Here is a 57,671-nt window from a genome sequence, read left to right as displayed (position 1 = left end):
CACTAAAATATTGCACATATTTCTTACAAATTAGATGTAGTTCCTTTATCGATTGTTCCCGCGGATTGACGATGACTCCACCTTTTCCACCTCCAAAAGGTACATCATGAAGTGCATTTTTTAATGTCATTAAAGCGGCTAAATTAATAACCTCGTCCTCTTGTACCGTTTCATGAAATCGAATACCTCCTTTATACGGTCCTAATGCATTATTGTGCTGAACTCGAAAGGATGGAATACGAACGACATGTCCATTTTCTAATGAGATCCGTAAAAAGGACTTATGTACTTGATTCGGTGTCGATAAAATAGCCACTAAAGAAGCAAATGCCTTAGCTCTAGATTCTCCTGTTAGCTCGGGTAAAAAACTTTTGTCTTCCATTAGCACGTCTAACGATTGTTTCACGATTTCACTTGTCTGTTTTGCCATTAAAAAACCTCCATTATTTTCATGTAAGTCAGTACAGTATTCTCGTACCACTCTTTTGCATGTCTTAAACTTACCATTTCGTTCTAACATAATTGTAACAATACTTGCGGAAACTATCACTAATCTCAATGTATAAAAAGGAGCCGAAGACGAATATGTATGAAGACATTCCCGAAGATCGATACACTGCTGCAAGACTCGATCACCATCTAATTGATGAGATAAAAGCGCTAGAAACTCGTTTAAACAAAGAAGCGAATAAAGAAGTTCGGTTAATTGCTTATGAAGAAAGCCAACATAATCCGTCTTAATGGTGTACATGAGTGAGAGCACTACATCTTGCTTTCACTCATAACATACTGCCAAAGATCATGCCATACATTTTCTTGGTATAACGTTACAACTACAACTAATAGCATCGGTCCAAGTGCTAATCCAACCATTCCGAATAATTGAAAGCCAATAAATAAAGACATGAGCATTAATAAAGGATGTAGTCCCATATTGGAGGAAAGTACTTTTGGTTCAATTAATTGTCGTACGAGCATGGCAATCCCAAACAGTATAAATAAACCTATTGCAAACAAAACATCTCCAATAACTAGTGAATAAATCGCCCAAGGAATTAAAATGATACCTGTTCCTACATAAGGAATAAAATCAATTAGCCCAATGATAAGAGCTATCGTTAACGGATGTTCTACACCAATTATAACAAACCCTAAAAAGTAAATAAGTGCTGTTATGGAAATAAGGATACACTGTGCATATACATAGCCAATTACTTTATGTTGTAATGCCTTAAAAATAGATTGGCTTCGTTTTAAGAAATCTGTTGATGCGGTCGTTTTGATTTGAGACATATAAACATTCCAATCACGACTAATAAAATATAATGCTAACAATGTAACCATCATTGCCGTAAACGTGATCGGTAATGCAGATACAATATAAGATAAGCCATTGGCAATAGACTGACCTACTGAGCTTAATACTATCGCCAACTGCTCTCCAAGCTGCTCAATTCCATTCTCCAAAAAAGAGCGTTGTGGAGCATTTAAACGTTCAATAAAACCAATACTAGAGTGCCACAGTGGCAAGATTTGATTGTTTATGTAAAATTGCAAGGAAATTGATGCCTTTTCAATATAAGGAGGTAAATAATGTGATAAGTAACGAACTCCATCAATGACTAACCAACTAATAAGTGTCAGTATTGATCCAATTACTCCAAATATAAAAAAAATGGCTACCATAACAGATACGGTTCTTGGTAGCCTCATTCGCTTTTCAAAAAAGGACACGAGTGGATTCATCAAAAAGGCTAAAAGCACAGCTATAAGAAATGGAAAAGTTAAAGTAAATAAGACAGAAATTAAATACCAGCTTAATATGAGTAAAATGATTAGCAAAAGTAAACGAATAATATAACTAGATTTCACTGTACATTCTCCTCTTCCTCAGCCTGCTTGCTTAAGTCATAAATAAACGCATTCTTTTAAAAATACGTATGAACTAGCATTTCAATCTATTCATTTTTAGTTACATGACCATAAAAAATTTCATCCATTTCATTCTTAACTTTCTTCGTGATCTGACTCTTATCCATATTTGATAGCTGATGTCGAGGTGTAAACAGATAATCTTCTAATCGAAATTGCTTAAGGCGACACTTGGTGTAATAAATATGATCATGATGTAAGTTTACATCCATCATGTCATACTCATCCTTCACATGATCAGGTATATAATCTTGAATCGAATCAATATCATGATCGATAAATAATTTATTTCCGTTTACATCTCTTGTAAAACCGCGTACACGGTAATCAATGGACATGATATCCGTTTCAAATGAATGAATTAAATATGGTAATGCCTTTAGTGGAGATATTTCCCCACAAGTTGAAACGTCAATATCAGCTCTAAATGTACTAATCCCTTCGTATGGGTGATATTCTGGATACGTATGAACCGTTATATGGCTCTTATCTAATTGCATCACAACCGAATCAGGTAGAGGGACTTTATCATCTGTAGAATGTATGGGAATTTCTACAACGGGACCTTCTGAAACAAGAATTGTCACACTAGCACCCTGTGGGACGTAATCTTGCTTGGATACATTTAAGACATGCGCTCCAATTATTTCGGTTACATTTGTTAATATATGCTGAAGTCGATCAGCATTATACTGTTCATTAATATAATTGATATACGATTCTTTTTCTGCCTTCGTCTCTGTATAGCAAATATCGTACATATTAAAGCTTAACGTTTTCGTTAGATTATTAAAGCCGTGCAATTCAATCCGCTTGTTATACCCATCCTTCAAGTTCATCTCCCCCTTTAACAACATCTTTAGTTTTACCATTCCCCAAAAAAGCCTAAGCAAACAGGAACAAAAAATCAAAACTTCCTTCAATAGAAAAGCAAGAATTGACTCATACTAACAGTAGGAGGTTAAAATACATTATGCTTTCATTGTTCTTATTTCTTGCACTTCTACCTACACCTGTCGAAGAACCTTTAATGATCTATCATGAAAACGAGTTAATATATTCAATTGATCATCAAGCATTACAGCACCCATTTCTAGGAACACAAATGATTAATCATGATCAATTACATGAAATAATACGCACGATAGAAACGGTTGTGCAAAAGCCGGCCCAAAATGCGACAATTGCTGAAAATGGTGGTATGATTGCTGAAGAAAATGGCTATCGCTTAAATCGGTTTTCCATGAATCAATTAATTGTAAAATATTTCTACGAACATGGAAGCAGTAAAATCGATGCACCTATCATCGCAACTTATCCGAAAGTTGACACTGAGTTACTTGCACATATTAAAACGAATCATATTAGCTCGTTCAGTACTTATTTTAATAAACGCAACAAAAAGCGATCTCATAATATTAAATTGGCAGCAGCTTCCATTAATAATTTTGTTGTTTTTCCGGGTGAAACATTTTCATTTAATCATGTCGTTGGAAAAAGAACGATTGAACGAGGTTACTTACCGGCGCCAATCATCATACGCGGTGAACTTTCTGAAGGTGTAGGTGGTGGAATTTGTCAAGTCTCATCGACTTTGTACAATGCAGTTGATTATGCTCATTTGAAAATTGTCGAACGCTACAGCCATAGTAAAAGGGTTCCTTATGTACCTCCTGGTCGAGACGCTACAGTTAGTTGGTATGGCCCAGATTTCACTTTTCAAAATAATTATAATCAACCGGTTTTAATACGAAGCTTCATTTACGGCGGACAACTGACCATTTCTCTATTCTCCTCAGACGATATTAATATGTAGATGAAAAATTATTACGGTACGTGAAATTATAGTGAGGTGAATCGATTTGACTTATCTCTTATTAATTCTAGGTTTTCTTTTGTTAATAAAAGGGGCAGATTGGTTTGTAGAAGGTTCTGCTTCTATAGCGCATTCCTTAAATATCTCTCCGCTTATAATCGGCTTAACGATTGTTGCTTTTGGGACGGGGGCTCCTGAAGCCACTGTCAGTATTATCGCTGCCTTAGAAGGTAATTCTGATGTGACAGTTGGAAACATTGTCGGAAGTAATTTATTAAATTTATCTTTAGTCGTCGGACTAACCGCTTTTATTTTCCCATTGAAAGTAGAGTCTGTGACAATCCGTAAAGAGATTCCTTTTGCTTTTTTATCAGCTGTCGTTTTACTCGTACTATTACTTGATTCAACCAATCAAAATACTTATTATTTGATTTCTCGAAGTGATGGGGTCATTTTACTTTTATTTTTCACTATTTTTATGTATTACGTTTTTGAAGCAGCCAAAAATAGTCGAAACGATTCAGTTGAATCAAGAAATTATGAACCAGCTCACTCTCTAAAAAAAAGTGTTCTGTTCTCGATCTTCGGTCTTACTGCAATTGTTCTTGGCGGCTATTTTGTCGTAGAAACAAGTACAACGATTGCCTATCAATTTGGAATGAGTGAGACACTTGTAGGATTAACGATTGTAGCAATCGGTTCTTCACTACCAGAGCTAGTAACCTCCATAACGGCTGCTATGAAAAAGCATAGTGAGATGGCCTTAGGCAACGTAGTTGGGAGTTCAATCTTTAATGTTTTCTTTGTACTAGGACTGGCCTCATTAATTACACCATTAACCGTCTCTAGTAAACTGATCATTGATTTAATTATTCTACTTGTACTCACAGTAATGCTATTTATCTTCTCAAGAACGAGCTACACCGTTGCTAAAGCTGAAGGATTTATTTTGACTTTAGCCTATGTAGCTTATTTAATTTACATTATTATTCGGAATTAAATAACAGAATATTGCCTTACTCAACTGCCTACACTACTACAGTAAGTCAAATCACCAAAGGAGAGTAATTATGAACACTTTGCGAGCTAAGGAAATTTCACAGTCTCCCGATATGAAACATGTTACTTATTTAGATCAACAAATATATATTCAACAAGTCAATGAACAGAGTGCAACTGCGCGCATTTTCTCATTACATGAACCAGACAATGAATTTGTCGTCAATGTAGACCAACTCATTGAGCACCGTTGATTCCTCATCAGTGAAAGAGATTGTCAGACAAAGGCGACTGACAATCTCTTTTCTTTCATTTTATGATCACGCGTTCTCCCGTTTTAGCGCTTTCAATCGCAGCAAACACCATTTTCATACTCTCTACATTGTCTTCACAATCGGTTTCTGCTTTCTCACCATTTTCAAGAGCAAGAAACATATCATCGAGAGAACGATGATGTCCCTCATTTCCACTTGTGTTCACTTCAATCTCTCTACTTTCATACTCGTGTAAAAAAGGCTGCCCTTGATTAGCTTGTATCGTTTCGTAATAAACTTGTTCAGAGCCATCCCAAATGGCTGTACCTTTTGTACCAACAATACGCCAACTCGCATCCCATGAAGTCGGCGCACCTTCCGCACACCATGAACCATTATATGTGAAAACTGAGCCATTAGACATCTCAAATATACAATAAGCATTCGCTGCACCTGAATACCAAGAACCTTTTGGATTATATTCGTGACAATAGACTGAAACAGCGTCAGAACCACTAATAAACCGAGCTTGATCGAATGTATGAATAGCCATATCAATAATAAGTGGACTTTCCATCGCATCTCTAAAACCACCGAAATGAGGTGCAAGAAAAAAATCCGCATGAAGCGATTGCTGATCTCCAATGATTCCATTTGAGAGCTGCTCACGTAAAGAACGAATCGAGTACGAATACCGTCTATTTTGCATAATAGCATAAAAACGATTATATTTTTTGGCTGCTGATACAAGCTGTTTAGCATCATCTAAACTTGTTGCCATTGGTTTTTCACAAATAACATCACAATGATGATGAAAAGCTTCTAACGTTACCTCTTTATGTACTTTAGGAATTGTCGTATTAAAGACGAGGTTTGCATTTGTTTTACTTGCTGCCTCTGCAACTGAATAGAAAAAAGGAACATCTAATTGAAAACGCTCAGCAACTTTCCTAGCACTTTCCTCATTTATATCTACTAAAGCAACGATTGTTGCATCCTTTTTGTTTTGAACATAATCCACCCAAATGTGTGACATTGCCCCACAACCTACTAATATAATTCGAAAAGAATTCATCAATAAAAGTCACTCCTTTAGTTCTTTACAATAAGAATTCCTCTCTTCTCTAAAACCATACTGCTACTTAGATTAAATCGCTTAGCTTATTAAAAAAGCTGTTCAAAAAGGAAAACCTTTCTGAACAGCCAATGTGATTACAACTGGTTATTCCATCCAATTTGTATGGAATACTCCTTCTTTGTCAACACGTTGATACGTATGAGCACCAAAATAATCACGTTGAGCTTGTAGTAAGTTAGCCGGTAAGACTGCAGATCGGTAGCTATCATAGTATGCTAATGCACTGGACAGTCCAGGAACAGGAATACCTAACTTAACAGCTGTTGCAACAACGTCACGTGCTGCATCCTGATAATTTTCAACAATTTCCTTGAAATATGGATCAAGTAATAAATTGGCAAGGTTCGGATCGCGGTCATACGCTTCCTTAATATTTTGTAAAAAGCGCGCACGAATAATGCATCCGCCACGGAAAATCATTGAAATATCTCCAAGCTTTAAATTCCAATCATATTCTTCAGAAGCCACTTTCATTTGCGCGAAACCTTGAGCGTAAGAAACAATTTTACTTAAATAAAGGGCTTTGCGAATTTTTTCAATAAATTCTTTCTTATCACCATCAAAAGATTGATTAGGACCATTTAAGATCTTACTTGCTTTCACACGTTCATCCTTCATGGCAGAAATAAAACGTGAAAATACAGATTCAGTAATGATTGAAAGTGGGACACCTAAATCCAATGAACTTTGTGAAGTCCACTTTCCTGTCCCTTTTTGACCAGCCGTATCTAAGATAACATCGACTAGTGGTTTACCTGTTTCATCATCTACTTTTGTGAAGATATCCTTCGTAATCTCGATTAAATAACTATCAAGCTCACCTTCATTCCATTCATTAAATGTTTCATGCAACTCTTGTGCGCTTAATCCTAAAACATTTTTCATTAAATGATAAGATTCACAAATTAATTGCATATCTCCATACTCGATTCCATTATGAACCATTTTTACATAATGTCCAGCGCCATCAGGGCCAATGTATGTCGTACACGCATCGTCACCCACTTTTGCTGAGATCGCCTCAAAAATCGGTGCTACGAGTTCATAAGCTTCCTTTTGACCACCAGGCATAATAGAAGGACCTTTCAATGCACCCTCTTCCCCACCTGAAACTCCAGTTCCAATGAAATGAATGCCCGATTCAGCCAATTCTTTATTTCGACGGCGCGTATCTTCGAAGAATGTGTTACCACCATCAATTAAAATATCACCTTTATCTAAATGAGGTAATAGTTGTTCAATTGTAGCATCAGTTGCAAAACCAGCTTTAACCATTAGCATGATTTTTCTAGGTGTTTCTAATGATTGAACAAATTCTTCTATGCTATATGTACCAACGACCTTTTTACCTTCTGCTTCCTTTAGCATTTGTTCTGTTTTGTCAGAAGATCTGTTAAAAACAGAGACAGAATATCCTCTGCTTTCAATGTTCAGTGCCAAATTTCGCCCCATAACAGCAAGGCCAATGACACCTATTTGTTGTTTATTCATCTCTACCACTCCTCTTTTTTAACATTTTATTATTCTATCATATATTCGTCATCATTTTATCATGAACATGATAATTTTCAAAAAAAATTGACTATTTTTGTTTCATTCGAAGCTTTTCTATTTGTTTAAGATCACGCTCTTCTATTTTTTCATGACTGTATCTTGCTTTATTGTAGAGATGATCTAGTTTTTGAATCGTTTCTCCGTCTGTAGGCTGTTGCCATTCCACTTCATGTAACATTTGACGTGGAGTAAGCTCTCTACGGTATACGTCCCCACGTTTCATTCTATCGTGTAAGAGAGTACGATAGATTAATCTAACCTTTTCAACATTTGATAATGAATCCCATTTCACACGTCTTTCCGTGATCGTAGCCACTAAATGTTTAACATTTTTAGTTTTACTTTTCACCCATTTTTTTATGCTGAATAAGTTTTCTTTCTCATCAACATAAATATTAACACCATCAGTAGAATCATCACCTGGCATTATTCGTTTAATCATCTTCTTCAAATACTGAATGATATTCTTAATAAACGATTTCATTTTTCGATTTATAAAGTAAAGAGCCACAATCAGTAATACACCAGCAGCAATTATACCTACGTAGATTACAATTTGCTCAAAAAATTGGGCTATGAATGACGGCTCTCCAGTTTCGGCTGATGGTAAAACAGGTTCAGAAAGTTGCGGATCATCATATACAACGTCTGATTCATCTGGACTAAATATTGTTAAAAAGAACATGACTACACTACTTACACCATTTCTCAGTATAATTAACACTTCACGGATAAAGCCAAAATTAGCGAGAAGTACAATCGTTATAAGTGTAACTAACATAAACAATCGATTTTGATTACGTAATGATCTCCCAATGGCTGGTCTTTTTTCCTTCGAATATGTTGCCCTTCTTAACATTGAACTATTAGAAATAAATAACGTAAGTACAAATATGACAAAGCCAGCTAACTGAAAAGTATTTGTAAAGGGGACCAGTAAATCGATGTTTGTATAAAAGAAATACCCGACAAAATAAAGAGGAAAGGCAATGGCCCATAAATAATGAGCTTTGAAAAGGTCATCAATGTCTTTTTCTCCAAATGTTAAACCACGATATAAAATAGTCACATAAATGATTGAAAGTACTATCCAAACAATCATTGAAATAGAAATGAAATAATTCAATAACACTGGAAGAACGAAACTAATCGAAAGTATGATCGCCAAATAAACGAATCGCTTTTGTTTCGATAGTACAATTCGAATGAAATAACCGATTGCAAAAACAACTGGTAATGTATATAACCACCATGCTTGAATGTCTGCAGAAAGTGAGAAAATAGAGATCGCTAAAAAAACTGGAAAGATCATTAAATACTCAAGTACACCGGTAAATAGAACTCTTAAATGGTTATTACGATGCATAACGATCACCTGATTCTTCTTCATTATTTAGTAAAAGTGTTTCAACACGGTTTCCATTTTCCTCAAGTATATCAATGTGCATCTGCACTTTTTCAGTGATAATATTCGTTATGATGAGTATGTCTGTTCTTTCTAATTGCCGGTTGATATCTTCCTCTAAAAACTCATAAAATGCCAAGCTTATATCCATTTTTGCTTTTGCCATTTGATCTAACATAGCTAGTAGATGGCTATGACCGTTAGCCGGATACAAACGAATCGAATTTTCCTTATTGGAATCTGAAACTAAATAAGAGTTGCAACCAAAGCCAGTAGGTATACCTAGTTCAATAGATTCATGTGCTATAGAGGCTGCATATGATAAAGCTTTCTCAAGTAAATCTTCATGAATAATTGGGTGCCACTTATCTTCCGTTTGATCGAAATTCACATAAATCATCAGATGGTGATCTGCCGTATAATCATATTGATTCACTTGCATAGATCCTGACCTAGCTGTAGCCTTCCAATTAATCGTGTGCATCGGATCACCTGATGAATATTCTCTTACACCAGCAACCAAAAAAGGATCTTCAATAATCCAACGTTTGACAATCAATTCACCTAACCAGCTTTGTGACGGTAAAGGGATATCCTCTTTATTAACTATTTCAGGAAATACGGTAATAGAAGCAGTTGAATGCACCGTTTGAAACGTTTCATCAAAGCCAACAGCATCACCGGTTGACATCGATACCGTTTCAAATTGATAGTAACCTCTTTTAGCACAAAGTACTTTCTGTCTTCGTTTTATTTTTTGAAAAGGCATTAAACTGAATAGAGTTCGATGCATGTCACCTCTTTCAGCCCCTTCCACTTGCCCAAATACTAAGTGAGCATTAATTTTTGATTCTAACCGAACCCAAGGTACAGGGATTAGCTTTTTATTGGCGATTTCATCAATCATTTCAATTTCATCACCAACGTAAGCCGTAGTTTGACTAAACCTTCTATTATATTCAATATTCCGTAATCCCCACTTAACATAAATGACCCCTTGAAGAAAAAAGAATGCAAGCGTTAAAAAAATAAGCCACGCTATACTCATGATGAAGTCATTCCCGTTTCAATTGACTCTGCGGGTACAGTTAATGTTGCTACAATTTCATCTAAAACATGTCCAGGGTCCTGTTTTTTATATTTGGCTGTATGTGTTAACACCATTCTATGACTAACGACGGGCTTTAACATTTCTTTTATATCATCAGGTATGACATAAGAACGACCATTAATGGCTGCATATGCTTGCACAGCCTTTAATAACGCTTGGCTGCCACGCGGACTTATACCTAATTCAATCTTTGGATGGTGTCGAGTTTCTTCTACAATAGTAAGCATATACTCTAGCAGATCATCACTAACATATACAGAAGTAAATAATCTCTGCGCGGCAATAATATCTTCAGTCGTCGCCACAGAAGAGAGCGTTTCAATTGGATTATTTTCCTTAAAACGTTTTAAAATAGCGATCCCTTCTTCTTTTGTCGGATAACCTAAGTCTAATTTAATTAGAAAGCGATCCAATTGTGCCTCAGGTAAAGGAAAAGTGCCTTGATTTTCAACAGGATTTTGAGTTGCAATAATCATAAACGGCTCATTTAATTGTTTTGTCTCACCATCAATCGTCACTTGTTTTTCTTCCATACATTCTAGCAAACTAGATTGAGTTCGAGGTGTCGCGCGATTCACTTCATCAGCAAGTATAATATTTGAAAATATCGGCCCTTTTTTAAAAATAAAATCACTTTCCTTTTGACTATAAAAATTCAAACCAGTTACATCTGTTGGTAGTAAATCTGGAGTAAATTGAATACGATTAAATGAACACGAAAGCGATTTTGCCATTGATTTTGCTAGTAGTGTTTTACCAGTACCTGGAACATCCTCTAATAACACATGACCCGAAGCAATCATCGCAACGAGTATTTGGTCAATGCTCTTATCCTTTCCAACCATCACCTTTTGAATATTCAATTTCACTTTATTAGCTAGCTCTTGAACGACTGAAACATCCATGTAATAAATCTCCCTCACTTCATATTTTTAAGAAAGTAATGATCAAAATGGAGTAAAAAAGTAAAAAAGTTAAAAACCAAACTTCTTCCGTGCTTTTGATGACTAGAAATGGCATCATTCGTTGCTCGCCTCATACGAGAAATCCACTCTTATAAGGCTTTTTAATTTAGGCATCGATTTCGGACATTTTGAAAGGTCATCAATTTGTTTCCGCTTACAAAATACCATCAAGTTGCTCTTTTTCAAAAACTATGATAAAAAGAGAGCAAACTAGATTCATATTTGGTCTCTATTTTATAACGACCATACTTAATATTGCAAATGTTAGAAATCATTGGATCGATTTAAAAGGTCGAGAGAACGTTTCTAGAAAGGATTTAAAATGGAAAGTAATCTTCATAAACATTTAAAACATCAGTCGTTATATTGGCTAAAAAAGAAAATGACAGATCTATGTGCAAATGAGGTCAAATTGTATATTCGTCGAAAACGAATCATTGCTGATTCAGTAGGAATTAATATGAAACGAAAAGAAGTAAGAATCATTGAAGTGAAAGCGACTCGACAAGATTTCCTTAGAGATGAGACACTTTTGAGTGATTACGGATATCACAATATTGCACATTACGCATATATACTAACTCCGAAAAACCTTCTTAGCATAAAGGAAGTTCCAATAGGATATGGGTTACTTGAAATCGATGAATTTGATAAAATTACGGTTAAAAGAAATCCAAAACGTAATGACAAACCTATGCTTAAAGTAGATACATTAATTAAGCGCACGGGTAGGGCAGCCACGAATGCCTATTTATACAAGGAGTTATCATATGAGACGAAGGATGTTACCGCAGGGGCGTTTTCTAAAGCAGCGACTATTTTCTTAATTAGTGCTACATGTCCCACTTGTAAAAAAAGAAATAAGTATTTAATCGTTGAAGGCCAAGAAACGGTAACTTGCCTAGTGAAAAAGTGTCAAACAAACATTCCATTAGCAAAAGCTCGCATTCATAAAATTACAGGTTATAATCAACAATTTCTTGATCAACTTCAATTATTAAATGAACGTAAAAAGCAATTGTGACAACAGTATTTTAAAAAATAAGAAACCGACCAAATTCACCGTGTTGCAAATAAACTTTTTGGTCATACTCGGAAATGACATCCTCTACTTTCTGTACCATCTTGGTAAGTTCTTCAAGTATGACGTATTTTTCACTTTCACGTTCCATTCCTGGCATGATTTCCTTTTCGAGAAATTCGTTGTAAATTTCGTTGGACTTTTCAATTAATCCTTGATGATATAGAGGAGGCCACTGAAAAAGTGCTCGTTTACTTCGGACTTGAAAGGGAGCTTTGCACTCGCTCCCAGGATGGGGGACACGCTTTCCGCAGGCGGGCGTTGAACGAACCGGCTGCGCCGGTGGATTTCAACCTGCCCCCTCCTGCAGGAGTCGGCCCTCCCATCCCGTCCGCTTTGTTGAGAGGTAGGATAGACATTCCCTACTCTTCAACGATAAAAAGAAAATAAGAGAAATAGTCTAAAAAGGCCTTTGAGAAATGAGACTCAAAGGCCTTTTATCTACTACGATATGTCATTTAACTATTTTCTCAATATGGCGCCTGAAAAATCGGCCCAGCCCCGAAGGAGAAACAGAGCATGTCTATTTAACCTTCCTTTATTGGAAACCGCACTTGGAAAGTCGTACCTTTTTCAGAACTTGATTGTAGTTCAATATCACCGTGATGATTTTGAATAATCCTTTTCACAATTGTCAATCCCAATCCTGTTCCATTTTCTTTAAAAGTTGAAAAAGGCTCAAAAATATAAGGCTGATTTTCTTTAGGAATTCCACAACCATAATCAACAATATAAATATAATACTTATCCTCAATAATTTCAGAATAAATATGAATCGTTCCTTGATTATTCATTGATTCACTACTGTTACGGATCAGATTATAAAATACTTGCTTCATTTGCTTAGCATCTAATTCTAGTGGCACTCTCTGTAAGTCAACGTCAATAGTAACATCCTCAGATTCAACCTTTTGTTTCATTAAAGGTATAATCTCATTAATGACATCATCTAAAAAACATGTTTTAAAATGAGGTGCACTTGGCTTTGCTAATAATAGCATCTCTTCAATAATAAAATTAATGCGTTCAAGTTCCTTCATAAGCAATGGCATACGATATTGTATTTGCTCTTCATTACTAAGAGACTGAGTCATGAGTAGCAAAAAACCATGGATCACTGCCAAAGGATTTCTAATTTCATGCGCGGCTCCAGCAGCCATCTCACCGATAACAGCTAATTTTTCGGATTGATGGATTCTCTGCTCTAGTTGTTCTGTCTCTGTAATATCATTAAAATGAAAAATTCTCCCAATCATTATTCCTTCAACGTCATGAAGGATTGATTGTGAAACTAGAAAAAAACGTTGATCCTTCCCATTTTCAAATGATACTTTTCTGTTTTCACAAACCTTCTCTGACTTTAATATATCCCAAAATTTCTTGTTTCTCGATGTATTTGGAATAGACGACACGTCTGCTAAGAACCTTGCCTCCTCCCCCAATAAACGATGAGCTGCTTTATTTAAAGAAATTTGGCTTGATTCATGATCAATTGTCATCATTCCTATCGGCAATGAATTGACAATTTGCTCACGATATTGTTTATCATTAATGATCGTTTCAAACGATTCTTTTAGCTTTAGAGACATTTGATTTATTGAGTTTGTTAATTCATCTAATTCTACTTGATTATTCGTATTTTTAAATGTCAAACCATATTGACCATATGCTATACGATTAACCTTTTTTATAAGTAATTCCATCGGTGATGTTAGACCATTACTAATTCGATATGATATGTAAATAGATGCGATAATGACAATTATTGTAACAACTGTTAGTAAAGCCAATGATGTTTCAATAATATGAGTAAATTCCATCGATTTATTCTGTATGTCTTGATAGTTTATGTCTTGATGCAGATCCACTTCATCTTGTATATATTGTAATTCTTTTAAATACGTTTCTTCCAAAAAACGTTCTGCTGACTCCATATCACCGAAATTCAGAAAACCTTGTAGCTCATTCCGTATAAGAAAATCAAGCAAGTCCATTTCTCTAGCTAGCGTACGCAAGGAATCCGGTACATCAGCGATATTAATTTCTAATTGATCGCTAGTCATAATCGCATTATATTGGTCGACAATGTCACAGCAGCTATCCGTCGACAACGCCTCGTAAATTAATTGCTCTTTGTTAAATAATTCACGTTCCCAATGACTTAATAAAATGACAGCAGGAACACCCTGGTCTCTTAATTCAATACTTACTTGATTGACATCCTTAATCGACTGAACAAGAAGCAACGACAATCCACTTAATACGAGTGTAATGATGAGGAGGGCAGATAGGATCTTCGTTCTAAATGTCATACTATTTAACAACTTATTCATTCCAACCTCTCCTCAATTTAAAAAGAAAGTTCCCCTCTTTTATAACGTTCCATTTCCTCATGGATGAACTCAAGCTCTTCTTCAGTAAACATCGCTCCAAAAGGGGACAACCCTGTTACTCCATCCTCATTTGACAAAATTACGCTACCAGTTGGTAAGCCTTCATCACTAAAGTAATCATTCATAATCGACACGTACACTTGTGGAATATCGTTCATGACATTTGTTAGGACATGATTAGGTGCTAAATAACTCTGATCCTCTAAATAGCCAATTACATAAAACCCTAAATTTTTTGCCATGTGGATAATATCAGGATTATAAGCATTTCCTCTCGAGTAAACGACGTCGACTCCTTCTTCCAATAAATCTTCCATGATTTCAACTGCCTTTTCTCCATCGTCACGACTATTAACTGCTTCATAATAAAAGTTTGCTTCTGGTAAATAATAGTCTAATGCGTTTATAAATTCAACATTACGCTTTGCACCTTCGAATGGATCAATTATAGCAATATTATTTGTTTTCGTTTTTAGAGATGCTGCCAATGCAGCAAAATATTCAAATTCGCCTTGGTGAAAGGAATATGCCGTTTGGTTTGATAAATGAGCCTCTCCATGAACCGTAACAAAATGAATATCCTCATACCATAATGCCATATTTTCAAACGGATCAGAAAATTCTCTTCCATGACCAATAATAAGATCAGCGCCCCAATCAGCAGCTTGTACAATTGTTTCAGTTATTATTCTATCATTCATAACATTTATATCCTCATACAAATTCACAGAAACAGGAAAATGTTCTTCAATCTTTAACTTACCTTTATAAGCTAAACTGCCCCAACTTTGATCACCTAGCACATCTGATGTAATAATTACTACTTTTGTGCGTTCTACATTTGTACTCGCTTGAGTATCCTGTAACACTCCATACACTCGTAGAAAAAGGACTAACAGTAGGATAGCAGCTAGAACAATAGAAATAAAAATGATGTATCTTACTTGTTTAGTCTGCATCATAACAGCCCCCCTCGTTCCTTCCTTACTTATCATACCGAATAAATAGACTGAATGCCATAATCAAATTACTTTTTTCTGGTCATTTCGACACTAACCTAAGTAAACTTATATGATTTAAAACACTTTCCAATAAAACCCTCGTGTGTTATAATGTGAGTAATTAAATATTTATATTTAACTAGGGGAGTCCAATGAGTTGGGCTGAGAGGGGAACGCTCTGAAGTTCCTTGACCCTTGGGACCTGATCTGGATCATGCCAGCGTAGGGAAGTTAGTTATGCGTACATATATTGTATTTGTGTATTTAGCTGGGTCCATTACTATTAATGAGCTCAGCTTTTTTGCTTTCTTTCGTTGTATGTTGCAATCAGTCTCTACTAATACACTATTTTTAAAAAGGAGAGATTCGATGAGTACCCGATTAAACGAGCAAGTAATGTCTATCAAATCCAATTTACCAGGAAGTAAGAAAGTGTACGTTCAAGGAAGTAGAGAGAACATCCAAGTGCCAATGCGTGAGATTTCCTTAACTCCTACGGTTAAGGAAGATCGTGAAGAGCATAATGAACCCCTTCGTGTATATGATTCAAGTGGACCTTATACAGATGACCATGTTACGATTGATATCGAAAAGGGATTACCACCTATACGAGAACAATGGATACTGGAAAGAAACAATGTGGAATATATCGAAGGAAGAAAGATAAAGCCTGAGGATAACGGATTAAAAGAAACGGATCAAATTATTAATGCTTTCCCTAAGAAGACTACTAGCGTATTAAGAGCAAAAAAAGGAGAAAATGTTACACAACTTCATTACGCAAAAAAAGGAATCACCACACCCGAAATGGAATTCATCGCCATAAGGGAAGGCTTATCTCCAGAATATGTTCGTGAAGAAGTAGCAAAAGGACGTGCCATTATCCCAGCAAATATTAATCACCCTGAAAGTGAGCCGATGATAATCGGTCGGAATTTCCATGTGAAAATTAATGCTAACATCGGGAATTCCGCTGTATCCTCTTCTATAGAAGAAGAAGTAGAAAAAATGACATGGGCTACTCGTTGGGGAGCAGATACGATTATGGATCTATCAACCGGGAAAAATATTCATACTACTCGTGAATGGATAATAAGAAATTCTCCTGTCCCTGTTGGAACAGTCCCTTTATACCAAGCGTTAGAAAAAGTAAAAGGGATTGCAGAAAATCTAACGTGGGAAGTGTATCGTGACACACTTATTGAACAAGCTGAACAGGGAGTGTCCTATTTCACCATTCATGCGGGGGTTCTCTTACGTTATGTACCTCTAACCGTAAATCGAGTAACTGGAATTGTTTCACGAGGTGGTTCTATTATGGCCCAATGGTGCCTCTATCATCACGAAGAAAACTTTCTTTATACACATTTTGAAGAAATTTGTGAAATTATGAAAGCATATGATATTGCTTTTTCACTAGGTGATGGCTTGCGCCCAGGTTCGATTGCGGATGCAAATGATGAAGCTCAATTTGCCGAGCTTGAAACATTAGGAGAATTAACAAAAATCGCCTGGGAACACGACGTACAAGTCATGGTTGAAGGGCCAGGGCATGTGCCAATGCATCTTATTAAAGAGAACATGGATAAACAATTAGAAACGTGTCAGGAAGCTCCATTCTATACATTAGGCCCATTAACAACAGATATAGCACCAGGTTATGATCATATCACTTCGGCAATTGGAGCCGCTATGATTGGTTGGTTTGGAACTGCTATGCTCTGTTATGTCACACCAAAGGAACACCTTGGATTACCTAATAAAAATGATGTAAGGGAAGGTGTTATCACATACAAAATTGCCGCACATGCAGCAGACCTTGCTAAAGGGCATCCAAATGCACAAAAAAGAGACGATGCGCTTTCAAAAGCACGCTTTGAGTTTAGGTGGCATGATCAATTTCACCTCTCTCTTGATCCAGAAAGAGCAATTGAATTTCATGATGAAACGCTACCAGCAGAAGGCGCTAAAACGGCTCATTTTTGTTCCATGTGCGGACCTAAGTTCTGTAGTATGAGAATTTCACATGACATTCGAAAATTTGCTGATGACAACAATTTAACGACAACAGAAGCTATTGAAAAAGGTATGAAGGAAAAAGCAAAAGAGTTTAAAGAAAAAGGTAACCAAATTTACCAATAATCATTAATGGAAGTCTACAAAGACACTTTAGCTTTGTAGACTTCCAATATAAAATGAGCTTATTTTTGATCTAATTTACGTCTTTGAAGTTCATTCTGTATAAGTAGAATAAATTGTGGACTAATTTCTTGTACTCTTCTAGCTTTTTCGTACAAATCAAGTAGGTCTTCATTATCAATTTTCCAAAACGTATGCGTCATTTTTTTAGTCATTTGCCTCCTCCTACTTGAATTAAACATTTAGTTTACATAATACTATTATAGTAAGCTATAAACTAAAGTTCTAATTCCCTCTTTTGTCGATGGGTATAAAAAACTATCGATTTTTGATTAATTATGTATATATTACCACCTTAGACAAAGATATAGTAGAGACTTTTGTCTGATTATTTCTTTCGATTTAATTTATTCACTAACGTTTTCTTCCAAGCCATTGATAGCATCGGACACTTCAGTAGTTCATTCACTTTATTTTCATCAATTTCCTTACGGTAAGTGATTGTATTAACTTCTGAGACCGTAAAATTTGAGCCCTTTTTTTGTAATTGAAATGGGGATTTTTTTGAGACGATCCCTTCCTTGATGACACGGACATAATAGCCAGAATACCCTGTTTCTTGAATATGCAATGGTAATTGTTTTATGCCATGCTTTAAAGCTACTTTAAAACATGGACTCCTCGGTTGACTTACCTCAACTACAGCTTCCCCCCACAAAAATTGATCTCCTATATAGACGAGCTCTTCTGTCAATCCTTGTATTGAAACATTCTCACCGAACGCACCATAATGAAATGATTGGTCATATCTATTCTCCCAGTATGGCAAATGATCCACGGGGTATATACAAACAGCTTTATCTTCACCTCCATGATTAATGAGATCTGCTTGCTCGTCTCCTACTAGGTTGTGCTTAAATAAAAACACCTCCTGATTCTCAATTGATTCTTTCATGATTCCAGAATTTATTGCTTTTTTACTTTTGTCCGAAATGACTTTGACTGTTCCGATATTGACAGATTTAATCTTATACATAACAAACGATCCCACCCTTCTATTATCAGTAGTTTATCATAAAAAGATGGATCACTTTACCATGATTTAAAGTAAAATGATCCATCTTATCGTTAACGCTTTACTATATGGAAACGATCCGCTAGCAATAACCAATTTTGCGGAAATGATAAACCTAACTTCCAATAACTAATTCCTCTAAGCTGTAATCGTTTAATTAAATCAAATTTCGACTGAATGGATCTAGCATCTTCGAACCAAACTTCATGCTCATTTCCCACTTCATCTGTATAAAAATAAAAAGGAGCCTGTGCATCTTCATCATATTGTATCTCTACTTGGTATCGCTGTGCTCTTTGAATGGCCTCTTGTGGACTAATTGCTTCTGCATAGTCTCCACCAGGTACGAAAGGAAGTGTCCAATCATAACCATATAAATTTTGTCCTAGCATAATCTTATCAGATGACATTTCAGTTAATGCATATTGTACAACCTCTTCGACTGGACCGATCGGCGAGACCGCCATTGGAGGTCCTCCCGAATAGCCCCATTCATAGGTCATTAAAACGACAAAATCGACAATTTCTCCATGAGCCCGATAATCATGGGCTTCATACCATTGACCAGGTTGATCTGCTCTCGTTTTTGGTGCTAATGCAGTCGAAATTAATAAGTCATTTGCGCGAACTCTTTCAGCTGCTTTTCTTAGAAATTGATTGTACGCCTCCCGTTGATCTCCAGGTAAAAACTCAAAATCAAAATGAATATCTTTATAGCCTACACGTAATGCTTCTTCTATAATTGTATCTAATAAACGATCTTGCACTTCTTCACTTTGTAGAATATCTGCGGCTAAATCCCCACTAAATTGACCATCTTCGAGATTCGTAATAACCATCATTAGTGATGCGCCTGTCTCTTCAGCTATTTCTGGAATGCCAGCTAGAGGTTGTGGATCTAAAGAACCATCCCTACGTGCTTCGTAACTAAACGGAGCTAAATACGTTAAAAAACGTCCAACATTTCTAGCACTTGTCAATAGCTCCTCACTAACGGTTTCCCCAATTGGCTCAATATAAGCATTCGATTCAATTTCCCGTTTCGTTAATTCTGGGATATATAGCCTCATCCCAACTTGTAGTGGTTGTTGTAAGGATAGCTCATTGACATCTGCTAAGAACATATAATCAAGTCCGAATTGATTACTAATTGACCACAAGCTATCTCCAGGCTGAACCCAATAAAACTGACCGACGATCGGAATCACAATCGCTTGACCAAGAACAAGTTGGTTAGGGTCTGGAATTTGATTTGCTTCTACAATATCCATTACAGACGATTCATAAGCTTGTGCGATATTCCAAAGGGAATCACCTTGTTCAATCACATAAATTTGCATAGTACCTCCTTACTTACAGCTGTATTTTTACTATATATATGAACAGATAATTTGTCTCATGTATTTTAGAAAATCGGTTATATTATAAACAGGTCAGAAAATGGGAGGATTATCATGTCAATTTTTAACAAAAGACCTACTTTACCGTATTGTCAAACGGAGTATGCCCCCTTACATACGGTCGTTCTATGTGAACCTAAATTTATGACTATTCGCGATGTCATTAATGAAACTCAAAAGAAATTTATAGATGAAGGAATTCATGTTGAACTCGCCTTAAGACAGCATAAAGAGTTTGTGAAACAACTAAAGAAGCAGCATATTGAAGTCGTATTACTTCCACCAGTACACCTCTTTCCTGAACAAGTATTTACAAGAGATATTGGATTTACAGTAGGGCATATCGTGTTCGTAGCAGAAATGGCACACAACATTCGACAAGGTGAAGAGGATTTACTTAAATCATGGTTACATGACCAAAAGATTTCTTATTATAATTTACTTGGTGACATGATTGAAGGTGGAGATGTCCTTATTGATGGTAAGACTATTTATGTGGGGATAAGTAATCGTACAAATCAAAATGCGATCCATCACCTTCAAAAAATAATGCAGAACTACGAAATCATTACGGTTCCCTTTACAGAAAAGTATTTACATTTAGATTGTGTCTTCAATATCATTTCACCTACTGAGGCTCTTTGTTATCCAGACGCCTTTTCAAAAAAGGAATATGATTTTCTTTCTCAGCGTTATGACTTAATTGAAGTATCAGAACAAGAGCAATTCACATTAGGTACAAATGTATTATCGATTGGACGAAAAACCTTGTTTAGCTTACCTGTTAATCAACAAGTGAACCAAAAGCTTAGAGACCGTGGTTATACGGTCATAGAAGTTGATATTACAGAAATCATAAAATCTGGTGGTTCTTTCAGATGCTGTACGTTACCTATTCGTCGTGAAAAAGGGACTATGGATGAATGAAAACTGGGAATGAATCCGCCATTGCACCCTCATCTTCAACGCTTCTACTATCGGGGGTGCTTTTTGTTTAACCTATTAGTTTAAGACCTTTTATCTATAGCAGACCGGTTTTCATGTCTTAGTTACACAATCATTTTTAACTTCTATACATAAACCTTTAATGTCCTTCAAACACTATAACTGTGAAACAGAGGAGGACAAAAGATGGCAACTAAAAGCGAAAAACCATTAGCCTGGTGGCAATTATCTTTACTTGGAGTCGCTTGTACAATTGGTACAGGTTTTTTCCTTGGGTCAAGTATCGCCATTAATATGGCAGGGCCTTCTGTTTTAATTGCCTATATAATCGCAGCGATTGGTACATACTGTGTATACGAAGCACTTTCTAAATTAATGATTAACAATCCACAAAAAGGAGCTTTTCGCTCATATGCCAAACATGCATATGGCCGTTGGGCAGGATTTAGTAGTGGATGGGTTTATTGGTCATCTGAAATGCTGATTATAGGTAGTCAATTAACGGCTATATCTATTTTTACTCAATTTTGGTTTCCGAACGTACCTTTATGGGTTTTGGCAAGTATTTATGCAGCGCTTGCATTATTCGTCATTCTAATTGGGCCAAAGGGATTCGATCGTGTAGAGAACCTACTTGCTATATTAAAAGCTGCAGCGATTGTCATGTTTATTGTATTAGCCATTTTAGCCCTTTTTGGATTATTTGGTCGTAATGACGAAACCGTTACGATTCCTCGTACAATAGCTAATTTATTTCCAAATGGAATGACTGGCTTACTTCCGGCTCTGATTTTTGGCTTCTATGGATTTGGAGGCATTGAGATCATGAGCTTACTTGCCATTCGTTTAAAGGATATGAATGACGCACCTAAATCAGGAAAAGTCATGTTAGTTTTATTGATCATTATTTATTTATTGTCTTTAAGCTTTGCTATGATTATGGTGAAATGGAATGAAATAAAAATGGATGAAAGTCCTTTTGTCACAGCGTTAAATCAATATAACATTGTGTATGTACAGGATATTTTTAATGGCGTGTTTATTATAGCAGGTTTTTCAACAATGGTTGCTTCACTTTTTGCCGTCATCCGAATTCTTGTGACGTTGGCAGAAGACCATGATGCGCCTAAGCTTTTTGCCAAAAAAATCAAAAATAAAGTAGAGCTCCCAGCTATCTTACTAACGATGAGTGGCATCATCGTTTCCATTATCTTGTCTATTTTCATGCCAGATAATATTTATGAATTTGTCACGACTGCTGCCGGCTTGATGCTGCTGTACAACTGGTTATTTATCCTTGCTTCCTTCGGCCGTATTCTTCCATTGCAAGGCTCAGACCAAATAAAACGAATATTAGGTTTTCTATTAATTATAGCAGCAGTAATCGGTACATTATTTCATCATACGAGCAGGCCTGGCTTCTACATTAGTTTATTATTTCTTTCAGTCATTGCTATCATCACCTTTATCATGAGTCAAAAATGGAAAAATAAAAATTCTGATGATGACACATCTTTGTTTAAAAAACTATAATATCAAGAGCTTGATAACCGAAATAAACACCAAAACCAATTAAACTAAATCCAGAAATAATAGCTATCACAAAAAGAAAACGATTCGTTAAAAGGTGGCGCATCGAACTTGCTAAAGCAGCCATTGTTAGATCCCAAATAGTAATACCTAAAAAGATCGCTGCGCAATACAGAATAACATGATACGTATCATTCATTGTTATGGTTTTGGCTATTATTGATCCAAATATACCAAGCCAAAACAAAATCGATAATGGATTAAATAGTGACATAAAAAAGCCCGTAGAAAATGATTTTAGTTTGGATTCACGATATAGTGTTCTCGTCTCTGTTTTCATACGACCAGCACTATTAATGCTTTCCATACCTAGATAGATTAATAGAAAGAATCCAAATACCCATAAGAATAATTGGACATACGGTATTTCAATAAATTGTACGACACCAAAATAGACGAAACACATATAAATAGCATCCGCTACTGTTGCACCTAAGCCGACAAGCCATGAATTCAAAAAACCATTTTTTATACCCCGATCTATTTGAGCTGCATTTACAGGTCCTATTGGAGCTGCAAGCGATAACCCTAAAATGATATAACTAAAAAAGACACTCACCTTCTAAACGCCTCCTTACGAATGAATGATTCGGACAGCCTTCACTGCCTGTACATTCTATTCATGAAAGAAGCGTATTAACACAAAAATTCACCTTTTCCTTTATTTACCTCGATCAGTACATGCAATAACACTATTCATCTAATTCAATAGTTACTTGCTTTCCTCCTAATGAAAGATAGGAATACACCTCTATCTCTGCTTTTATCTTTTTCAACCCTTGTAAATAAGGCTTCACTAAATCCTTAAAATCCTCACTAACCCCCTCTTCCTCCAAATGACCGTAAACATACATTTTGTTACTTGTTTCATCTAACAGAAAAGCTAAATATCCAACAGGCTTGTTTCGATCCGTAACAATATTTAACACATGCGATTGCTCATTGAAATATTCAGGTGAAAAATAAATTTGCACACTAACCCCTCTCTTCTACATTTAGATATAACGAATAGCTTCTTATTTAAGGTGCTACAATCTCCTCAGAATCATGCATATAAATTCACACCATACGTAATAGACAGCTACCACGATAGATAAGTGGTAGCTGCCTATTTGTTTAGTGTAACGATAATCGATCAATCATAAACTTAATTTCAGCCCCTAATCTTTCATTTTCTTCTGCATAACCATCGAACTGACTCGTACGTATGAACAAATATCGCTCATTGTGCTCAATTATAGCGACAGACGTATGAATGTCCTTCGATACTGACGTAAACTCGCTCACAATCGCAGCCTGATCACCTAGAGAGGTGTGATTTGAAAAATAGGAACCCTCTTCGAATTGTAAAAACCCTTCTTGCCTTAAAATGTTTTGGTAGTCGTCAATTAAGTGCTCCACTTCATGCAGTTGATGAAAATAACTTAGTTCAAATACGACTGGCTCTTCATTATCACCGATGAAATCCGTATAAACTTGATGTCTCGTCATATCTAGGGAGCTTCGTTGATTATAATGAAAGTTAACATCATAGGAAGTCGAAAAATAAGCATCGTTCATTGGGAAAGCTCTCTTCTCCTCTATCCCTTCTAGATGAAATGTTGTTACTTCTACTTCATTCTCCATTCGTGCTTCATTATTATTTTCTGAATAGCTTTCTGCCTCATCATAACCCTCTTCGGCCATTGACATATGAATTTCACCATCGGAACCACTCATTGCCGTATCTGATTCACTAGAAAACGTTTCAGCCATTTCCGTAGTAGCTAGTTCTTCATCTCCTGCAAATTGGTTCATCCCTAAAATATAGCCAATTCCTATCATTAACACAACTAACGATGCTACTTGAATTTGCTTAGGAACATAAAAGCGACGTGACTTTCTTTCTTCCTTTTTTATATGATCCATGATTGATCTTGTGTTTGAATGTGTCGGAATTTCATCATATTGTTCCTTTAGCTGATGTAGTTTCTTTTCTAATTGGTCTGTCATAGTTGTTCACCTACCTTCTCATATTCCGCCTTTAGCTTTTGCTTTGCTCTTAACATTCTCGTCTTAATCGCCCCTTCAGTCACTTCTAAAACAGAGGCAATTTCTTGATAATTTTGACCGTGAAAGTAATGCAAAATAATCGGTACTCTATATTTCTCATCTAATTGCTGAATCATGCCGTGTAACTCTTTCGATTCATCATCAAAATAATCTTCAATAAACATTTGCTCTTTTGCAAAACGTTGAAACTCAATCGTTTTTCGTTTCATTTGCTGTTCCTTACGATAAAAATCTCGAACAACATTCATCGTCACTGTATAAAGCCATGTCGTAAATTTCCCACGATTATGCTTATGGAGAAAACGATATACTTTTAAAAACACTTCTTGCGTCACATCATCAATATGAGTCGGCGACACACCAATTTGAAAGGCAAATTTTTCAACTGTTTTAACATGCATTTCAACTAATTGACTAAATGCATCGTCATCCCCTCTTTTTGCCCTTAACAACAACTGCTCCTCCATCGTCGTTCCCTCCGTCTACTCAATTAGCAACTCTACATATATAACGAAGCTTTAACACAAAAAGTCACACTTACAGCTAAAATCTATTTAATAATATGATAGTTCAATAACTAGACAAATAGAATAGTTAAACAACATATACGCTTTAATATCAAATTAAAAGTGGGTGTTTTAAAAAGACCGAAACCTTTTAAAACACCCACAAATTTTTTAGCGATTTTGTAAATACGTCTCAATAACTGCTTTAACTCTCTCTAAATCATTTTTATGAGCTTCAATGATATAATGATCGCCTTTCAAATGAGCTTCAACATCTGAGATGCCTTGACTTTCGATAAATTTCAACACATCCTCAATTGTATCATTTTCTGTCAATAACTCCTTTTTTCCAATATAATCCTCTTCTACAAACACATCATACGTATCATGATTATTTTTTAATGCATGAGGATTTGCATTAAACAGACCGACAATTGGGAAAAAAATCGTTCCTCTCGAATCACTTGAATAGTTCATGTTCTCACCCTTTCTTCGTCTTATTATGTGTGAATATTTACCGTTTTATAAGCTTTTCTCATTGGATATTTTTACTTGTAAAAGGATGGAATATTGTTAACCAATTGAAACATACTGACATGGAAGGAGGGAATAAAATGAACACGATTTCAGAATGCATGTCAACGAACATTGTGACAATCAATCCAGATCAAACGATTCAAGAAGCAGCTGATTTAATGAAACAGTATGACATCGGATCGATCCCTGTTGTTGAAGCAGATCAGCTAATTGGTATTGTGACAGATCGTGATATTACTCTTCGTTCTACTGCAAGTGGAGCTGATGCACACGTTCCAGTGAAGGATTGTATGACTACAAATATCACTGTAGCTTCACCTAATACCGACATCCACGAGGCAGCTAATTTAATGAGTGAGCATCAAATTCGCAGATTACCTATTGTTGAAAATAATCAACTAGTCGGAATGGTCTCAATCGGTGATTTAGCACTTGATCATCAGTTAGTCAATGAAGCTGGACAAACCCTTTCGAGCATTTCAGAGCACGAGCATCGATCATAATTCCAAAGCAATGTCACTCTGGAGAACTCAAAGAAGAGTAATAGCTCCACTCGTTGCGCGCCTTGCTATGAGAAACCGACTCATTGCAAGGCTTTCAAAATCGGGCAACGGCTACGTTCATTACTTAAAGGCCACTGAAAAAGTGAGATTTTCACTTTTTCAGTGGCTTCCATCAAACATGTGTGAAGACCAACCTAATGCAAAGAAAAGGTTGGTCTTCATCATGCTACTTAAGTATGTTATTGTTTGTTTTTACGATTCTTTTTTTCCTTACGATTTAATTCTTGTGCTTCTGTTTCCTGAGCCATCTCAACATTATTAGGTTGTTCCTGTTGTTGAGCTGGATTATTTTTATTTTTGTTACGCTTAGCCAATCTAATCACCCCCCTTTTGCCTTTTATTATGAGCAATAAATAGAAAAACATTCCTATTTATTCACATTTAACCGATTTTTAATGGCTGACGATTGTAACAGATTAAAGTCGTATTAGAGGCCAGAGAAGATCATCAGCTATGTGTGAAACACATAGAAATAATCTAACATTCATGTGAAAATATAAGTTTCTTAATAAGCAAGATTTTCTATCATAATCACGTTATAATAAAGGGAAAGGAGGCATTTAAATGGGAATTCCAAAGCCACTCGTTCAGACGAATCAAATATTTATTTTATTAACTGTAACGTTATCATTAATAACAAGCATTTGGTTATTACTCGTACCATTAACCATTGGTCTATATACACTCTACTCTAGGCAAAACCCTATAATAAAAAACAGTTATCGCTTTCTTAAGCATCCTCATGAAAAGTATGTACAAGAGGATCCTGATCAGCAATATTTTAACCAATGGATTGCGACAATATGTATAGCTCTATCTCTTATCAGTTTCTTAAGTAACCAACTTATATTCGGTTATCTATTCTCAATTATGGTTATTATTGCTTCTGCATTAGCCCTTGGAGGGTTTTGTATTGGCTGTGTAATCCGTTATCGTTTCTTAATGTGGAAACATAAACGAAAATAAACATCAATCCTAGGGAGAAGGACACACATGCAAGCACAAGTCTTAAATCAAACTAAAACAAGTTCAAAGAACGAATCAAAAACGTTATATCATATCTTATTTATCATTGGGTTTGTTCATTTGCTTAATGATGCCATTCAAGCACTAGTGCCAGCAATGTTCCCTATTCTTCAACAATCAATGGGTCTAACATTTACACAACTAGGAATGATCGCATTTGCTCTTAATTTAACGGCTTCTGTTATTCAACCAGTTGTTGGAACCTACACAGATCGTAAAGCATCCCCCTATGCTCTACCAATCGGGTTAACATTTACATTATGCGGTGTATTCGGTCTTGCGTTTGCTCCATCATTTTCTATTGTCATCGTTTCTGTCATATTTATAGGTATTGGTTCTGCAACTTTCCATCCTGAAGGTTCACGTGTCGCATACATGGCCGCAGGAGGAAGACGCGGACTAGCGCAGTCCATTTACCAAGTAGGTGGAAATAGCGGTCAAGCATTAGCACCGTTAATCACAGCATTAGTGTTAGTCCCACTAGGGCAATTTGGCTCTATTTGGTTTACACTTGTTGCAGCGATAGCCATTGCATTACTCATTTATATCGCCAAATGGTATTCTGCTGAAATAACGAAAAGAGTGAAAAGCTTTAGTCAAAATAAAAAGTTGCCACAAAAGAATATCCCAATTACTACGAGAAAGATCGTATCACTAGCGATGATCCTTCTCATTTTTCTCGTATTCGCTCGCTCTCTTTTTCATGCTGGTCTTACTAATTTCTACGCATTTTTTGCTATTGAAACGTACGGTATATCGATTCAACAAGCGCAAATCTATTTATTTTTATTTTTGGCTTTCGGAGCAATCGGGACATTTGCCGGTGGTCCACTAGCAGATCGTTTTGGTAAGAAAACAATTTTGATGATATCTATGCTAGGCTCAGCACCGTTAAGTTTACTATTGCCACATGTTACGCCAATAGTTGCTTTTCCTTTAATCTCTATTATAGGCTTTATTATTTTATCTAGCTTTTCGGTCGCGGTCGTCTATGCACAAGAACTCGTTCCTGGTCGAATCGGACTCGTCTCCGGTCTCATTGTCGGATTAGCATTTGGAATGGGCGCTATTGGCTCAGTTATGCTCGGGATTCTTGCAGATGTCATTGGTTTAAACAATACCATTTTCATCACAGTTGCTATACCCATTGTCGGTTTCTGCTCCTTCTTTTTGCCTAATGATCAATGGATTAATGAACATATTCAATCGTAGCAACTACAAGAGCACGAGGAGGCTCACTTGCTTCCCACGGAAGGCGAAGTATATTTCGGAGTGGTAATTTACATATTCAGTTTCTCCTTTATTAAAACAACTTTGAACCAGCCTAGGATAGAAAATATCTACGACTAAAGATAGTGGAGTTAGACTACGTGCTTGGAAAAAAATACTTTCGTGCATTTCACACGAAAGTAGTCTTCCTAGCCTTATCCAAATATATTTTGTAAAAATAAGCGAACTACATCAGCCCCACCTATAATCGTTCCTAACGTACTACCTAAATTCGTTAATACGACCATTAACAGAATGCGTGTCACATTATTACGCCAAAATCCTTTTACAGTAAAAACATCGTCCGTCAAGGATTCAAAATCAGATACTTTAGGCTTTCGTTTAATCGCTTCGACTAACCCAGAAAACCAACCTGCTGCTAGCAATGGATACAGAGAACTAATTGGTGCAACTAGAAAAGCCGTTAAAATGGATAAAGGATGACCAAACGCTATAGCCGCACCTATTGCAGCAAATGTTCCATTCCACAGGATCCAGCTCCATGTTAAGCTCATTCCTATTTCAGGATTAGAGAAAAAGGCATACCCAATCATACTTAAAATCAAAATTGGAATCATCCATGCGATAATTTTAGGCGCTATCGATTTAGGAGGTCGTTTCATTAACGTTTTAATGTCATGATCATGTCGTATTTCTTCTTTTATACCAGGAACATGAGCTGCACCTAATACAGCCACAACCTTTTCACCCGGAGCTTGTTTTATCTTTTGAGCTAAGTACTGATCACGCTCATCTATTAATGGAACTTTCAGACGTGGAAACGTTTCGGTAAATTCCGTTAACATTGAATTTAACATGTCTTTCGATTTCATCTTTTCAAGCTCTTGTTCGGAGATCTCATCTTTACTAAAAATACTGTACACTAATTGAGTTAACAGCTTAGCTCTCCCCCAAAAACCGACCCCATGCCAAATACGAGCGAACGTAATTTGTATATTACGATCGGCTAAGACAAGCTTGGCATCAACTTCCTTTGCAGATTCTATACCTTGAATCATTTCCTGACCTGGCTTAATCCCAAATTGTTTAGCCATTCTTCTCTGAAAGGATGAAACAATTAAATTCATAAGAAGAAGTGTTGATTTTTTCTCTTTGATCACTTTAAATACATCCATATCCTTCCATGAATTACCTTTCATAACTGAGTGGTAGCGCTGTTCATCAAGCTCCACACAAACGGAATCTGGTCGCTCAAGCTCTATTACCTCTTTCACTTGTTCTACGCTTTTCTTGGATATATGTGCAGTCCCTACAAGTATAATCTCTTTTCCATTGACGGTTAACCTCGTAATATATTCCTCTGACATGTACGATATGTCCTCCTCATTCTAACAAATACGATACAAAACGATTATGTACAATTTTCTCCTTCATTATATCATAGAACAATTCTGTTTATGAGTAGAAAGGATCTATACTAATAAAAAGAAGCTAACCTCTTTTCAGTTAACTTCTTCTTAGTCATCACACGATTGATTCTTCAACGATTACAGCCCAGCCTTTTCCTTTATAAGCATTGTAGCCCTTTGTTAAGCTATATGCATATATGTTTGTGCCTTCAACTGTAAACCCTTGTTTCTCAGTACGTGAAAGGACCTTTTGTACCGCTTTAATTTCGCCTAAATTAGCTTGGAATACATCCGTTCGATTCTTTGATGCTATGACTTCACCTTTTGAATTAATTACGTATAATTTACTATTTTCATCAATTTTGACTGAATCAATAATATCGTAAATATATTCCCAATTAAAGCGTGTCGTGAAAACACCAATCACTTCTCCTTCATCATCTAATACAGGACTCGAGTAATTCATCGTATAGCCATCGACTACAGACGAATAGTACATATCTGTTACAAACACATCTTTGGTTTTTACAGTTTGTTGGAACCATTCACGATCAGCCATATTTTTACCTATTTGATGATTGTTTTGAGCTGTTGCAACAATATTGCCTTCTAAATCGAGTACAAGTAAATCGTAATACACTTCATAAATCTGATGGATTTTTTGCAATAACCCTTCAGCAAGCTGTTTACCTTCTTTTGATGGATTAAGTAAGCAATTTTTTACGACATTAAAGCTTGCCCATGCTTGAACATCACAATTCCGTTCAAATAAATTTCTATCAATTTTATCAATTGTATCAAAAGCAATATCTACCGTTCGAATCGCAATAATTTCGTTCGCCTTTTGCTGAATTCTCTGAATGAGCTCTTCGCTTTTTTGACTAGCCTTCAAACTATGCTCAGCAAATTTCTTGATCTCAGTAGCTACAACTGAAAATCCTCGTCCTGCTTCACCAGCTCGAGCAGCTTCAATCCCTGAATTTAATGCAAGTATGTTCGATTTCATCGAAATGTCTTGGATATCTCTCATAACATGTTCCATTTCCTGATTATCTTTCTTTAGTTCATTCATCAATACCGACACATTTAACTGCTTTTCTACTAGCTCCTTCATCGTCTCTTCCCCTTATGTTCGAATTGTCGTTGTTCTCTTTATGCGACCCTGTCAAATTATATCATTTTTCTGATGGGAATTTTATCATTTTAGACAAGTATTTATAGCGGACATGCATATAGATGAAATAGATGAAGAAAGGAGGAGGAATAAATTGACGTTAGTATTAATCAAAAAAAGTTGGTTGTATATCGCCATTGTTTTCCTGTGTACACTCGTTGGAGCTTACTTTTATTTTCAAACAAGCTTAGGTGCGATCACAACAGTTAAACCGATTGGTGATGAATTTGAGCTTCATATGGTTACAACTGAATTCAAAACGACCACAGAGGATGGTAGAGAAATTGAGTCATATCGGTGGGATCCCGGAACCGTTTATATCCCAAAAGGAAAAGATATTACTCTTCGAATTTACGGTGTAAACGGGAAAGAGCACCCTTTCCAAATTGAAGGAACGAATGTTTCAGGTACGATAAGAAAAGGAGAAGAGACCATCCTACAATTGCACTTTGAAGAAGAAGGTATTTATCGTTTAATTTGCACAGCACATTCAACGATTGATCATCATGGTCCAATGATTGCCTACTTAATAGTCGATTGATTAATAAATGAAAGATCTTTCCTTACACGTATCAAACATAACCGTTTCCTTAATTATACATGGAAATATTCTATTTTGATCGATATGTAACTCTTCTCAATGTCGTTACGTCCAATTAATAAGAATACTTTTAATTGGACGTAACAACAATATATAAGCATCCTTCTTTCAATTGCCAATTTCTATACTCCTATCTTATTATTACTTCTTCGCAAACCTAGAAAAAGTCTCTTGATTTTTTATTACATCCAAAAATTCTCCTTTTTTCACTTTTGATGAAAGTTTGTCAAACCACTCTCGATCTCGAGTGCTTAATGCTAAATCAATTAAATTTGTCATCTCATCTTTTGTCCAACGGTCCGTCATTGAGTAAATTTGCAACTCTTTTTCATCAATACGCACAATTTTCCCTATTAACTTCTTGTTGTCAGATATTAATACCCGCACTTTTATGAATGTCTGATACACCTCTTCATGCTCGACATATCCATGAACTAATTCACCAATCATTGTTTTGCCTCGTACCCAATCGCCGATTTGAGGACGCTTATAATACCTTTTGCTCATTAATCTCACCAGCCTTCCGAAATAAATGTCCATGAATGTCTATACGGCATTATATTCATAAACAAATTCTATTTCTTGTGCATTCACCCAATAAGTAAAAGAAGATAGTACCTTTTCGATCATAATTGTAAACGCTAACAGATTTTTTGAAATAAAAATAAGTGCATGCAGCGTGAAATTTCTATATTTTATCGTTATGATGTAAAAAGGATTGATTACAATATATATAAAGACAGTTAGGAGTCTACGAAAATGAAAATCATTGCAACTGATTTAGACGGTACTTTATTAAACGAGAAGCATATGATTAGCGAGGAAAATGCCGCTGCAATTCGAAAAGCCCAAAAATCAGGGATTGAAGTCGTTGTTGCAACAGGGCGTTCTTTTAGTGCCGCTTATAAACCTCTACAACAAGCCGAATTAAATTGTCCAATTATTTGTTTAAATGGGGCTCAAATTTATACTTTAGAGCAAGAGTTAATTTACAATGCTCCATTAGAACGATCTTCCTGCTTTCAAATTCAAAAAGCTTGCCATGAAGAAGGAATGTATTTTGAAGTATTTACAAACAAAGGTGGATATTCCGATAGCCGTGATAAATTTGTCCAGGTTATGGTTGATATTACGCTATCTGCAAACCCTGAATTAAAGCGTGAAGATGTGGAAACATTAGCTAAGCAACGTTTTCAAGATGAAGAAATTGAAGTGATCCAAAACTTTGAAAAATTATTTAATAACACTGAAATTATTCCGTACAAAATTTTAGCATTCTCTATATTTGATCATGAGCTAGAAGCTGTTCGTAATCAATTGAAAGACCATGATCAACTAACGATTACCTCCTCAGGTTTCTCTAATTTAGAGTTTAATCATCCGAAAGCTCAAAAAGGAATTGCATTGTCCTATTATGCCAATCAAAAAGGAATGAACATGAGTGATGTGATGGCGATTGGAGATAACTTTAACGATGAATCAATGATTTCAATGGCTGGATGGGGTGTTGCTATGGGGAACGCCGAGGATGGAATTAAAGAAATTAGTAACTATGTAACAAAGACAAATATTGAAAATGGCGTCGCACATGCGATTGAGGAAATGCTCTCATAAAAAAACGCGTATCGGCCTTTTCTTATTTGCGTAGTATTATGCGGGATTGAGTCTTTATGAAAATGCCCCTGAAAAAGTTTGTTTTATTTTTTCAGGGGCATGAAAACAATTAATTTCAGTGTCCTTCTACCCTATCAACCGTTTTCACCTAAACACCAAACGATAATGTTCTTCATCATTTGTTGCATGTAAGGATGTAACAAAGCTTCACGACAATGAGAAGGTGTGAAACAAGCAACACGTCCTTTCCCATATCGATGATGCCAACCGGCTACTGCTTCACCATCGTCAGAAACACTACGAAGGAAAACAGTCGTATCATTCTCTACAAATGATACGAAATAATGTTCATCCCAAACTTCATAGCTCGCCAAACCTTTTGTAAAAGGATGATGACTAACCGGCTCATACGTCACATTTGCTTGTGGTGGATGGTATGTAAAATACCCACGTAGCATTTTTATATAGGTGTCAATGTTATCATATGAAGCTAATCCCGAATGCCATGCAAACCAACTTCCGCCCCCCTCAGCATATGATGCAATACTCTTGGCCACCTCATCATCCATCCAATAAATCACTTTACCATCTTCAGGGTTTAAACGATTTTCCTTTGAAAGAATGACAACATCTGGCTCCATTTTGAGATCTTCTATTAATGTGTCAACAGATCGGATAACAAATGTAACATCCGTCTCTACCTTCAATTGCTTCATAACTAATGACAACGATTCTTTCATTAGGTCCAATTCATGATAATAATCACCTAAATATGCAAAGATTTTCTTAGACATTCTATCACCTCATTGAATGTTCGATCTTTATTTGTAAGACTCCTCACTAGCTTTTTCATTTAATGCATCCTCATCATTAATATGAGCAGGCTTATCATATTTAATGAAAAATGCCAGAATAAATGTGAATAATGTTAAAATAGCTAAGAGCAAAAAGGAAACATTTGCACCAAAGATATCTGGATTTGAAATTCCTGCATTACTTGATACACTTTCCTTTGTTGTTGTCATGACTGATACTAACAATGCCGTACCTACAGAAGAGGCGATCATTTTCATCGTGTTATCCATCGCAGCCCCGTGTGGTATTAACCGCTTAGGAATTTGATTTAATGCAGCAGTTGCTACAGGCATCATCACCATAGACAGACCAAACATTCGAATAGCGAACATAACAGTCAAATAAGTAAACGACGTTTCAGGACCTAAAATTGCAAAGGCAAATGTCGATACTGTTAATATCGTAAGGCCGATATATACTAACCATTTCGCTCCGTATTTATCAAATATTCTCCCTGTAATTGGTGACATCATCCCCATTATGAGCGCTCCTGGTAAGAGAGCCAGTCCTGATTCAAAGGCAGTAAAATCTCTCATATTTTGCATATACAAAGGTATTAATGTTTCTGTACCAATTAACCCCATAAAACCAACCATACCAATAAGAACGGCGTAAGGAAAAATCTTAAATGTAAAAACACGAAACTCTAACATTGGATATGTTAGTTTCAGCTGTCTTGTTACAAATAATATAATGGAAATAAGACCGATAATTAGGATGATAATGGTCATGGGATCGAGCCAACCATTATTACCTGCACTCGTAAATCCATATAATAATCCACCAAAGCCAAACGACGAGAAAATGATGGAAAGTATGTCTACTTTCGATTTTTTTTGTTCAGTTACATTTTTTAATGCAAACACTGCAATAAAAATGTCAATAATAGCGATAGGCAATATGATATAAAATAATACACGCCATGAATAATGACTCGTCACCCACCCCGAAAGAGCAGGCCCAATAGCAGGGGCAAATGAAATTACTAAGCCAATTAAGCCCATTATTGCTCCCCGCTTGCGAACGGGAAAAATGAGCAGAAAAACGGTTGTCATTAAAGGTAACATGATTCCAGCTCCCGCCGACTGGATCATCCTCCCCACTAATAGCATCTCAAAGTTCGGTGCAACACCTGCAAAAAGAGTCCCAAATGCAAAGATACTCATCGCACTTATGAAAAGCTGTCTAGTCGTAAATCGTTCAATTAAAAAAGCACTTATTGGAATCATAATACCATTAACAAGCATAAAAACAGTCGTCAACCATTGAGCACTGTTTTCTGTCACACCCATTTCAGTCATGATAGGTGGAATTGCCGTTATCATTAACGTTTGATTTAAAATTGCAATAAATGACCCTGCTAATAATAAAGCGACAATTGTTTTTCTGTTATATGCTGGTATGCTCATAGCTTCCCCTCTCCTATTCCATTCAATCAATATATAAGTTCAACTTCAATAGCGTACACGAATCTCAAACTTATTTCTAATATAACGCTTAAAATGTTGGTTTTTTTACACCAGTAAATATTTCAAATAATTACCACCATTTTTTTTAACAAATTTCATAATACTACAAATAGAAATAACACTATTCATAAAGGAGTACACACAGCTATGAAAAAAATGAAATGGATAACGATTGTATTGACATTGTTATTATTCACTGCTTGTAACCAGGCTGATGAAGCACGTAATGGCAACATGCAAAATAGAGGGACGATTGGTCAACTCTCAAGCGATTATACAACGGAGTCAAGTGAAGAGTTCCCTCATACAAAACCAATTCAATTACAGCACGCAAAATATGATTATACGGTTCAAAATTCCCAAGAAATTACTCGCGCTGAAATCGAAAAGGTGCTGCCAACAGATGTCTTACAACAGCTCCCCCAAAACATTCGTCATATTACCGTTGAAGACTTAGAACGATTTATTCCAGAAGGAGCAACACAGCTATCTCCTGAACAGATAATGGAACGAATCCAACAAGGGGGAGGACATGGTCATGTCCAACAGCCTACTCAACCCGAGAGACCACAACAAGGCCCTGATCAACAGCCTACTCAACCCGAAAGACCGCAACAAGGTCCTGATCAGCAACGACCTGAGGCGCCCGATGAAACAACTGAACAACAACCAGATCAAGAAACTGAGCAGCCAGAGCAAGAGGATACCGAACAACAAACAGAAGGAATTAGCGAGGTCGAGCAACAAGTTATTGATTTAACGAATCAAGAAAGGCGTAATAATGGACTCCCAGAACTACAAGCTGATTCATCATTGAGTCATGTTGCAAGGGAAAAATCAAGAGATATGCAACAAAATAATTACTTCTCGCACACAAGTCCAACATACGGATCTCCATTTGACATGATGCGTGATTATGGCGTTTCCTATAATTCAGCAGGAGAAAATATTGCTCAAGGCCAACGTTCTGCTCAGGAAGTTGTTCAAGCATGGATGAACAGCGAAGGTCATCGTGCCAATATTTTAAGCAATGATTTTACTCATATAGGCGTTGGATACATTGAACAAGGAAACTATTGGACACAAATGTTTATTAGCCGATAAAAACAGAAAGAGGCTGGGATATAAGTTTTTTATATTTTTATGTCCCAGCCTCTCAGCCTGTCGACAAAGTCTCGTAAAAGCGAAACTGTCGATAGGCTTTTTATGGTTAATGAAAAATTGCTGCGATTCCGCTTTTCACCTCTCTGAGTTTCGATAACAATTGACAGAATTCGATTTGAATCTTATAACTTAAATAAGAGATTAACGATCAAGGGGGAAATAAAGATGGAACCAAAAAAAGACACAAAAGATATTTTTCTTAAAACAGCATCAAGGCTATTCAGGCACCAAGGCTATCATGCTACGGGTATGAATCAGATCATAAAAGAAAGTAAAAAGCCCAAAGGTTCGCTCTATCATTTCTTTCCAAATGGAAAAGAAGAGCTTGCAATTGAAGCCGTCCTTATGACAAGAAAATCTTCTTCTGAGCATTTAAAGAAAACGATAGAGCCCTATCAAAGTCCGGTTGAAGCCATCCAAGCTCTATTTCGCCATTTTGAAAAAGAGCTTGATATCGATTATATAAAGGAAGGTGGTCCAGCCCCAATTGGATTACTGACATTAGAGACCGCATCGATGAGTCAAGAATTAAGATCCGTTTGTCGTGACACTTATTATGAGTGGCAATCCATTCTTGAACAGAAATTTATCAAGTGTGGGCTATCCAAAAAGGTTGCTGCTGAGAAAAGTGTTACAACCATTGTCTTAATGGAAGGTGCTGTTACACTATCAATTGCGAATCAATCGACAGAACCTTTTTCAATTGTTTCAAAACAGCTTTTTCATTTGTTTAATAATTAATGGTAAGCATCTTAATAAGACGTCCTTCCATATATAGAAATGCTTCTTTTTGTACAAACAATCATAAATACCAGAAATCATATTCCTAATTATATGATAGAATGACAACTACTTTCACAGATAGTTTAGGAGATGAACAAAATGACTCTTTTTCTTTTTGGTCTAGGAGTGCTAAATATATTAATAGGTCTCATTATTGGTTTTTTCTCGGGTACTTTTTTAGGCTTTCTCACATACACATTTATGTCTATTTTGCTATCATCTATTCTTTTTTCTTTCGGCACAATTATTGATAAGCAAGAGCAGATAATAAGTCTAAACAGGCAGCATTCTTCACTACTCAAAGAGCTTATTCCGACAAACACTATTCAATGTACAAACTGTCAATATGAATTCGAGTCTTGGATTAACTCTTGCCCGAAATGCGGATTCAAAAACAAATAGCACTTTGTATAAAAAGCTTAACATTCACCTTGATCCTAATTTGTCTGTACGAGTAGTGATTCGACTCTTTTTTGTACAATCCATAAACGAATGAGAAATCCGACTGCTGCACAGGTTAAGCCTATTGTAATTCCAATCCAAAAGCCGAATGGACCTAAATTAGTATTCGCAGCTAATATGTACCCTACTGGCATACCAATCAACCAATACGAAATAAAGGCCGTAATAAAAGGTACTTTTACATCTTTATAACCTCTTAATACACCTTGTAGACCAGATTGTGCAGCGTCGGATAGCTGATAAAAAATAGCGATAATAAAGAATTGTCCCGCTATTTTCACAACATTATAATCAGATGTGTATAAATAGGAAATTGGCTCCCTGAATAAATAAAGGAAAATAGCACCAAATGCTAAGATAAGCATTCCTCCCCATACGCCGAGGTAGCCATATTGTTTGGCATTTCTTATTTGTCCTCCACCAACTGAGAAACCAACTACGATTGTTAGCGCCATCGAAATGCTTAAAGGAATCATAAAAATAAGCGAAGTAAAGCTTAAAGCAATTTGATGAGCTGCAACGGTGACGGTTGAAAACATTATTCCCATTAGAAGTGTTACGACAGCAAAGATACTTGCCTCAAAAAAAATAGACAAGCCAATAGGAACTCCAATAGCTAATTGTTCCTTCCAAGCTAGTAGCGATGGTTTAGCCCATTGAACAAACAAACGATAATGACGTAAGGCATCTACTTTAAAAGTTGTCCAAATGCTAAATAGCAAAATAATCCAATACGTAACAGCCGTTGCATAACCAGCTCCAATCCCTCCTAATGCTGGTAGTCCAAACTTTCCAAATATAAATCCATAATTTAAAAGGACATTAAATGGAACAGCTAGTACTGTAATGAACATTGTAAGCCTCGTAAATCCTTGTGCGTCAAAGAAATAGCGTAAAACACTTGAAGCAAATAACGGTAAAATACCAATCGATAATCCGATTAAATAATGATAGGCAATATAATAAACATCTGGCTCTAAGTTCATAATCGCTAGTATCGGTTTTAAAAATAGAGCTCCCAATACGATAATCAATATAGCTAATAGTCCTGACACATATAATGATTGTGTAACAGAACCAGCAATTTCATCTCGTTTTCCCTTTCCTATTAAATAAGCAATAATTGGTGTCACGGCAAGTAATATCCCGTTAATACCCGAAAAGACTGGCAACCATAAGCTAGAACCGATTGCGACACCTGCTAAATCGTCAGTGCCAACACGCCCAGACATCATTGTATCTACTAAATTCATGGCATATAAGCTTACTTGTGTGACCATAATTGGCCAAAGAATTTGTAATAATAACGAGCATTTCTCTTTCCAATTCTTGGCATGATACATAGCTTAACCTCCAAACTGTTGAATGTTCATTAGGATATTGTCTACTTTTAGACGAGCTATGTCTAGTCTTTTGCCCAAAGACTGAATTTTTTATTTATTACAACAAAACTTTTTATTATACTTTAGTACAATTGTAATAGAGATAAAAATAAACGAGTGGCCATTCGTATACTCGTCTGTTTTAACACCTTATTAATTTGTATGAAAATAAATTATTTTCATTTAAAGAAGAATTTCTATGACTCTATTGACAACGTTTACATGATTCGTTTTAATTAAGTTGTTAAGGGTTAAACGATACAAATTTTTTTTATTATTGAAAAGGTCCAAACGAATAACGCTTAACCTATAGTATAATAAGAGAAAATAAAAAGGAGAGTGACAAACATGCGTGTGAAAGTATTAAAACCAATTTTTGCTGAAACTGCCACAACATTAGTGAACACTGCAAGTGCATTTCCTGAAACGATCTTAATTAAAAAGGACCATTGGGTAATTGATGCAAAAAGCTTGTTAGGACTTTTAGCTGTATCGTTACAGCCTGATCAAGAGGTTGATATCGAAATCCGCGAAGGTGATAACGAGGAAGCTTTTACAGCTTTATTAAATACTGGCTTATTCGAAAAGAAATAATTTAATACTACGTGTGACTTCAAATATTTTTTCTGTAAGTCTATGTAACAAAGATTCCTATGATGATTTTCAGTTTTAAAAAGGTAATTTGCACCCTTTTTTATGATTTTTCATAGGAATCTTCTTCTTTTCATATTGAGCCATTAGTCTCGTCAATGACAGTCTCACTTAAATAATATTGCTCTACATCCACCGTCGTTTCCTTCTCTTGAACGTATTGGGCTAGCTCAGAACCTAAAAATGGACCTGCCGTCAACCCAGTCGCACCTAAACCATTTCCCGCATAGAGACCTCGAAATTGCTTAACGTCACCAAACACTGGCAAAAAATCTGGAACGACTGGGCGAAAACCAATTTTAGTTTCTAACAAATGACTATCAAGCAACTGTGGAGTCACTTCCTCTAAGACGTTCAAAAGTTCATTCTGCCCTTTCGTGGATATGATCGGTTCGTAATTGTTGCTATCTTCATATGTGCTGCCGACAACGACGCGTCCATCTTGAAAGCCTAGTATGTATTTACTTGTTGGTGTGATAATAACAGGCCACTGGTCTACTTCTGTATGAGAAAACTTCAAATGAACAATTTGAGCACGTTGCGGTTTCACTTGAAATGACAGACCTAACGGCTTTAACAGCTCTCTCGCCCATGCCCCTGCTGTAACAATTACTTTATCACAGTACGTCACTTCATCATTCACCTTTACACCTGTCACAACATTATCTTTAGTTAAAATAGAACCATCACCCTCAATAAATTGAGCGCCATATTGAATGGCTCCATTAACAAGTGCCTGACATACTTCTTTTCCATTTACACGCGCTGCTCCACTAATAAATAATCCATTATAGGAATCATTTAAGAAAGGAAATAATCTCTTCAATTCGTTTGAATGAAGCATCTGAATATTACCAATTTCTGGAGCGTCCGCTTTTTTTAGAAGAACACGCTCTCTCATTTTCTCTAATTTATTTAAGTCGGTATGAACACTTATTGCCCCAACTTGCTCATAACCTGTATTTAACACACCTAATTGCTGTAATTCTGGAATTAATGTGCGGTAAAAACGTGCTCCTCGTCGTACGAGCTCGTACCATCTTTGATTACGTCTTTGCGATAGCCATGGACAAATAATACCAGCTCCTGCATCCGTTGCCTTACCGATATCGTCTCGGTCAACCATAATGACATCAACACCAGATTTAGCTAAATGATACGCAGTCGAAGCGCCTAAAATACCTGTACCAATAACACCAACCTTCATCTTCTCACCTTTTTCCTTTTTCGGACATTAGACAACCATTTCACGAGCCATTTAGAATGAGAAAAGAGTGTAACAACAATAGCTCATGTTACACTCTTTTCTCAATTAAACTTATTCAAATCCTACCATAAATTCATCTGGATTTGGACCAATTCGTTCATCCTTATTTAAGTCGTTAATGATCTTCATATCATTTGCAGAAAGTTCAAAATCAAAAATGGCAGCATTTGCTATAATACGTGATTCCTTAACTGATTTAGGAATGGTTACAACACCATTTTGTAAATCCCATCTTAAAATCACCTGCGCCACGGTTTTATTATATTTATTCGCAATCTCGTTCAAGGTAGGGTCCGCTAACAATTGTCCTTGCTTCAATGGAGACCACGCCTCAAGTTGAATATTCTCTTGTTCACAATATTCTCTTAACTCAAGTTGAGCTAAATGAGGATGATATTCTACTTGATTAACCATCGGCTTAATTTCCGCGTCACTTATTAAATCCTTTAAATGATGGACTTGAAAATTACTAACGCCAATTGCCCGAATGCGTCCAGCTTTGTAAAGCTTTTCTAACGCCTTCCATGTTTCTTTGTATTTATCTTTTCCTGGCCAATGAATTAAATACAAATCTAAATAATCTAATTTTAATTTATTTAGTGTTTCATCAAAAGCATGTAAAGTCTCTTCGTATCCTTGATTTGAATTCCACACTTTAGAAGTAACAAATAACTCATCTCGTGGTATGCCTGAATCTTCAATACCTCGGCCTACGCCTTCTTCGTTTTTATATACGGCAGCTGTATCTATACTACGATAACCGTGTTGAATAGCCGCTTTTACTACTTCTACAACTTCTGTACCCTCTTCGACTTTAAATACACCCAAACCAAACCAAGGCATTTTGACACCGTTATGTAACGTCGTTGTATCCTGCAAGCTTTTTGGCATAATCGTTCCTCCTTAAACAAAATTATAAATGAACCTTTCATATATTATCTAAACATAATTTCAATAAAAAACTCAACAAATATGATTAAGAACACCTTTAAAATCAATGAATGACTTCTAAGAATTAATCATCCCGCTCTACACTTAATATGTCTCCTGTATCTCTGCAGTTAATGCTAGTATTGTTCGCGACACTTCCATCCCACTTAATGGAGGCAGCATAACGTCTAATAAAATCAGAGGCCCTGACTGTTCCTCAACTCGACTCAAAGCCATTATTACGTCCATAAAAATAGTTGTTTCATACCTCTCATGCTCTAGTTCAAGCTGAAGTACTTTGAGATATTTTTTCATCCTCGACAAATAAAATACGTCCCTTATTCAATCATGACAGGCCACACAAAGTGATTCAAAAGATTTAAAAATAAGCCTCATATAGACTTCTGATCGCTGTTCTATAAAGTTATCATGCCCTTAATCGTCGTAACAGCAGAACCTCCAACCTTTACCTGTATATGGCCTGCTCGTTTTGTTATTGTTGCCAATACAGTACCCGGTCGATTCATCGAATTCCCTTGTATTATGCGATATTGTTTAGATTCTCTTAATTGACCTTCCATATATAAATAACCGATTAAAGCACCATTAGCCGAACCTGTAACTGGATCTTCATTTACACCAACAGCTGGAGCAAAATCACGTGTGTAAATATCGACATTATGGTCATTTATATGCCGTGTGAATAAATGATTTGTGACAATTCCAAAATCCTTGTTCCACATTTTTAAATCTTCGAATAAAGGCGATGCTTGATCAATAGAAGCTTGGTTCTTCATCGGAACAACTAAGTGCCAATTTCCCGTATAAGCTAATTTTATTGGTAATTGTAAATCGAAATCCGTAACAGTAACACCCAGCATACTCGCTAAATGATCATTTTCTATATCCACTTGTTTAACTTTTGGCTCCACTTGTGTCATGATCATCAATAAATGATCTTCTTTTTGTTTAATTTCCACCGGAACACTTCCAACATTTGTTGCAAACGTCACAACAGCTGAACTTGACTTTAAATCGAACTTCTGAGCTATAACCCAAGCTGCTGCTAACGTTGCATGTCCACAAAAATCAACTTCGCAAAAAGGGGTGAAAAATTTGATCTGATAATCCGACTGATCAAGTTTACTGGAAAAAAGAAATGCCGTTTCTGAAAGGTTCATTTCATTAGCAATCTGTTGCATTTCGCTACTCGTTAACCCTTCAGCATTCGGAACGACACCGGCCGGATTACCACTAAAAGCTTGGTCTGTAAATGTATCAATATGAAATATATGATAATTCCTCATTGTTCATCTCCCCCTTTTTCTATTCATTATTGTCTGAATCATTATATGAAGCAATAGAAATAGTTTCTCTAATGGAAAAGCCCTAAAAAGAAATTCATTCTTTTAGGGCTTTTCCCATTGTATATTGATAGGCTTCAGCGAAATTAGCAGAGTTAGAGTAAAGACTCCGCACCATCGATGTGAATAACACTTCCTGTTATATGATTAGATTGCTCTGAAGCTAAGAAAGAGACTAGATCTGCTACTTGATCGGGCGAACCTGGCTTATGTTCTAACGGCTGTGAGCCTTCAGGGTATTCAATCGGAATACGAATTTTATCTAGTTCATCGTCCTCTTTAAACGTGTTTTCACCAATGTTTGTCTTTATTGCTCCAGGACAAACGATATTTACTCTAATTTTATAACGTGCTAATTCTAAGGCTGCCATTTTACCAAATGCAACCTGACCTGCTTTCGAAGCACTATATGCTGACATACCAAAACCTCGATATTTTCTCGTACCATTAATAGAGCTCGTGATAATAATGCTGCCACCATCCTTCTTCATATGAGGAATGGCGTATTTGGTTGCAAGAAATGTACTTCTTAGGTTAGTCGCTAGCGTCCTATCCCAATCATTCGCGCTTAAATCTTCAATTGGCTCGACTTTACCATTTATACCAGCATTCGCATAAACAACATCTAACCTTTCCCATTGATCAATGACTGCTTGATAGCTCTCTTTCATTCGCTGCTCATCAGAAACATCCGTATCAAGTACTAAAGCGCTACCACCTACATGCTCAATTTCCTGTTTCACTTCTAACGCCTTCTCTTCCTTAATATCCACAAGCGCTACTTTCAACCCTTGTCTTGCTAATGCAATTGCACTAGCGCGGCCAATTCCTGAAGAACCTCCAGTTATTATAGCTACTTTACCTGTATTTCCTTCAGTAGACATCGTTAACCTCCTAATTGAGAACGTGATTAACTTTATCCTACCCGGATTTTACCTTTAACAAACACAGGAGTGTGGCTTAACTGACCATTAGCGTTGGACGTGAAAAGCTCCAGATTGAAAGACGCTCTCTACTTCTTCTACGTTCACTTTCAACGAATCACCGAATATCGTATGCTTAATCGCAGCAGCAGCAGTAGAAAATTCTACTTTGTATAAATCATCCTTATTGAGCAAGTAAGAATATAAGAAGCCAGCTGTGAAGGCATCACCCGCACCAACACGATCAATAATGTCGATACTATATTTCTTAGAAAGGCTTACTTCTTCCGATGTGCCATTATACACAAGTCCTTGATAGTCATTTTTTGAGGCTGATATGACATCTCGAAATGATGAAACAATATATTGAAAACCAAATGTTTCATTAATAGTCTTATAGATCTTTTGATAGTCTTCTATTTCTGCAACTTCTACTAACGCGTGATCTAACCCTAGGAATGTAGTAAAATCGAGAAATCCTGCGAATGCTACATCTACGTATGGGAGAACTTGTAGAAATTTACTTTTCGCTTCATTGGTTGACCATAATTTAGCTCGATAATTAAAATCAAAGCTTACAGGGATCTTACGGCGAGCTGCTTCTTCCATAAATGCTTGTGATAGTCGAAAAGCTTGTTCACTAATACCTAATGTTATACCTGATACATGAAAAAGCTCAGCCCCATCAAAAACAGCATCCAAATCAAATTCTTCAATCTGAGCCTCTGAAATAGCAGAGTGCTTACGATCATAAACAACTTTACTCGAACGAATGGAGTAACCATTTTCAAGGAAATACGTTCCAAGTCGTTCTCCACCACGAATAATGTGAGACGTATCGACTCCATAGGCGTTAAATGATTGAATCGCCGCGTCACCAATTGCATGTGCTGGTATTTTCGATACGAGCGATGTTTGCAAACCAAATGATTGTAATGCGACCGCAACATTCCCTTCACTTCCACCGTAAATCGCATCGAACGACTGACTTCCTGAAATACGATCATGCCCCGGAGGAGATAACCTCAACAAAATTTCTCCTAAAGTAACTACCTTTTTCATTTAGCTTCCTCCTTCATCAAGAACGTATTTCTTTTATTTTATTGACAAATTGTTGAGCCGTTTCAATAATGTCATTAGAACTTCCCTTCGTTAATTGGCCACCAACTCCAACCGCACACACTCCTGCTTGAATCCAATCTTGAACATTCTCTAAACTTACGCCGCCTGTTGGCATGATATCAACATGTGGTAACGGTGCCTTAATATCTTTCACAATTGCTGGTGCTGCCATTCGTCCAGGAAAGAGCTTAATGACATCAACGCCAGCCTGTAACGCATGTGTGATTTCTGTAATCGTCATACATCCAGGCATGTACGGAACTTTATACAAATTGCATAGCTTCGCAGTCTCTTCATCAAATGCCGGTGAGACTATGAACGTTGCTCCTGCTAAAATGGCCAAACGAGCAGTTGTTGCATCTAGCACGGTTCCCGCACCAGCTAAACAACCTTCTGTACCTGATAAAGATTCAATCACATTGGAGGCATTTGGCGTTGTATACGTCAGTTCAATGATGTTCACTCCACCTTTGACACATGCTCTAGATATCCGTTCTGCTTCCTCTGCTGAATCACCTCTTACAACTGCAACAATTCCTGCTTGCTCAATTGCTTTTAACACTTCATATTTTTTCATTTTCTCTATTCTCCTCTCGTTATACACCTGAATAGGCTAAAAATCCTCCATCTACGGGTACTGTAATACCCGTTACGAACCCTGACATATTTTCATCAGCTAGCCAGAGTAACGTTCCTAACAAATCTTCAGGCTTACCAAAGCGACGCATCGGAGTATGACTGATAATCTTATCAGAACGAGGTGTTAATGAGCCATCTTCATTCGTTAATAGCTTCCGATTTTGCTCCGTTAAAAAGAATCCCGGAGCGATTGCATTCACTCTAATCCCTACATCGGCCATGTGAACGGCTAGCCATTGGGTAAAGTTTTCGATACCTGCTTTAGCAGCACTATAGGCTGGCACTTTTGTCATAGGCGAAGGTGCGCTCATTGATGACATATTGATGATCGTCGCGCCAGGTTGATTCATCATTTTTTGGGCAAATACTTGCGTCGGAATAATCGTTCCAATTAAATTTAAATTAAAAACAAATTGAAATCCCTCAGTCGTCATATCAAAAAACGTTTTTAGCTCATGATTATTCAAATCTTCTCGCTTTAACGTTTCATTTGTCGTTGTACCCTCTGGATGATTACCACCTGCACCGTTGATTAAGATGTCACAAACACCTAATTGACTAGATATCATCTCTTCTGCTTTTTGAACACTATCCATACTCAACACATCACATGCAATCGCTAGTGCCGTCCCACCTTCACGAACGATATCTTCTTCTACTCGTTTTCCTTTTTCTGCGGTTCTATTTAGAATCGCTACTTTAACCCCTTGTCGACCTAACTCTCTAGCCATTGCCCCGCAAAGAACTCCACTCCCACCTGTAATGACCGCTACTTTTCCTTTTAAATTTTCATTGTAAGCCAACATGAACATTAAGCCTCCTTTTCTTTATTTAATGCATCCCATATGCCCCATAAATACATAATTCCTAACGCACGGTCATATAAGCCATATCCTGGACGACACTTTTCATCCCAAATATGTCGACCATGATCAGGCCTTGCATACCCTGTAAAATCAATATCATAATATGCTTTCATAATATCGAGAATATGAACGGTTCCATCTTCTGACCGATGGGATGTTTCAATAAAATCACCATTTTCAAAGGTTTTCACGTTACGGATATGTGCAAAATGGATACGATCTGCAAATGAACGGACCATATCAGCTACATTATTCTCAAGATTAGCTCCCAAAGACCCACTACATAACGTCAATCCATTGTATTGATCATCGACTAGCTTTAAGAAGCGTTCAATATTTTTTTTACTTGTCATAATTCTTGGTAGTCCAAAAACGGAAAACGGTGGATCATCAGGGTGAATGGCCATCTTAATGTCATGTTTACGTGCTACTGGAATAATTTTTTCAAGAAAATAGTGTAGATGCTTCCATAGATCTTCTTCTGTTACACCTTCATATTGTCTGAACAAATTCGTTAAGTGCTTTAGGCGTTCTGGTTCCCAGCCTGGCATCGTCAAATGCGAATTTTCAGCGATTTCCTTTACAAGTTCCATCGGATCAGTATTAGTAATTTTAGCGTTTTCAAAAAAGAGAGCCGTTGAACCATCTGACATCTCCTTGAATAAATCGGTTCTAGTCCAATCAAATACTGGCATGAAGTTGTAGCAAATCACTTTTACTCCTACCTCTGCTAATCGTTCAATCGTTTGTATATAATTTTCAATATATTGATCTCTTGATGGTAAGCCTAATTTAATATCTTCATGGATATTTACACTTTCAACAACATCAATATGGAATCCGTATTGATTGGCTTGTCGCTTCACTTCCTTTATTCTTTCAAGTGGCCAAGCTTCCCCAGCTGGAATATCATGTAATGCCCAAACGAGCCCCTCCACTCCCGGAACTTGCTTAATATGTTCTAACGGAATGAAATCATTCCCTTCACCAAACCAGCGAAATACCATCCTCATCACACATCATCTCCTTCAACCGATAAATATTTTAACAACGTTTTCAACGCAATCGACAATAATGTTGATATGCATCTATAATATCGTTATTGACACATGTTAGCTTTGTCTTATTCTGCTTATTTCTCAAAATAATGAGGGTATTCTTTGAATAAGCGTTTTTGTTCTTCTTTTACTATTGAAAGATGCTTAATAATCATTTCTTTTACTATTGATTTATTTTTTTGCTTAATACCCTTTAATAAAATTTCATGTTGCTCTAATATAGGGTCCCAATCATAATTTTCAACTAAGCTTAAAAGCCTAACACGATTCAAGTGAACATTCACATGTTGAATGATGTTCCAGACTCTATTTTTGTTACAACCGCTAGCAATGGTTTGATGAAATTGTTCATCCAATTGAAAAAACTGTTCATAGTCTTTCATTTCGACACATTTTCTTTGCATATGTATGTTAACTTCTAGCTTAGCAAGTGCTGATTGATCAAACTCGTCACAAGCCGTTTCAAGTACAGCACGTTCAAGATGTTCACGAATAAATCGAGCCTCTTCTACATGATTTAAATCAATGAATGTAACAAATGACCCCCTTTGTGGGTACACTTCAAGTAACTGATCTTGCACAAGCTTTAAAAATGCTTCTCTTACAGGGGTTCTACTTACATTTAACCGTTCAGATATGTCTTTTTCTGATATATTTGTACCTGGTTCTAGCTTTAGTGTAATAATATTATCGCGAAGCACATGGTAGACATAATCCCTCGTTGATGAAAATGATTGTCGTATACCTTGATCTATGATCATATGACTACCCCCTTTCTGATTACCATACTACCATACTAGTATGAAGAAAGAAAGAAAATCTCCTGTTTTACAGTCATTTTTTCAGAGAACTATCTTTTTTTAATGCTCTCTATATTGATGGCCGATTATACGAAATAAAAACGAAACCTTTCTTCTAATCAAGGGTCTTTAAACCGATTATTCGCGCTATTCTATTTCGTAGTGAAAATAAACGATTGACCTAGTGTGGTGAAGATTGAAAAGTAGCAACAGATTTACCTACTTATTTCATTCTATTTATGATCGTCTCTAAACTTTCATAGGAAACGGCACCAATCACTTTATCTCGAATCACTCCATGTTCATCAATAAAATAAGTAGTAGGAGTATAATATGCTTCATATAAGTGCCTTGCTTCTCCTTCTTTATCTAATAAAACAGGAAAGGTTAATTTTTGTTCATTATGAACAATTTGCTCAACAACGTGTACGTTTTCTTCTTGCGTTGTTAAATTAACAGCAATAATCTTAACCCCTTTCTCATCGTAGTCTTGATAGAACTCTTGCATGTGTGGCATTTCAACTCTACAAGGCGGGCACCATGTCGCCCAAAAATTAAGAATAACCTTCTCACCTTGAAAATCAGATAAGCTTTTATTCTCTCCGTCAAATTGGGCTAACTGAATGTCGGGTGCATATTGACCGATTTGAATACCTATTTCGATTTCATCTGCAACGAACAGATTCTCATGCTCTTCTTCAAATAGATGATCCCCTATAACACCAACGTTTAAAGCACTAACAAGTAAAAGGGTTACAGAAGTCGATAGCCTTTTCCTTGAAGTGGTTTTGTCTCTCGATTGTAGATACATTGAAATAAGTATGCAGACACTGATGATCAGAAAAAGCAACTGACGTGATTGATAAACTAAAAACAATGTATCACCTGGATAGAAAAAACCGAGGAGTACTTGGGATAAGCTATAGATGATGGATAAAAATCTTAAATACAATCGATCATTCCAGAGAAACATCAAAACAAAACTCGCTACTATCATTTGCCCTATACTATAAAAAGGTAATTCTAGTATGTGTCTAATCTCAAAAACAGCTAATCCACTAATCATACAAATAAACAAAAGCCTTACATAACCGCGCATTAATTCATTATTTTTCTTCGATTGAATATAAAGATACACAATAGATACAATCACAGCCAAAATGATACCTCTTCGTCCTCCGTCAAAATACAGCACACTAAGGGGGTTGTCCCAAACATAGCTAAAATAGAAAAGAACATAACTAAACTTCCACGTTAAGAAGCTATAAAATAACGCATTAAATATCGCATCTATTTTCCATTTTTCATCATAGTTTCTATACTTCACAAACATGTACATAACGACATTTGCGACAATAAGAGCCATTACCATATACAACCATATTATTGGTATATTAAGTGATCCTAATTGAATATCGTTCATCATCTCTTCCCTCCTAAATCCTCTTTTCTTTCAAACTATACACTCAAAAGTATACAAGTCAAACGATCAACACGAGTTTAACCAAGTAGTTAGATTAATCATGAGCTAAACTTTCCAAAGAGAGTTCTATATTTTCACTAGTTTTCTTATGGACAACCTTTGTTATAATGCTTGGAATAAGAGAATAAGGAGGAAAAAGATGACAACACATAAAGGTGCTTATTATTCTGGGGAATACCGTAATCTTTTTCAATACTATGGATATTCTACAGAAGAGATTAATCAACGTATTGCAGTCACATGGAATCAGCTTTTTCATGGAGATGACGACACAAGAATTTACTATGAGGTCAATGATACACTCGCCTATATGTTAGATACAGGTAACGTTGATGTACGTACTGAAGGAATGTCGTACGGCATGATGATGGCTGTTCAAATGAATGATCAAGCAATGTTCGATAAACTGTGGAACTGGACCATGACTTATATGTATATGGATAGTGGTGAAAATGCAGGGTACTTTGCTTGGTCTTGTAAACCAGATGGGACAAAACTTGCTTATGGACCTGCGCCAGATGGTGAAGAATATTTTGCAATGGCATTATTTTTTGCTTCACATCGTTGGGGTGACCGAACCAATCCGTTTAATTACGGAGAACAAGCTAGAAAGCTTTTACATGACTGCGTTCATAAAGGGGAAAATAATGACGGATATCCGATGTGGAACCCAGATAATTATTTAATCAAATTTATACCGAACTGTGAATTTACTGATCCTTCTTATCACCTCCCCCATTTCTATGAGTTATTTAGCTTATGGGCTAATAAAGAAGATCGCTCCTTTTGGAAAAATGCTGCAACAGCTAGTCGTCACTACTTACCAAAAGCCTGCCATCCTATAACAGGATTAGCACCTGAATACTCATTTTATGATGGCAAACCAAATCATATTCGGGGCTTTGGCCACTTTTTCAGTGATTCCTATCGTGTTGCCGCAAATATTGGACTTGATAGTGAATGGTTTGGCGAGAACGACTGGGCACAGGAAGAAGCGGAAAAAATCCAATCCTTTTTTGCTAATATAGAACCCGATGATTATCGTCGTTATACAATTGAAGGAGAACCTTTCGAAGAGAAGTCGCTTCATCCAGTAGGCTTACTTGCAACAAATGCAATGGCAGCGCTCGCATCACCAGATGGCCCTAATGCTAAATCATCAGTTGAGCTTTTTTGGAATACTCCTGTTAGAAAAGGAGAAAGGCGTTATTATGATAACTGCCTATACCTATTTGCTATGCTTGCATTAAGTGGACAATTTAATATGTACTTTCCAAAGCAAGGCTCTTAATGGAAATTAGTTTCAAGGAAAAATTCGAATTCGTTCGGGTTTTTCTTTTTTCATTATTCAAGATCGTAAAATACGGCTATAAACGATACTTTCTCCAATCCCGGGATGAGAAAACGTCTGTGAGGCAGATGGCACAGGTGAAGAATGTTCTTCATGATGTTGGAAAGGGGCGTGTTAAGGTAGGATAAGTCTTCTTCATTTGCTCTTTCTATCGTACCAAGAGAACGTATGAAAACTATGCGTGGTGTGAATAATAGCCATTATAAAAACCTAACAAGAAGCTTTTGTGGGCACTGACACTGACAAGTCAACTTTTTCAGTGCCCTTACTTATTCTCCTCATTAGGTAATGTATTATGAAATTAGACTATTCAAAATCAACTAAAACATACATATGTTAAGATGCATTTTCTGCTGTTTTTTCCTCCAACGCTTCCTTTTTACGTTCTAAGCGCATAAACGCAACATGAGCATTCCCCATAATACAGAAACCGATCACGCTAAAGAAAAAGAGAGGTATTAAACCTTGAATAAAATCAAACAACAAATACAATAGAAACAGACCTAATAGCATAGATATAGTTATGAACGGACTAATAAATCCAATTAATATCGATTGCTTAATATATTGAAAAAATTTCAAATCAAAGTGTACATAAACAGGTATTAAATAAAGAACCAAAATTAAATATAAAAGTGCAGCAATTAAAAACACGCCTGTTAACAATGTCCCAACAAATCCACTAAGAGTGGAAAGAAAAACAAAGTCTACATATAGGACATAGCCAACTACGATTAACAAGAGGCCAAATAGGTTTGACTTTATAAATTCATTTTTATACGTTGTTGCAAATAGTTTAAATACTCTAACATGAGATTCGCCCATTAAAAATTTTCGATAAACGGTATACATAGCTACTGTTGCTGGCATAAAACCAAAAACACCTAAGCCTAGTACCGTGAAAATGATCCATAAAAAATTCAAATAGCAGGCATACATGATTTTCTCTGAAATACGATAAAAACTCCCCCACATACCTTCTTGATTGTTCATAAAACCACCTCCCATGTATCCCTTTTCATTATATCATAGATCAAATGAATAAACTATCTATCACTTATGAGTAAAACAGGTAAAAAAGCAAGTTCAGTGATTTCACTATTGAATTCATTTTTTATTTCTTTAAAAATAGATTCTTTCACATTCATCCCTCTGATTTCTGCACGACCTTCCAAAAAGATTGCTTAGGATTAAAATATTCATCAAATAAAAATGGCCAGTTTTTTCTCCCTTTCACTGGAAAGTTAGATAACCAAGTATAATCATCTGCAGCTCCCCAAAAAGTAACAGAGCTTATGACATCCCTATACTCTCTAAACAAGTTGAACATTTGTTCATAACGTCTCTCCTGTAAAGCGAGCATTTCCTTTGTCGGTGCCAATAAATCAGTTCGTTTATCCTCCCAAGAAAAAACAGAAAGATCCATTTCAGTTATCTGAACTTCAAGACCAAGTGATGCATACAATTCAATAGCTTGTTGTATATGTTCAATGGAAGGAGTGTGAATATTCCAATGGGCTTGCATCCCTACTCCATGAATAGGAACTTTTTTTTCTAGCAATGATTTCACAAGCTTATATATTTTATCTCGTTTTATTGGATCAGATTCATTATAATCATTATAAAAAAGTGTTGCATTCGGATCGGCTTTATTTGCTGTATGAAAAGCACGCTCAATAAATTCTTCCCCTGCCAATTCAAGCCATTGAGATTGTCTTAAAAAACGATCCTCTTCATCTGCAATCACCTCATTTACTACGTCCCAGCTATAAACCTGGTTTACATAACGACTTACTACTGTTTCAATATGTTGATCCATCCTCTTCAATAATCGTTCCCGGTCCACCGTTTGTCCAGATTCATTCTTAAACATCCAATTAGGACATTGATTGTGCCATACAAGTGTATGTCCTCTTACACCTAAATTATGTTCGTTTGCAAAGGAGACAAGTTGATCACTATAATCAAAATCAAATTCTCCTTCTTCGGGCTGTAGCATTTCTGGTTTCATTTCATTTTCTGCTGTGATGCTATTAAACTGTGTTGTTACTAAATCCTTTGCCGAGTGCAACGTCCATTTGTTAACCGCTGCTCCAATTTTAAAGTCGTCTTTAAACACTTCTTTTAATCGTGGTATTTCCTTTTTCATCATAATCTCCTCCAACAAATAGAAGAATGCCTCACCGTTACTAGAACGTTTTTAGTGAGACATCCTTACTTCACGTTACTTATTCCTTTACCCCACCTAAAGTTAAACCTTTAACAAAATATTTTTGTAAAAATGGATAGACCATAATAATTGGAACACTCGCTACAATCGTCATCGTAGCACGAATGGATGTTGGTGTAACACGCTCAGATTGTCCTGATTGAGAATCAGCGAATCCACTCGTAGCAGAACCTCCACCCATTGACATCGATGACGTTTGTAAGATTTTCATTAATTCATATTGCAATGTACTTAGAGATTGAATACTTGAGTTATACAAGAAAACATCAAACCATTGATTCCATTGGAAAACGGCTACGAACAAAGCAACTGTCGCAAGAACTGGTAACGAAAGAGGCAGCACAATTCGGAAAAAGATCGTAAAATCACCACCGCCATCAATTCGAGCTGATTCAAATAAACTCTCAGGTAATCCATCAATGAAGGAGCGCATAACAATCAAATTAAATGCACTAATTAATCCAGGTAAAATATATACCCAAAAACTCCCAATTAAGTGTAAGTCACGCATTAACAAAAATGTTGGAATTAAGCCACCGTTAAAATACATGGTTAATACAAAGATAATCGTAAATGATCTTCTAAATACAAATTCTTTTCGACTAATTGCATACGCAACCATAGCTGTAAATAGTAAAGATAAAACAGTACCCACCACTGTACGCAACACACTAATGAATGTTGCCTGATAAATAGCTGTTTGACCGAAAACATGCTCATAACTCTTAAATGAGAACTCCCTTGGCCAAAGGTAAATGCCACCCCGAATGGAATCAGACGCATCATTCAGTGAGATCGCCAATGTATTTAAAAATGGATAAAGCATCACGACACATAGTAAAATCATGAATATCGTATTCAATGTATCAAATATATAATCTTCTCGTGTTCTACGAATATTTCTTTTCTTTTTATTAAACAGACCCATGGCGCACCTCCTTTAGAATAATCTCGCCTGACCAAATTTTTTCGCTAACCCATTCGCTGCAAATAAGAAGACAAAGGCTACAACTGTTTTGAAGATACCAGCCGCAGTTGCAAGCGAGAAGTTCCCCATTGAAATACCATATTTCAATACAAAAATATCAATGTTCTCAGAATAATGATAGTTCATCGGGTTTCCTAATAAATATTGCGGTTCGAACCCAGACTCAAGAATGTAACCTAAGTTCATGATAACTAAAATAATAATAACTGGTTTCATAGCTGGAATCGTAATATGCATAATTCTTTGGATACGCGATGCACCATCTATTTCAGCTGCTTCATACTGTGATTGATCAATCATTGCTATAGCAGCTAAATAAATAATTGTATTCCATCCTACATTTTTCCATGTTTCCGCTGCACCAATAATCCCCCAGAAATACTCTCCTACTCCAAGCCACAAAATAGGTTCGTCAATAATACGTAAATTTGTCAAGAGGATATTCACGATACCATTTTCTAACGATAGTGTATAAGATACAATACTAGCCGCTACCACCCACGATAAGAAGTGAGGCATGTAACTAATAGTTTGTACAATTCGTCTAAATCCTACATTTCGAATTTCATTTAAAAGAACAGCTAAGCCAATTGCTGTAACAAATCCTAAAACCATATTAATAAAACTCATCGCAAACGTATTTCGTAATACGATTAAAAACGCATTATCTTGAAACAAAAACATAAAATGATCTAGACCTACCCATTCCTGTTCTGTAAAACTTCTAGCAGGTCGGTAGTCTTGGAAGGCCATCGTCCAGCCCCAAACCGGTAAGTAGCGAAATATTAAAACCCAAATAATAAATGGGACTGTCATAACTAAAAGCGCTTTTTGTTTAGAACATAGCCTTAATGTTTGTTTTAGCTTTGATTCTTTCTTCTGAATGGTTGGTATTTCAGGTGATGGCTGACTTTGTAAACTCAATGCTATCCCTCCTTAAACTCCTTCTTACATTTCATCCTTAACTTACTAATTCTCTACTTCATTTCCCCCTTTTAATCTAAAGCTCCTTCTGTAAGCGATTTCAACTAATACTGTTATTTTACCGCTTACAATTCATTTCAACGACCATTAAAACTATAGTTCTTACTTTGAAAAATTAATTTAGTACTCCATCCGACAATAATTTTTCTTTTTCATCCACTTCATACTTAGGAAATCTTGAAAATATTCATTACAGAATAAATGTTTACAAAAAGTTAGAAAAAACCACGCTCCCTCTACCAGGATGGGGGGAAAGCTCCTGCAGGCGAGGTGGGCACTGAACTAACATGCTAAGCCAGTGGATTTTAGCTTGCTCTCTCCTCCTGCTGGATTTGGCCACACCGTCCCGTCCGCTCACAAATCACATTGCTTTAGCAAATCGTTCTCTACGCCGTTGGAGACTGTCACATTAAACATACAAATAAGCTACTTTGAGTAAGGTTGACTCTCAAAGTAGCTTATACAAACTACGAGGGTTTCATTTCATTACTAGCTGGGCATATGATTTCTACTGTAGTTCCTTTCCCTAATTCACTTACCATTTTGAATGAAAACTGATCGCCATATAGTAATTTCATCCGATAATATACGTTTCGAATACCAACCCGATCTCCCATTGATTCATCAGCTTCTAATGAATGTAAATAATCCTTAAGAAATGATTGCTCCATTCCTACACCATTATCTGTCACCGTACATACGATGTAATCCTGGGATTTCATAATCTTAACCGTGATAAAACCATTCCCTAACTTCGGTTCAACTCCATGAATACTTGCATTTTCTACAAATGGAGTGAAAGCCATATTTGGTACCATACAACCTTTAACATTCTCATCCAATTGAACATGATAGCTTAGCTTTTCACCGAAACGATACTGCTGTATTTCTAAGAAGTACTCAAGCATTTTTACTTCCTCTTCTACACGAACCCACTCCTTGCCCCAAGAAATTGAATTTCGCAATATCTTAGCCATGTTCTTTATGATATGAGCCGTTTCGTTTTCATCTTTTAACATACTTCGCATACGAATTGTCTCTAACGAATTAAATAAGAAATGCGGATTAATTTGACTTTGTAATGCGCTTAACTGCGCCTGCTTACTTTTTAACTCCAAATCTTTCTTTTGAATATTGGCAATGTATACATCATTGATTAAGTCTTTTATCTTCTTAGACATATGATTAAACTCTGATGTTAATTGACCTATCTCATCTTTGTACTCAACTCCTTCAATAATATCAAACTTTTGATTTTTTACTCTTTTCATCTTTCGAAGAATTCGTAGTAAACGAACATGAAGTGAGCTTGTTATATAAATAATAATAAAGGATGGTACAAAGAAATTAATCGAGGCCATAATAAAAATAAACCGTCTAGAATTGTGCG

The 57,671-nt window shown here is 36.2% G+C and carries 59 protein-coding genes and 1 riboswitch (2 of these 60 cut by a window edge); of the genes, 17 read left to right on the top strand and 42 right to left on the bottom strand.

All coding sequences use genetic code 11. The features are described from left to right. Positions 1–430: the 5' end (the start) of a Glu/Leu/Phe/Val family dehydrogenase gene (locus ACERJO_RS09725; protein ID WP_373647353.1), read on the bottom strand. The gene continues 950 nt to the left of window position 1, outside the view; only the first 430 of its 1,380 coding nucleotides appear in the window; the start codon lies at positions 428–430; the stop codon falls past the left edge of the window. A gap of 155 nt (positions 431–585) precedes the next feature. On the opposite strand from ACERJO_RS09725, the gene ACERJO_RS09720 reads away from it, so the two are divergent. Further along, positions 586–741: a hypothetical protein gene (locus ACERJO_RS09720; protein WP_373647352.1), complete on the top strand. Its 156-nt coding sequence runs from the start codon at positions 586–588 to the stop codon at positions 739–741. A gap of 21 nt (positions 742–762) precedes the next feature. Here ACERJO_RS09720 and ytvI read toward each other — a convergent pair whose 3' ends face one another. Both ytvI and speD read right to left on the bottom strand, forming a co-directional pair. Beyond that, positions 763–1,872: a sporulation integral membrane protein YtvI gene (gene ytvI / locus ACERJO_RS09715; RefSeq protein ID WP_373647351.1), complete on the bottom strand. Its 1,110-nt coding sequence runs from the start codon at positions 1,870–1,872 to the stop codon at positions 763–765. Between the two features lie 86 nt (positions 1,873–1,958). Beyond that, positions 1,959–2,771 carry an adenosylmethionine decarboxylase gene (speD, locus tag ACERJO_RS09710; protein ID WP_373647350.1) on the bottom strand — a complete coding sequence of 271 codons (813 nt, stop codon included), beginning with the start codon at positions 2,769–2,771 and terminating at the stop codon, positions 1,959–1,961. Between the two features lie 134 nt (positions 2,772–2,905). On the opposite strand from speD, the gene ACERJO_RS09705 reads away from it, so the two are divergent. The 3 genes from ACERJO_RS09705 (at position 2,906) to ACERJO_RS09695 (ending at position 5,001) form a co-directional block, all read left to right on the top strand. Then, positions 2,906–3,748: a VanW family protein gene (locus ACERJO_RS09705; RefSeq protein ID WP_247106696.1), complete on the top strand. Its 843-nt coding sequence runs from the start codon at positions 2,906–2,908 to the stop codon at positions 3,746–3,748. Positions 3,749–3,794: 46 nt separating this feature from the next. Further along, the gene (locus tag ACERJO_RS09700) at positions 3,795–4,748 is read left to right on the top strand and encodes a calcium/sodium antiporter (RefSeq protein ID WP_373647349.1); all 954 of its coding nucleotides are present in this window, start codon (positions 3,795–3,797) and stop codon (positions 4,746–4,748) included. A gap of 70 nt (positions 4,749–4,818) precedes the next feature. Continuing rightward, a complete protein-coding gene (locus ACERJO_RS09695; RefSeq protein WP_247106698.1) occupies positions 4,819–5,001 on the top strand; it encodes an H-type small acid-soluble spore protein in 183 nt (60 codons plus the stop codon). 55 nt (positions 5,002–5,056) lie between these two features. On the opposite strand, the gene ACERJO_RS09690 is transcribed toward ACERJO_RS09695, so the two are convergent. The 5 genes from ACERJO_RS09690 to ACERJO_RS09670 all read right to left on the bottom strand — a co-directional run bounded on the left by ACERJO_RS09690 (position 5,057) and on the right by ACERJO_RS09670 (position 11,114). Further along, positions 5,057–6,076, bottom strand: a complete 1,020-nt coding sequence (locus ACERJO_RS09690; protein ID WP_373647378.1) for a Gfo/Idh/MocA family protein — start codon at positions 6,074–6,076, stop codon at positions 5,057–5,059. A gap of 147 nt (positions 6,077–6,223) precedes the next feature. Then, a complete protein-coding gene (gene gndA, locus ACERJO_RS09685; RefSeq protein WP_247106699.1) occupies positions 6,224–7,630 on the bottom strand; it encodes an NADP-dependent phosphogluconate dehydrogenase in 1,407 nt (468 codons plus the stop codon). Positions 7,631–7,721: 91 nt separating this feature from the next. Beyond that, positions 7,722–9,059 carry a DUF4129 domain-containing protein gene (locus ACERJO_RS09680; RefSeq protein WP_373647348.1) on the bottom strand — a complete coding sequence of 446 codons (1,338 nt, stop codon included), beginning with the start codon at positions 9,057–9,059 and terminating at the stop codon, positions 7,722–7,724. Next, on the bottom strand, positions 9,049–10,146 hold the full coding sequence (locus ACERJO_RS09675; protein WP_373647347.1) for a DUF58 domain-containing protein: 1,098 nt from the start codon (positions 10,144–10,146) through the stop codon (positions 9,049–9,051). Before ACERJO_RS09675 ends, ACERJO_RS09680 begins: the two co-directional genes overlap by 11 nt. Continuing rightward, positions 10,143–11,114, bottom strand: coding sequence for an AAA family ATPase (locus tag ACERJO_RS09670; protein WP_247106702.1), 972 nt, complete (start codon positions 11,112–11,114; stop codon positions 10,143–10,145). Before ACERJO_RS09670 ends, ACERJO_RS09675 begins: the two co-directional genes overlap by 4 nt. A gap of 382 nt (positions 11,115–11,496) precedes the next feature. Between ACERJO_RS09670 and ACERJO_RS09665 the strand changes: the two genes are divergently transcribed. Then, positions 11,497–12,198, top strand: a complete 702-nt coding sequence (locus ACERJO_RS09665; RefSeq protein WP_373647346.1) for a hypothetical protein — start codon at positions 11,497–11,499, stop codon at positions 12,196–12,198. Positions 12,199–12,208: 10 nt separating this feature from the next. On the opposite strand, the gene ACERJO_RS09660 is transcribed toward ACERJO_RS09665, so the two are convergent. The 3 genes from ACERJO_RS09660 to ACERJO_RS09650 form a co-directional block, all read right to left on the bottom strand. Further along, a complete protein-coding gene (locus ACERJO_RS09660; protein WP_373647345.1) occupies positions 12,209–12,346 on the bottom strand; it encodes a hypothetical protein in 138 nt (45 codons plus the stop codon). 436 nt (positions 12,347–12,782) lie between these two features. Further along, positions 12,783–14,588, bottom strand: a complete 1,806-nt coding sequence (locus ACERJO_RS09655) for a sensor histidine kinase (protein WP_247106704.1) — start codon at positions 14,586–14,588, stop codon at positions 12,783–12,785. Positions 14,589–14,605: 17 nt separating this feature from the next. Next, positions 14,606–15,607: a BMP family ABC transporter substrate-binding protein gene (locus ACERJO_RS09650; protein WP_373647344.1), complete on the bottom strand. Its 1,002-nt coding sequence runs from the start codon at positions 15,605–15,607 to the stop codon at positions 14,606–14,608. A 173-nt stretch (positions 15,608–15,780) separates the two neighbouring features. Then, positions 15,781–15,895: riboswitch (TPP riboswitch) on the top strand. Between the two features lie 123 nt (positions 15,896–16,018). Here ACERJO_RS09650 and thiC point away from each other — a divergent pair. Next, entirely contained in the window at positions 16,019–17,791 is a 1,773-nt protein-coding gene (gene thiC / locus ACERJO_RS09645; RefSeq protein ID WP_247106706.1) for a phosphomethylpyrimidine synthase ThiC, read from the top strand. A gap of 59 nt (positions 17,792–17,850) precedes the next feature. Here the strand turns inward: thiC and sda are convergent, their stop codons facing one another. From sda to ACERJO_RS09630, 3 genes are all read right to left on the bottom strand, one after another. Further along, positions 17,851–18,003, bottom strand: a complete 153-nt coding sequence (sda, locus tag ACERJO_RS09640) for a sporulation histidine kinase inhibitor Sda (RefSeq protein ID WP_373647343.1) — start codon at positions 18,001–18,003, stop codon at positions 17,851–17,853. Between the two features lie 173 nt (positions 18,004–18,176). Beyond that, positions 18,177–18,824 carry an MOSC domain-containing protein gene (locus ACERJO_RS09635; protein ID WP_247106708.1) on the bottom strand — a complete coding sequence of 216 codons (648 nt, stop codon included), beginning with the start codon at positions 18,822–18,824 and terminating at the stop codon, positions 18,177–18,179. Positions 18,825–18,916: 92 nt separating this feature from the next. Next, positions 18,917–20,203 carry a glycoside hydrolase family 18 protein gene (locus tag ACERJO_RS09630; protein ID WP_247106709.1) on the bottom strand — a complete coding sequence of 429 codons (1,287 nt, stop codon included), beginning with the start codon at positions 20,201–20,203 and terminating at the stop codon, positions 18,917–18,919. A gap of 114 nt (positions 20,204–20,317) precedes the next feature. Here ACERJO_RS09630 and ACERJO_RS09625 point away from each other — a divergent pair, with 114 nt between their 5' ends. Further along, positions 20,318–21,190 carry a dimethylarginine dimethylaminohydrolase family protein gene (locus ACERJO_RS09625; RefSeq protein WP_373647342.1) on the top strand — a complete coding sequence of 291 codons (873 nt, stop codon included), beginning with the start codon at positions 20,318–20,320 and terminating at the stop codon, positions 21,188–21,190. A 204-nt stretch (positions 21,191–21,394) separates the two neighbouring features. Beyond that, positions 21,395–22,741, top strand: a complete 1,347-nt coding sequence (locus ACERJO_RS09620; RefSeq protein ID WP_373647341.1) for an amino acid permease — start codon at positions 21,395–21,397, stop codon at positions 22,739–22,741. Here the strand turns inward: ACERJO_RS09620 and ACERJO_RS09615 are convergent. From ACERJO_RS09615 to ACERJO_RS09595, 5 genes are all read right to left on the bottom strand, one after another. After that, positions 22,728–23,357, bottom strand: coding sequence for a LysE family transporter (locus tag ACERJO_RS09615; protein WP_247106712.1), 630 nt, complete (start codon positions 23,355–23,357; stop codon positions 22,728–22,730). The genes ACERJO_RS09620 and ACERJO_RS09615 overlap by 14 nt on opposite strands. A gap of 133 nt (positions 23,358–23,490) precedes the next feature. Continuing rightward, the gene (locus ACERJO_RS09610) at positions 23,491–23,772 is read right to left on the bottom strand and encodes a hypothetical protein (RefSeq protein ID WP_247106713.1); all 282 of its coding nucleotides are present in this window, start codon (positions 23,770–23,772) and stop codon (positions 23,491–23,493) included. Positions 23,773–23,914: 142 nt separating this feature from the next. Next, the gene (locus ACERJO_RS09605; RefSeq protein ID WP_247106714.1) at positions 23,915–24,790 is read right to left on the bottom strand and encodes a hypothetical protein; all 876 of its coding nucleotides are present in this window, start codon (positions 24,788–24,790) and stop codon (positions 23,915–23,917) included. Next, positions 24,787–25,317 (bottom strand): RNA polymerase sigma factor, encoded by a 531-nt coding sequence (locus ACERJO_RS09600; protein ID WP_373647340.1) that lies wholly within the window; start codon positions 25,315–25,317, stop codon positions 24,787–24,789. The genes ACERJO_RS09605 and ACERJO_RS09600 overlap by 4 nt, the downstream gene beginning before the upstream one ends. A gap of 210 nt (positions 25,318–25,527) precedes the next feature. Beyond that, a complete protein-coding gene (locus ACERJO_RS09595) occupies positions 25,528–25,833 on the bottom strand; it encodes a hypothetical protein (RefSeq protein ID WP_373647339.1) in 306 nt (101 codons plus the stop codon). A gap of 137 nt (positions 25,834–25,970) precedes the next feature. Here ACERJO_RS09595 and ACERJO_RS09590 point away from each other — a divergent pair, with 137 nt between their 5' ends. Next, on the top strand, positions 25,971–26,396 hold the full coding sequence (locus tag ACERJO_RS09590) for a CBS domain-containing protein (protein ID WP_247106717.1): 426 nt from the start codon (positions 25,971–25,973) through the stop codon (positions 26,394–26,396). Positions 26,397–26,635: 239 nt separating this feature from the next. Here ACERJO_RS09590 and ACERJO_RS09585 read toward each other — a convergent pair whose 3' ends face one another. Then, entirely contained in the window at positions 26,636–26,770 is a 135-nt protein-coding gene (locus ACERJO_RS09585; protein ID WP_260505923.1) for a hypothetical protein, read from the bottom strand. A 250-nt stretch (positions 26,771–27,020) separates the two neighbouring features. On the opposite strand from ACERJO_RS09585, the gene ACERJO_RS09580 reads away from it, so the two are divergent. Together ACERJO_RS09580 and ACERJO_RS09575 are read left to right on the top strand one after the other, a co-directional pair. Continuing rightward, positions 27,021–27,422 carry a DUF4395 domain-containing protein gene (locus ACERJO_RS09580; protein WP_247106718.1) on the top strand — a complete coding sequence of 134 codons (402 nt, stop codon included), beginning with the start codon at positions 27,021–27,023 and terminating at the stop codon, positions 27,420–27,422. A gap of 27 nt (positions 27,423–27,449) precedes the next feature. Beyond that, a complete protein-coding gene (locus tag ACERJO_RS09575) occupies positions 27,450–28,694 on the top strand; it encodes an MFS transporter (RefSeq protein WP_373647338.1) in 1,245 nt (414 codons plus the stop codon). A 212-nt stretch (positions 28,695–28,906) separates the two neighbouring features. Here the strand turns inward: ACERJO_RS09575 and ACERJO_RS09570 are convergent, their stop codons facing one another. After that, a complete protein-coding gene (locus ACERJO_RS09570; protein ID WP_373647337.1) occupies positions 28,907–30,079 on the bottom strand; it encodes a TraB/GumN family protein in 1,173 nt (390 codons plus the stop codon). Positions 30,080–30,236: 157 nt separating this feature from the next. Beyond that, positions 30,237–31,235 (bottom strand): methyl-accepting chemotaxis protein, encoded by a 999-nt coding sequence (locus tag ACERJO_RS09565; RefSeq protein WP_247106721.1) that lies wholly within the window; start codon positions 31,233–31,235, stop codon positions 30,237–30,239. 154 nt (positions 31,236–31,389) lie between these two features. Between ACERJO_RS09565 and ACERJO_RS09560 the strand changes: the two genes are divergently transcribed. Beyond that, on the top strand, positions 31,390–31,836 hold the full coding sequence (locus ACERJO_RS09560) for a cupredoxin domain-containing protein (RefSeq protein ID WP_373647336.1): 447 nt from the start codon (positions 31,390–31,392) through the stop codon (positions 31,834–31,836). Between the two features lie 201 nt (positions 31,837–32,037). Here ACERJO_RS09560 and ACERJO_RS09555 read toward each other — a convergent pair whose 3' ends face one another. After that, positions 32,038–32,403 carry an IDEAL domain-containing protein gene (locus ACERJO_RS09555; RefSeq protein WP_373647335.1) on the bottom strand — a complete coding sequence of 122 codons (366 nt, stop codon included), beginning with the start codon at positions 32,401–32,403 and terminating at the stop codon, positions 32,038–32,040. A 252-nt stretch (positions 32,404–32,655) separates the two neighbouring features. Here ACERJO_RS09555 and ACERJO_RS09550 point away from each other — a divergent pair, with 252 nt between their 5' ends. Continuing rightward, positions 32,656–33,510, top strand: a complete 855-nt coding sequence (locus ACERJO_RS09550) for a Cof-type HAD-IIB family hydrolase (RefSeq protein WP_247106724.1) — start codon at positions 32,656–32,658, stop codon at positions 33,508–33,510. 134 nt (positions 33,511–33,644) lie between these two features. Here ACERJO_RS09550 and ACERJO_RS09545 read toward each other — a convergent pair whose 3' ends face one another. Next, entirely contained in the window at positions 33,645–34,304 is a 660-nt protein-coding gene (locus ACERJO_RS09545) for a ThuA domain-containing protein (RefSeq protein ID WP_247106725.1), read from the bottom strand. A 27-nt stretch (positions 34,305–34,331) separates the two neighbouring features. After that, positions 34,332–35,774, bottom strand: coding sequence for an MDR family MFS transporter (locus ACERJO_RS09540; RefSeq protein ID WP_373647334.1), 1,443 nt, complete (start codon positions 35,772–35,774; stop codon positions 34,332–34,334). Between the two features lie 207 nt (positions 35,775–35,981). On the opposite strand from ACERJO_RS09540, the gene ACERJO_RS09535 reads away from it, so the two are divergent. After that, positions 35,982–36,938 carry a CAP domain-containing protein gene (locus ACERJO_RS09535; protein WP_373647333.1) on the top strand — a complete coding sequence of 319 codons (957 nt, stop codon included), beginning with the start codon at positions 35,982–35,984 and terminating at the stop codon, positions 36,936–36,938. Between the two features lie 225 nt (positions 36,939–37,163). Further along, positions 37,164–37,739 (top strand): TetR/AcrR family transcriptional regulator, encoded by a 576-nt coding sequence (locus ACERJO_RS09530; RefSeq protein WP_373647332.1) that lies wholly within the window; start codon positions 37,164–37,166, stop codon positions 37,737–37,739. Positions 37,740–38,218: 479 nt separating this feature from the next. Here ACERJO_RS09530 and ACERJO_RS09525 read toward each other — a convergent pair whose 3' ends face one another. Continuing rightward, positions 38,219–39,586 carry an MATE family efflux transporter gene (locus tag ACERJO_RS09525; RefSeq protein ID WP_247106729.1) on the bottom strand — a complete coding sequence of 456 codons (1,368 nt, stop codon included), beginning with the start codon at positions 39,584–39,586 and terminating at the stop codon, positions 38,219–38,221. Positions 39,587–39,973: 387 nt separating this feature from the next. Between ACERJO_RS09525 and ACERJO_RS09520 the strand changes: the two genes are divergently transcribed. Continuing rightward, the gene (locus ACERJO_RS09520) at positions 39,974–40,219 is read left to right on the top strand and encodes an HPr family phosphocarrier protein (RefSeq protein ID WP_247106730.1); all 246 of its coding nucleotides are present in this window, start codon (positions 39,974–39,976) and stop codon (positions 40,217–40,219) included. Between the two features lie 130 nt (positions 40,220–40,349). Here ACERJO_RS09520 and ACERJO_RS09515 read toward each other — a convergent pair whose 3' ends face one another. The 11 genes from ACERJO_RS09515 to ACERJO_RS09465 form a co-directional block, all read right to left on the bottom strand. Further along, the gene (locus ACERJO_RS09515; protein WP_247106731.1) at positions 40,350–41,483 is read right to left on the bottom strand and encodes an NAD(P)/FAD-dependent oxidoreductase; all 1,134 of its coding nucleotides are present in this window, start codon (positions 41,481–41,483) and stop codon (positions 40,350–40,352) included. A 111-nt stretch (positions 41,484–41,594) separates the two neighbouring features. Next, positions 41,595–42,434, bottom strand: a complete 840-nt coding sequence (locus ACERJO_RS09510; RefSeq protein ID WP_247106732.1) for an aldo/keto reductase — start codon at positions 42,432–42,434, stop codon at positions 41,595–41,597. Positions 42,435–42,578: 144 nt separating this feature from the next. Beyond that, positions 42,579–42,797, bottom strand: coding sequence for a response regulator (locus ACERJO_RS09505; protein WP_373647331.1), 219 nt, complete (start codon positions 42,795–42,797; stop codon positions 42,579–42,581). Positions 42,798–42,889: 92 nt separating this feature from the next. Next, entirely contained in the window at positions 42,890–43,780 is an 891-nt protein-coding gene (locus ACERJO_RS09500) for a PhzF family phenazine biosynthesis protein (RefSeq protein ID WP_373647330.1), read from the bottom strand. Positions 43,781–43,932: 152 nt separating this feature from the next. Next, complete coding sequence (locus ACERJO_RS09495; protein WP_247106735.1) at positions 43,933–44,721, bottom strand: SDR family oxidoreductase; 789 nt, start codon at positions 44,719–44,721, stop codon at positions 43,933–43,935. Between the two features lie 87 nt (positions 44,722–44,808). Then, positions 44,809–45,822 carry a PfkB family carbohydrate kinase gene (locus ACERJO_RS09490; RefSeq protein ID WP_373647329.1) on the bottom strand — a complete coding sequence of 338 codons (1,014 nt, stop codon included), beginning with the start codon at positions 45,820–45,822 and terminating at the stop codon, positions 44,809–44,811. Between the two features lie 16 nt (positions 45,823–45,838). After that, the gene (locus ACERJO_RS09485) at positions 45,839–46,459 is read right to left on the bottom strand and encodes a bifunctional 2-keto-4-hydroxyglutarate aldolase/2-keto-3-deoxy-6-phosphogluconate aldolase (protein WP_247106737.1); all 621 of its coding nucleotides are present in this window, start codon (positions 46,457–46,459) and stop codon (positions 45,839–45,841) included. A gap of 19 nt (positions 46,460–46,478) precedes the next feature. Then, on the bottom strand, positions 46,479–47,327 hold the full coding sequence (locus tag ACERJO_RS09480) for an SDR family oxidoreductase (protein WP_247106738.1): 849 nt from the start codon (positions 47,325–47,327) through the stop codon (positions 46,479–46,481). Between the two features lie 5 nt (positions 47,328–47,332). Beyond that, positions 47,333–48,400 (bottom strand): mannonate dehydratase, encoded by a 1,068-nt coding sequence (gene uxuA, locus ACERJO_RS09475; protein WP_373647328.1) that lies wholly within the window; start codon positions 48,398–48,400, stop codon positions 47,333–47,335. A gap of 119 nt (positions 48,401–48,519) precedes the next feature. After that, positions 48,520–49,206 carry a GntR family transcriptional regulator gene (locus ACERJO_RS09470; RefSeq protein ID WP_247106740.1) on the bottom strand — a complete coding sequence of 229 codons (687 nt, stop codon included), beginning with the start codon at positions 49,204–49,206 and terminating at the stop codon, positions 48,520–48,522. 262 nt (positions 49,207–49,468) lie between these two features. Continuing rightward, complete coding sequence (locus ACERJO_RS09465; protein WP_373647327.1) at positions 49,469–50,671, bottom strand: redoxin domain-containing protein; 1,203 nt, start codon at positions 50,669–50,671, stop codon at positions 49,469–49,471. A gap of 196 nt (positions 50,672–50,867) precedes the next feature. Between ACERJO_RS09465 and ACERJO_RS09460 the strand changes: the two genes are divergently transcribed. Next, entirely contained in the window at positions 50,868–52,019 is a 1,152-nt protein-coding gene (locus ACERJO_RS09460) for a family 8 glycosyl hydrolase (protein ID WP_373647326.1), read from the top strand. A 396-nt stretch (positions 52,020–52,415) separates the two neighbouring features. Here the strand turns inward: ACERJO_RS09460 and ACERJO_RS09455 are convergent, their stop codons facing one another. The 5 genes from ACERJO_RS09455 to ACERJO_RS09435 all read right to left on the bottom strand — a co-directional run. After that, positions 52,416–53,072 carry a YesL family protein gene (locus ACERJO_RS09455; protein ID WP_247106743.1) on the bottom strand — a complete coding sequence of 219 codons (657 nt, stop codon included), beginning with the start codon at positions 53,070–53,072 and terminating at the stop codon, positions 52,416–52,418. A 151-nt stretch (positions 53,073–53,223) separates the two neighbouring features. Further along, the gene (locus ACERJO_RS09450; RefSeq protein ID WP_373647325.1) at positions 53,224–54,228 is read right to left on the bottom strand and encodes an endo-1,4-beta-xylanase; all 1,005 of its coding nucleotides are present in this window, start codon (positions 54,226–54,228) and stop codon (positions 53,224–53,226) included. A gap of 79 nt (positions 54,229–54,307) precedes the next feature. Next, positions 54,308–55,237, bottom strand: a complete 930-nt coding sequence (locus ACERJO_RS09445) for a carbohydrate ABC transporter permease (RefSeq protein ID WP_247106745.1) — start codon at positions 55,235–55,237, stop codon at positions 54,308–54,310. 12 nt (positions 55,238–55,249) lie between these two features. Continuing rightward, positions 55,250–56,113, bottom strand: coding sequence for an ABC transporter permease (locus tag ACERJO_RS09440; protein WP_081728007.1), 864 nt, complete (start codon positions 56,111–56,113; stop codon positions 55,250–55,252). 635 nt (positions 56,114–56,748) lie between these two features. Further along, positions 56,749–57,671 carry the 3' portion of a cache domain-containing sensor histidine kinase gene (locus ACERJO_RS09435; RefSeq protein ID WP_247106746.1) on the bottom strand. Its footprint extends 829 nt past the window's final position, so only the last 923 of its 1,752 coding nucleotides appear in the window; its start codon lies off the right edge, out of view; the stop codon is at positions 56,749–56,751.

The organism is Halalkalibacter sp. AB-rgal2 (genome assembly GCF_041821005.1).
Taxonomy (GTDB): domain Bacteria; phylum Bacillota; class Bacilli; order Bacillales; family Bacillaceae_D; genus Halalkalibacter.
Note: the sequence above shows the minus strand (reverse complement) of the source record. Positions and strands in the feature narration are given on the sequence as shown.

Excerpts from the sequence above, each read along its gene's own strand:
- ACERJO_RS09720 (WP_373647352.1), top strand. The coding sequence starts at position 586 with ATGTATGAAGACATTCCCGAAGATCGATACACTGCTGCAAGACTCGAT.
- speD (WP_373647350.1), bottom strand. The coding sequence starts at position 2,771 with ATGAACTTGAAGGATGGGTATAACAAGCGGATTGAATTGCACGGCTTT.
- ACERJO_RS09705 (WP_247106696.1), top strand. The coding sequence starts at position 2,906 with ATGCTTTCATTGTTCTTATTTCTTGCACTTCTACCTACACCTGTCGAA.
- ACERJO_RS09695 (WP_247106698.1), top strand. The coding sequence starts at position 4,819 with ATGAACACTTTGCGAGCTAAGGAAATTTCACAGTCTCCCGATATGAAA.
- ACERJO_RS09690 (WP_373647378.1), bottom strand. The coding sequence starts at position 6,076 with ATGAATTCTTTTCGAATTATATTAGTAGGTTGTGGGGCAATGTCACAC.
- gndA (WP_247106699.1), bottom strand. The coding sequence starts at position 7,630 with ATGAATAAACAACAAATAGGTGTCATTGGCCTTGCTGTTATGGGGCGA.
- ACERJO_RS09680 (WP_373647348.1), bottom strand. The coding sequence starts at position 9,059 with ATGCATCGTAATAACCATTTAAGAGTTCTATTTACCGGTGTACTTGAG.
- ACERJO_RS09675 (WP_373647347.1), bottom strand. The coding sequence starts at position 10,146 with ATGAGTATAGCGTGGCTTATTTTTTTAACGCTTGCATTCTTTTTTCTT.
- ACERJO_RS09670 (WP_247106702.1), bottom strand. The coding sequence starts at position 11,114 with ATGGATGTTTCAGTCGTTCAAGAGCTAGCTAATAAAGTGAAATTGAAT.
- ACERJO_RS09665 (WP_373647346.1), top strand. The coding sequence starts at position 11,497 with ATGGAAAGTAATCTTCATAAACATTTAAAACATCAGTCGTTATATTGG.
- ACERJO_RS09660 (WP_373647345.1), bottom strand. The coding sequence starts at position 12,346 with ATGGAACGTGAAAGTGAAAAATACGTCATACTTGAAGAACTTACCAAG.
- ACERJO_RS09655 (WP_247106704.1), bottom strand. The coding sequence starts at position 14,588 with ATGAATAAGTTGTTAAATAGTATGACATTTAGAACGAAGATCCTATCT.
- ACERJO_RS09650 (WP_373647344.1), bottom strand. The coding sequence starts at position 15,607 with ATGCAGACTAAACAAGTAAGATACATCATTTTTATTTCTATTGTTCTA.
- thiC (WP_247106706.1), top strand. The coding sequence starts at position 16,019 with ATGAGTACCCGATTAAACGAGCAAGTAATGTCTATCAAATCCAATTTA.
- sda (WP_373647343.1), bottom strand. The coding sequence starts at position 18,003 with ATGACTAAAAAAATGACGCATACGTTTTGGAAAATTGATAATGAAGAC.
- ACERJO_RS09635 (WP_247106708.1), bottom strand. The coding sequence starts at position 18,824 with ATGTATAAGATTAAATCTGTCAATATCGGAACAGTCAAAGTCATTTCG.
- ACERJO_RS09630 (WP_247106709.1), bottom strand. The coding sequence starts at position 20,203 with ATGCAAATTTATGTGATTGAACAAGGTGATTCCCTTTGGAATATCGCA.
- ACERJO_RS09625 (WP_373647342.1), top strand. The coding sequence starts at position 20,318 with ATGTCAATTTTTAACAAAAGACCTACTTTACCGTATTGTCAAACGGAG.
- ACERJO_RS09620 (WP_373647341.1), top strand. The coding sequence starts at position 21,395 with ATGGCAACTAAAAGCGAAAAACCATTAGCCTGGTGGCAATTATCTTTA.
- ACERJO_RS09605 (WP_247106714.1), bottom strand. The coding sequence starts at position 24,790 with ATGACAGACCAATTAGAAAAGAAACTACATCAGCTAAAGGAACAATAT.
- ACERJO_RS09600 (WP_373647340.1), bottom strand. The coding sequence starts at position 25,317 with ATGGAGGAGCAGTTGTTGTTAAGGGCAAAAAGAGGGGATGACGATGCA.
- ACERJO_RS09595 (WP_373647339.1), bottom strand. The coding sequence starts at position 25,833 with ATGAACTATTCAAGTGATTCGAGAGGAACGATTTTTTTCCCAATTGTC.
- ACERJO_RS09590 (WP_247106717.1), top strand. The coding sequence starts at position 25,971 with ATGAACACGATTTCAGAATGCATGTCAACGAACATTGTGACAATCAAT.
- ACERJO_RS09580 (WP_247106718.1), top strand. The coding sequence starts at position 27,021 with ATGGGAATTCCAAAGCCACTCGTTCAGACGAATCAAATATTTATTTTA.
- ACERJO_RS09575 (WP_373647338.1), top strand. The coding sequence starts at position 27,450 with ATGCAAGCACAAGTCTTAAATCAAACTAAAACAAGTTCAAAGAACGAA.
- ACERJO_RS09570 (WP_373647337.1), bottom strand. The coding sequence starts at position 30,079 with ATGTCAGAGGAATATATTACGAGGTTAACCGTCAATGGAAAAGAGATT.
- ACERJO_RS09565 (WP_247106721.1), bottom strand. The coding sequence starts at position 31,235 with ATGAAGGAGCTAGTAGAAAAGCAGTTAAATGTGTCGGTATTGATGAAT.
- ACERJO_RS09555 (WP_373647335.1), bottom strand. The coding sequence starts at position 32,403 with ATGAGCAAAAGGTATTATAAGCGTCCTCAAATCGGCGATTGGGTACGA.
- ACERJO_RS09550 (WP_247106724.1), top strand. The coding sequence starts at position 32,656 with ATGAAAATCATTGCAACTGATTTAGACGGTACTTTATTAAACGAGAAG.
- ACERJO_RS09545 (WP_247106725.1), bottom strand. The coding sequence starts at position 34,304 with ATGTCTAAGAAAATCTTTGCATATTTAGGTGATTATTATCATGAATTG.
- ACERJO_RS09540 (WP_373647334.1), bottom strand. The coding sequence starts at position 35,774 with ATGAGCATACCAGCATATAACAGAAAAACAATTGTCGCTTTATTATTA.
- ACERJO_RS09535 (WP_373647333.1), top strand. The coding sequence starts at position 35,982 with ATGAAAAAAATGAAATGGATAACGATTGTATTGACATTGTTATTATTC.
- ACERJO_RS09530 (WP_373647332.1), top strand. The coding sequence starts at position 37,164 with ATGGAACCAAAAAAAGACACAAAAGATATTTTTCTTAAAACAGCATCA.
- ACERJO_RS09525 (WP_247106729.1), bottom strand. The coding sequence starts at position 39,586 with ATGTATCATGCCAAGAATTGGAAAGAGAAATGCTCGTTATTATTACAA.
- ACERJO_RS09520 (WP_247106730.1), top strand. The coding sequence starts at position 39,974 with ATGCGTGTGAAAGTATTAAAACCAATTTTTGCTGAAACTGCCACAACA.
- ACERJO_RS09515 (WP_247106731.1), bottom strand. The coding sequence starts at position 41,483 with ATGAAGGTTGGTGTTATTGGTACAGGTATTTTAGGCGCTTCGACTGCG.
- ACERJO_RS09510 (WP_247106732.1), bottom strand. The coding sequence starts at position 42,434 with ATGCCAAAAAGCTTGCAGGATACAACGACGTTACATAACGGTGTCAAA.
- ACERJO_RS09500 (WP_373647330.1), bottom strand. The coding sequence starts at position 43,780 with ATGAGGAATTATCATATATTTCATATTGATACATTTACAGACCAAGCT.
- ACERJO_RS09495 (WP_247106735.1), bottom strand. The coding sequence starts at position 44,721 with ATGTCTACTGAAGGAAATACAGGTAAAGTAGCTATAATAACTGGAGGT.
- ACERJO_RS09490 (WP_373647329.1), bottom strand. The coding sequence starts at position 45,822 with ATGAAAAAGGTAGTTACTTTAGGAGAAATTTTGTTGAGGTTATCTCCT.
- ACERJO_RS09485 (WP_247106737.1), bottom strand. The coding sequence starts at position 46,459 with ATGAAAAAATATGAAGTGTTAAAAGCAATTGAGCAAGCAGGAATTGTT.
- ACERJO_RS09480 (WP_247106738.1), bottom strand. The coding sequence starts at position 47,327 with ATGTTGGCTTACAATGAAAATTTAAAAGGAAAAGTAGCGGTCATTACA.
- uxuA (WP_373647328.1), bottom strand. The coding sequence starts at position 48,400 with ATGAGGATGGTATTTCGCTGGTTTGGTGAAGGGAATGATTTCATTCCG.
- ACERJO_RS09470 (WP_247106740.1), bottom strand. The coding sequence starts at position 49,206 with ATGATCATAGATCAAGGTATACGACAATCATTTTCATCAACGAGGGAT.
- ACERJO_RS09465 (WP_373647327.1), bottom strand. The coding sequence starts at position 50,671 with ATGATGAACGATATTCAATTAGGATCACTTAATATACCAATAATATGG.
- ACERJO_RS09460 (WP_373647326.1), top strand. The coding sequence starts at position 50,868 with ATGACAACACATAAAGGTGCTTATTATTCTGGGGAATACCGTAATCTT.
- ACERJO_RS09455 (WP_247106743.1), bottom strand. The coding sequence starts at position 53,072 with ATGAACAATCAAGAAGGTATGTGGGGGAGTTTTTATCGTATTTCAGAG.
- ACERJO_RS09450 (WP_373647325.1), bottom strand. The coding sequence starts at position 54,228 with ATGAAAAAGGAAATACCACGATTAAAAGAAGTGTTTAAAGACGACTTT.
- ACERJO_RS09445 (WP_247106745.1), bottom strand. The coding sequence starts at position 55,237 with ATGGGTCTGTTTAATAAAAAGAAAAGAAATATTCGTAGAACACGAGAA.
- ACERJO_RS09440 (WP_081728007.1), bottom strand. The coding sequence starts at position 56,113 with ATGACAGTCCCATTTATTATTTGGGTTTTAATATTTCGCTACTTACCG.